This window comes from Enterobacter sp. WCHEn090032 (assembly GCF_003986875.1).
In the GTDB taxonomy this organism is placed as follows: Bacteria; Pseudomonadota; Gammaproteobacteria; order Enterobacterales; family Enterobacteriaceae; genus Enterobacter; species Enterobacter sichuanensis.
In genome coordinates this window covers 171,929-229,599 of record NZ_RXRN01000002.1, presented here as the reverse complement: position 1 = coordinate 229,599, position 57,671 = coordinate 171,929, and the positions used below count along the sequence as shown (strand labels likewise).

51 protein-coding genes (2 of these 51 running past the window's edge) are annotated in these 57,671 nt (G+C 56.4%); 34 read left to right on the top strand and 17 right to left on the bottom strand.

Annotation, left to right across the window (positions count from 1 at the left end; genetic code table 11):
• Window positions 1-610 carry the final stretch of an IMP dehydrogenase gene (guaB, locus tag EKN83_RS02595; RefSeq protein WP_126800280.1) on the top strand. Its footprint begins 857 nt before the window's first position, so the window shows 610 of its 1,467 coding nt (coding positions 858-1,467); its start codon lies off the left edge, out of view; it ends in the stop codon at window positions 608-610.
• Window positions 611-677: 67 nt separating this feature from the next.
• Window positions 678-2,255 (top strand): glutamine-hydrolyzing GMP synthase, encoded by a 1,578-nt coding sequence (gene guaA, locus EKN83_RS02590; RefSeq protein WP_023294284.1) that lies wholly within the window; start codon window positions 678-680, stop codon window positions 2,253-2,255.
• 146 nt (window positions 2,256-2,401) lie between these two features.
• Here guaA and EKN83_RS02585 read toward each other — a convergent pair whose 3' ends face one another.
• Window positions 2,402-2,620, bottom strand: a complete 219-nt coding sequence (locus EKN83_RS02585) for a hypothetical protein (protein WP_126800279.1) — start codon at window positions 2,618-2,620, stop codon at window positions 2,402-2,404.
• 405 nt (window positions 2,621-3,025) lie between these two features.
• Between EKN83_RS02585 and EKN83_RS02580 the strand changes: the two genes are divergently transcribed.
• The 7 genes from EKN83_RS02580 (at window position 3,026) to EKN83_RS02550 (ending at window position 10,314) form a co-directional block, all read left to right on the top strand.
• Window positions 3,026-4,723, top strand: a complete 1,698-nt coding sequence (locus EKN83_RS02580) for an ATP-dependent endonuclease (protein WP_185857651.1) — start codon at window positions 3,026-3,028, stop codon at window positions 4,721-4,723.
• Window positions 4,724-4,923: 200 nt separating this feature from the next.
• A complete protein-coding gene (locus tag EKN83_RS02575) occupies window positions 4,924-5,577 on the top strand; it encodes a LysE family translocator (protein ID WP_126800277.1) in 654 nt (217 codons plus the stop codon).
• A gap of 409 nt (window positions 5,578-5,986) precedes the next feature.
• Window positions 5,987-6,586, top strand: a complete 600-nt coding sequence (locus EKN83_RS02570) for a hypothetical protein (protein ID WP_080189430.1) — start codon at window positions 5,987-5,989, stop codon at window positions 6,584-6,586.
• Window positions 6,583-7,632 carry a DGQHR domain-containing protein gene (locus EKN83_RS02565; protein ID WP_126800276.1) on the top strand — a complete coding sequence of 350 codons (1,050 nt, stop codon included), beginning with the start codon at window positions 6,583-6,585 and terminating at the stop codon, window positions 7,630-7,632. Before EKN83_RS02570 ends, EKN83_RS02565 begins: the two co-directional genes overlap by 4 nt.
• A gap of 552 nt (window positions 7,633-8,184) precedes the next feature.
• Window positions 8,185-8,520 (top strand): YcgJ family protein, encoded by a 336-nt coding sequence (locus EKN83_RS02560; protein WP_260591097.1) that lies wholly within the window; start codon window positions 8,185-8,187, stop codon window positions 8,518-8,520.
• Window positions 8,521-8,737: 217 nt separating this feature from the next.
• Window positions 8,738-9,934, top strand: a complete 1,197-nt coding sequence (locus EKN83_RS02555) for an NAD(P)/FAD-dependent oxidoreductase (protein ID WP_126800275.1) — start codon at window positions 8,738-8,740, stop codon at window positions 9,932-9,934.
• Window positions 9,934-10,314 (top strand): DUF1641 domain-containing protein, encoded by a 381-nt coding sequence (locus EKN83_RS02550; protein WP_126800274.1) that lies wholly within the window; start codon window positions 9,934-9,936, stop codon window positions 10,312-10,314. The genes EKN83_RS02555 and EKN83_RS02550 overlap by 1 nt, the downstream gene beginning before the upstream one ends.
• 71 nt (window positions 10,315-10,385) lie before the next feature.
• Here the strand turns inward: EKN83_RS02550 and EKN83_RS02545 are convergent, their stop codons facing one another.
• Window positions 10,386-11,219 carry a MurR/RpiR family transcriptional regulator gene (locus EKN83_RS02545; protein WP_045284578.1) on the bottom strand — a complete coding sequence of 278 codons (834 nt, stop codon included), beginning with the start codon at window positions 11,217-11,219 and terminating at the stop codon, window positions 10,386-10,388.
• A 291-nt stretch (window positions 11,220-11,510) separates the two neighbouring features.
• On the opposite strand from EKN83_RS02545, the gene EKN83_RS02540 reads away from it, so the two are divergent.
• The 10 genes from EKN83_RS02540 to iolB all read left to right on the top strand — a co-directional run bounded on the left by EKN83_RS02540 (window position 11,511) and on the right by iolB (window position 24,676).
• The gene (locus EKN83_RS02540) at window positions 11,511-13,016 is read left to right on the top strand and encodes a CoA-acylating methylmalonate-semialdehyde dehydrogenase (RefSeq protein WP_126800273.1); all 1,506 of its coding nucleotides are present in this window, start codon (window positions 11,511-11,513) and stop codon (window positions 13,014-13,016) included.
• Window positions 13,017-13,027: 11 nt separating this feature from the next.
• The gene (gene iolD / locus EKN83_RS02535; protein WP_126800272.1) at window positions 13,028-14,953 is read left to right on the top strand and encodes a 3D-(3,5/4)-trihydroxycyclohexane-1,2-dione acylhydrolase (decyclizing); all 1,926 of its coding nucleotides are present in this window, start codon (window positions 13,028-13,030) and stop codon (window positions 14,951-14,953) included.
• A gap of 344 nt (window positions 14,954-15,297) precedes the next feature.
• On the top strand, window positions 15,298-16,284 hold the full coding sequence (gene iolG / locus EKN83_RS02530; protein ID WP_126800271.1) for an inositol 2-dehydrogenase: 987 nt from the start codon (window positions 15,298-15,300) through the stop codon (window positions 16,282-16,284).
• 31 nt (window positions 16,285-16,315) lie between these two features.
• Window positions 16,316-17,245, top strand: a complete 930-nt coding sequence (locus EKN83_RS02525; protein WP_025758918.1) for a sugar ABC transporter substrate-binding protein — start codon at window positions 16,316-16,318, stop codon at window positions 17,243-17,245.
• 48 nt (window positions 17,246-17,293) lie between these two features.
• Window positions 17,294-18,841, top strand: a complete 1,548-nt coding sequence (locus EKN83_RS02520; protein WP_126800270.1) for a sugar ABC transporter ATP-binding protein — start codon at window positions 17,294-17,296, stop codon at window positions 18,839-18,841.
• 11 nt (window positions 18,842-18,852) lie between these two features.
• Window positions 18,853-19,881, top strand: a complete 1,029-nt coding sequence (locus EKN83_RS02515; protein ID WP_025758920.1) for an ABC transporter permease — start codon at window positions 18,853-18,855, stop codon at window positions 19,879-19,881.
• An 8-nt stretch (window positions 19,882-19,889) separates the two neighbouring features.
• On the top strand, window positions 19,890-21,023 hold the full coding sequence (locus tag EKN83_RS02510; RefSeq protein WP_045284573.1) for a Gfo/Idh/MocA family protein: 1,134 nt from the start codon (window positions 19,890-19,892) through the stop codon (window positions 21,021-21,023).
• Window positions 21,024-21,035: 12 nt separating this feature from the next.
• Window positions 21,036-22,940: a bifunctional 5-dehydro-2-deoxygluconokinase/5-dehydro-2-deoxyphosphogluconate aldolase gene (gene iolC / locus EKN83_RS02505; RefSeq protein ID WP_126800269.1), complete on the top strand. Its 1,905-nt coding sequence runs from the start codon at window positions 21,036-21,038 to the stop codon at window positions 22,938-22,940.
• An 11-nt stretch (window positions 22,941-22,951) separates the two neighbouring features.
• Window positions 22,952-23,842 carry a myo-inosose-2 dehydratase gene (gene iolE, locus EKN83_RS02500; protein WP_126800268.1) on the top strand — a complete coding sequence of 297 codons (891 nt, stop codon included), beginning with the start codon at window positions 22,952-22,954 and terminating at the stop codon, window positions 23,840-23,842.
• A 9-nt stretch (window positions 23,843-23,851) separates the two neighbouring features.
• A complete protein-coding gene (gene iolB / locus EKN83_RS02495; RefSeq protein WP_094918400.1) occupies window positions 23,852-24,676 on the top strand; it encodes a 5-deoxy-glucuronate isomerase in 825 nt (274 codons plus the stop codon).
• 54 nt (window positions 24,677-24,730) lie between these two features.
• On the opposite strand, the gene EKN83_RS02490 is transcribed toward iolB, so the two are convergent.
• The 3 genes from EKN83_RS02490 to EKN83_RS02480 are packed head-to-tail and all read right to left on the bottom strand — an operon-like array spanning window position 24,731 to window position 27,229.
• Window positions 24,731-25,474 (bottom strand): alpha/beta fold hydrolase, encoded by a 744-nt coding sequence (locus tag EKN83_RS02490; protein ID WP_126800267.1) that lies wholly within the window; start codon window positions 25,472-25,474, stop codon window positions 24,731-24,733.
• Window positions 25,475-25,485: 11 nt separating this feature from the next.
• Entirely contained in the window at window positions 25,486-25,950 is a 465-nt protein-coding gene (locus EKN83_RS02485; protein ID WP_095449862.1) for a DUF6130 family protein, read from the bottom strand.
• A 49-nt stretch (window positions 25,951-25,999) separates the two neighbouring features.
• Window positions 26,000-27,229, bottom strand: coding sequence for an MFS transporter (locus tag EKN83_RS02480; RefSeq protein WP_126800266.1), 1,230 nt, complete (start codon window positions 27,227-27,229; stop codon window positions 26,000-26,002).
• 96 nt (window positions 27,230-27,325) lie between these two features.
• On the opposite strand from EKN83_RS02480, the gene EKN83_RS02475 reads away from it, so the two are divergent.
• The gene (locus tag EKN83_RS02475; protein WP_025758930.1) at window positions 27,326-28,216 is read left to right on the top strand and encodes a LysR family transcriptional regulator; all 891 of its coding nucleotides are present in this window, start codon (window positions 27,326-27,328) and stop codon (window positions 28,214-28,216) included.
• Here the strand turns inward: EKN83_RS02475 and EKN83_RS02470 are convergent.
• Window positions 28,213-28,401: a YfgG family protein gene (locus EKN83_RS02470; RefSeq protein ID WP_025758931.1), complete on the bottom strand. Its 189-nt coding sequence runs from the start codon at window positions 28,399-28,401 to the stop codon at window positions 28,213-28,215. The two genes, EKN83_RS02475 and EKN83_RS02470, sit on opposite strands and share 4 nt — an antisense overlap.
• Before the next feature lie 352 nt (window positions 28,402-28,753).
• Here EKN83_RS02470 and EKN83_RS02465 point away from each other — a divergent pair, with 352 nt between their 5' ends.
• Window positions 28,754-30,994: an EAL domain-containing protein gene (locus EKN83_RS02465; RefSeq protein ID WP_126800265.1), complete on the top strand. Its 2,241-nt coding sequence runs from the start codon at window positions 28,754-28,756 to the stop codon at window positions 30,992-30,994.
• 4 nt (window positions 30,995-30,998) lie between these two features.
• Here EKN83_RS02465 and ppx read toward each other — a convergent pair whose 3' ends face one another.
• The 4 genes from ppx to purM all read right to left on the bottom strand — a co-directional run bounded on the left by ppx (window position 30,999) and on the right by purM (window position 36,460).
• Window positions 30,999-32,537 carry an exopolyphosphatase gene (gene ppx, locus EKN83_RS02460; protein WP_025758933.1) on the bottom strand — a complete coding sequence of 513 codons (1,539 nt, stop codon included), beginning with the start codon at window positions 32,535-32,537 and terminating at the stop codon, window positions 30,999-31,001.
• A gap of 3 nt (window positions 32,538-32,540) precedes the next feature.
• On the bottom strand, window positions 32,541-34,601 hold the full coding sequence (ppk1, locus tag EKN83_RS02455) for a polyphosphate kinase 1 (RefSeq protein ID WP_025758934.1): 2,061 nt from the start codon (window positions 34,599-34,601) through the stop codon (window positions 32,541-32,543).
• 183 nt (window positions 34,602-34,784) lie between these two features.
• On the bottom strand, window positions 34,785-35,426 hold the full coding sequence (purN, locus tag EKN83_RS02450; protein ID WP_025758935.1) for a phosphoribosylglycinamide formyltransferase: 642 nt from the start codon (window positions 35,424-35,426) through the stop codon (window positions 34,785-34,787).
• Window positions 35,423-36,460, bottom strand: a complete 1,038-nt coding sequence (gene purM / locus EKN83_RS02445; RefSeq protein ID WP_025758936.1) for a phosphoribosylformylglycinamidine cyclo-ligase — start codon at window positions 36,458-36,460, stop codon at window positions 35,423-35,425. The genes purN and purM overlap by 4 nt, the downstream gene beginning before the upstream one ends.
• A gap of 246 nt (window positions 36,461-36,706) precedes the next feature.
• On the opposite strand from purM, the gene bglK reads away from it, so the two are divergent.
• From bglK to EKN83_RS02420, 5 genes are all read left to right on the top strand, one after another.
• A complete protein-coding gene (gene bglK, locus EKN83_RS02440) occupies window positions 36,707-37,600 on the top strand; it encodes a beta-glucoside kinase BglK (RefSeq protein ID WP_059385984.1) in 894 nt (297 codons plus the stop codon).
• A 10-nt stretch (window positions 37,601-37,610) separates the two neighbouring features.
• Window positions 37,611-39,041 carry a 6-phospho-beta-glucosidase gene (locus EKN83_RS02435; protein ID WP_126800264.1) on the top strand — a complete coding sequence of 477 codons (1,431 nt, stop codon included), beginning with the start codon at window positions 37,611-37,613 and terminating at the stop codon, window positions 39,039-39,041.
• A 201-nt stretch (window positions 39,042-39,242) separates the two neighbouring features.
• Window positions 39,243-39,869: a uracil phosphoribosyltransferase gene (gene upp, locus EKN83_RS02430; RefSeq protein WP_003860560.1), complete on the top strand. Its 627-nt coding sequence runs from the start codon at window positions 39,243-39,245 to the stop codon at window positions 39,867-39,869.
• Between the two features lie 86 nt (window positions 39,870-39,955).
• Complete coding sequence (uraA, locus tag EKN83_RS02425; protein ID WP_013098238.1) at window positions 39,956-41,245, top strand: uracil permease; 1,290 nt, start codon at window positions 39,956-39,958, stop codon at window positions 41,243-41,245.
• A gap of 219 nt (window positions 41,246-41,464) precedes the next feature.
• The gene (locus EKN83_RS02420) at window positions 41,465-42,166 is read left to right on the top strand and encodes a DnaA inactivator Hda (protein WP_216821201.1); all 702 of its coding nucleotides are present in this window, start codon (window positions 41,465-41,467) and stop codon (window positions 42,164-42,166) included.
• A 95-nt stretch (window positions 42,167-42,261) separates the two neighbouring features.
• On the opposite strand, the gene EKN83_RS02415 is transcribed toward EKN83_RS02420, so the two are convergent.
• Genes EKN83_RS02415 through celB form a run of 3 tightly spaced genes read right to left on the bottom strand, consistent with a single transcriptional unit; the run spans window position 42,262 to window position 45,965 of the window.
• Entirely contained in the window at window positions 42,262-43,686 is a 1,425-nt protein-coding gene (locus EKN83_RS02415; protein ID WP_126800263.1) for a leucyl aminopeptidase family protein, read from the bottom strand.
• Entirely contained in the window at window positions 43,686-44,642 is a 957-nt protein-coding gene (locus tag EKN83_RS02410) for a N(4)-(beta-N-acetylglucosaminyl)-L-asparaginase (protein ID WP_126800262.1), read from the bottom strand. The genes EKN83_RS02415 and EKN83_RS02410 overlap by 1 nt, the downstream gene beginning before the upstream one ends.
• A gap of 3 nt (window positions 44,643-44,645) precedes the next feature.
• Window positions 44,646-45,965: a PTS cellobiose transporter subunit IIC gene (gene celB, locus EKN83_RS02405; protein WP_025758948.1), complete on the bottom strand. Its 1,320-nt coding sequence runs from the start codon at window positions 45,963-45,965 to the stop codon at window positions 44,646-44,648.
• A gap of 147 nt (window positions 45,966-46,112) precedes the next feature.
• Here celB and EKN83_RS02400 point away from each other — a divergent pair, with 147 nt between their 5' ends.
• The gene (locus EKN83_RS02400; protein WP_126800261.1) at window positions 46,113-46,937 is read left to right on the top strand and encodes an XRE family transcriptional regulator; all 825 of its coding nucleotides are present in this window, start codon (window positions 46,113-46,115) and stop codon (window positions 46,935-46,937) included.
• On the opposite strand, the gene arsC is transcribed toward EKN83_RS02400, so the two are convergent.
• Window positions 46,934-47,290 carry an arsenate reductase (glutaredoxin) gene (gene arsC / locus EKN83_RS02395; RefSeq protein ID WP_025758951.1) on the bottom strand — a complete coding sequence of 119 codons (357 nt, stop codon included), beginning with the start codon at window positions 47,288-47,290 and terminating at the stop codon, window positions 46,934-46,936. The two genes, EKN83_RS02400 and arsC, sit on opposite strands and share 4 nt — an antisense overlap.
• An 18-nt stretch (window positions 47,291-47,308) precedes the next feature.
• Window positions 47,309-48,772 carry a beta-barrel assembly-enhancing protease gene (gene bepA, locus EKN83_RS02390; RefSeq protein WP_045284557.1) on the bottom strand — a complete coding sequence of 488 codons (1,464 nt, stop codon included), beginning with the start codon at window positions 48,770-48,772 and terminating at the stop codon, window positions 47,309-47,311.
• A 221-nt stretch (window positions 48,773-48,993) separates the two neighbouring features.
• On the opposite strand from bepA, the gene EKN83_RS02385 reads away from it, so the two are divergent.
• Window positions 48,994-50,058 carry an AI-2E family transporter gene (locus EKN83_RS02385; protein WP_126800260.1) on the top strand — a complete coding sequence of 355 codons (1,065 nt, stop codon included), beginning with the start codon at window positions 48,994-48,996 and terminating at the stop codon, window positions 50,056-50,058.
• An 82-nt stretch (window positions 50,059-50,140) separates the two neighbouring features.
• On the opposite strand, the gene bcp is transcribed toward EKN83_RS02385, so the two are convergent.
• Window positions 50,141-50,611: a thioredoxin-dependent thiol peroxidase gene (gene bcp / locus EKN83_RS02380; RefSeq protein ID WP_025758956.1), complete on the bottom strand. Its 471-nt coding sequence runs from the start codon at window positions 50,609-50,611 to the stop codon at window positions 50,141-50,143.
• A complete protein-coding gene (locus tag EKN83_RS02375; protein ID WP_025758958.1) occupies window positions 50,611-51,180 on the bottom strand; it encodes a glycine cleavage system transcriptional repressor in 570 nt (189 codons plus the stop codon). Before EKN83_RS02375 ends, bcp begins: the two co-directional genes overlap by 1 nt.
• 145 nt (window positions 51,181-51,325) lie before the next feature.
• Between EKN83_RS02375 and dapA the strand changes: the two genes are divergently transcribed.
• The 6 genes from dapA to ypfH form a co-directional block, all read left to right on the top strand.
• Entirely contained in the window at window positions 51,326-52,204 is an 879-nt protein-coding gene (gene dapA, locus EKN83_RS02370; protein ID WP_126800259.1) for a 4-hydroxy-tetrahydrodipicolinate synthase, read from the top strand.
• Between the two features lie 16 nt (window positions 52,205-52,220).
• Window positions 52,221-53,255: an outer membrane protein assembly factor BamC gene (gene bamC, locus EKN83_RS02365; protein WP_033146169.1), complete on the top strand. Its 1,035-nt coding sequence runs from the start codon at window positions 52,221-52,223 to the stop codon at window positions 53,253-53,255.
• Window positions 53,256-53,364: 109 nt separating this feature from the next.
• A complete protein-coding gene (gene purC / locus EKN83_RS02360) occupies window positions 53,365-54,078 on the top strand; it encodes a phosphoribosylaminoimidazolesuccinocarboxamide synthase (protein ID WP_008501631.1) in 714 nt (237 codons plus the stop codon).
• 120 nt (window positions 54,079-54,198) lie between these two features.
• A complete protein-coding gene (locus EKN83_RS02355; protein WP_008501630.1) occupies window positions 54,199-55,068 on the top strand; it encodes a neutral zinc metallopeptidase in 870 nt (289 codons plus the stop codon).
• Window positions 55,068-57,014, top strand: a complete 1,947-nt coding sequence (locus EKN83_RS02350) for a tRNA(Met) cytidine acetyltransferase TmcA (protein ID WP_126800258.1) — start codon at window positions 55,068-55,070, stop codon at window positions 57,012-57,014. Before EKN83_RS02355 ends, EKN83_RS02350 begins: the two co-directional genes overlap by 1 nt.
• A 73-nt stretch (window positions 57,015-57,087) precedes the next feature.
• Window positions 57,088-57,671, top strand: the 5' portion of a protein-coding gene (gene ypfH, locus EKN83_RS02345) for an esterase (protein ID WP_126800257.1). The gene runs 112 nt beyond the window's last position; 584 of the gene's 696 nt are visible here — the first part of the coding sequence; the start codon lies at window positions 57,088-57,090; its stop codon lies off the right edge, out of view.

Genomic DNA, 57,671 nt, shown 5'->3' with positions numbered 1-57,671 from the left:
GCTGGCTGACGCTGGCTGCAGCGCGGTGAAAGTCGGTATCGGTCCTGGTTCTATCTGTACCACCCGTATCGTGACCGGCGTGGGCGTTCCACAGATCACCGCCGTGTCTGACGCGGTAGAAGCGCTGGAAGGCACCGGTATTCCGGTAATCGCTGATGGCGGTATCCGCTTCTCTGGCGACATCGCGAAAGCCATCGCCGCGGGTGCTTCCGCCGTGATGGTGGGCTCCATGCTGGCCGGTACCGAAGAATCCCCGGGCGAAATCGAACTCTACCAGGGCCGTTCTTACAAATCTTACCGCGGTATGGGCTCCCTGGGCGCAATGTCCAAAGGATCCTCTGACCGTTACTTCCAGACCGATAACGCCGCAGACAAACTGGTGCCGGAAGGTATCGAAGGTCGCGTAGCGTATAAAGGCCGTCTGAAAGAGATCATTCACCAGCAGATGGGCGGCCTGCGCTCCTGTATGGGCCTGACCGGCTGTGGTACCATTGACGAGCTGCGTACTAAAGCGGAATTCGTACGCATCAGCGGTGCGGGTATCCAGGAGAGCCACGTTCACGACGTGACGATCACCAAAGAGTCCCCGAACTACCGTCTGGGCTCCTGATAAGTTTCCGCGCCCGGCTTCTGCCGGGCGCTCTGTTTTTGTTTCACTTGCCTCGGAATTAGCGTCAATGACGGAAAACATTCATAAACATCGCATTCTCATCCTGGACTTCGGTTCGCAGTACACTCAGCTGGTGGCGCGTCGCGTACGTGAACTGGGCGTTTACTGTGAACTGTGGGCGTGGGATGTCACGGAAGCACAGATTCGCGAATTCAATCCAAGCGGCATCATCCTGTCCGGCGGCCCGGAAAGCACCACCGAAGAGAACAGCCCGCGCGCGCCGCAGTACGTGTTCGAAGCTGGCGTACCGGTGTTCGGCGTCTGCTACGGCATGCAGACCATGGCAATGCAGCTGGGCGGCCACGTAGAAGGTTCTAACGAGCGTGAGTTCGGCTATGCGCAGGTAGAAGTGGTAACCGACAGCGCGCTGGTGCGCGGTATCGAAGACTCCCTGACCGCAGACGGCAAGCCGCTGCTGGACGTCTGGATGAGCCACGGCGACAAAGTCACCGCCATCCCGTCTGACTTCGTGACCGTTGCCAGCACCGAAAGCTGCCCGTTCGCCATCATGGCAAACGAAGAAAAACGCTTCTACGGCGTGCAGTTCCACCCGGAAGTGACCCACACCCGTCAGGGTATGCGCATGCTGGAGCGCTTCGTGCGTGACATCTGCCAGTGTGAAGCCCTGTGGACCCCGGCTAAAATCATCGACGACGCCGTTGAGCGTATCCGCCAGCAGGTTGGCGATGACAAAGTGATCCTCGGCCTCTCCGGCGGCGTGGACTCCTCCGTGACCGCGATGCTGCTGCACCGCGCCATCGGCAAAAACCTGACCTGCGTTTTCGTGGACAACGGCCTGCTGCGTCTGAACGAAGCTAAGCAGGTGATGGACATGTTCGGCGACCACTTTGGTCTGAACATCGTTCATGTGGAAGGCGAGCAGCGCTTCCTGGACGCGCTGAAAGGCGAGAACGATCCGGAAGCCAAGCGTAAGATCATCGGCCGCGTCTTCGTGGAAGTGTTCGACGAAGAAGCGCTGAAGCTGGACGACGTGAAGTGGCTGGCGCAGGGTACCATCTACCCTGACGTGATCGAATCTGCCGCATCCGCCACCGGTAAAGCACACGTCATCAAATCTCACCACAACGTGGGCGGCCTGCCGAAAGAGATGAAGATGGGGCTGGTTGAGCCGCTGCGCGAGCTGTTCAAAGACGAAGTGCGTAAGATCGGTCTGGAACTGGGTCTGCCGTACGACATGCTCTACCGTCACCCGTTCCCGGGCCCGGGTCTTGGCGTGCGCGTGCTGGGCGAAGTAAAGAAAGAGTACTGCGACCTGCTGCGTCGCGCGGACGCGATCTTCATTGAAGAGCTGCACAAAGCTGACCTGTACAACAAAGTGAGCCAGGCGTTCACCGTGTTCCTGCCGGTTCGCTCCGTTGGCGTAATGGGCGACGGCCGCAAGTACGACTGGGTTGTTTCCCTGCGTGCGGTGGAAACCATCGACTTCATGACCGCGCACTGGGCGCACCTGCCGTACGACTTCCTGGGACGCGTGTCTAACCGCATCATCAACGAAGTGAACGGTATTTCCCGCGTGGTGTATGACATCAGCGGTAAGCCACCGGCTACGATTGAGTGGGAATGATCTCCCAACCGGAAACGTCTGGTACTAACAGGTTCTAAATTATCTCTAAGCCCGCGGATTGCGGGCTTTTTTTTGGGGCATGGCTGGCAACACCATGTCAGGTTAGTGCCAGGAGCGGGCACAATGTAAGGCTATCCATTAAATCCTTATTCGATGCGTTCCACATTTGGATAACGATCGGTTGCGGCTTCATGGAAAATGTCACCCAGCCAGCCGGCAATCTCGCCTTCAGTCATATCGTCTGGAATAGCGATGTCATAGAGTCGAGAGAACTTTCTCTCCGTCAGGTCAGCACGAAATACCAGCCACCGATCATGCTTACGTTGAACGCCAATATGCCGTCCAAAAACGTTATATATCAGCATATGCAATCTCCGATCATGCTAATGAGTTCCTGTATCTATGATACATGTCAGATCAGGCCAGAGCGTAAATCGTACAAATATGAAAGGTCAGCGTTCGCATCTCGCTTACAGTGGACATCATGCTTCTGTATCTGCTCTGTGCCAGAAGCGGAAGTTTGTCAGATTGTTTGAATTTTTAAAAATGACTTTATGGCAGGAGATGATTTAACCCACTAGAACTTGTTGTATTATAATATTATCATTGACAGTTGTGATTACTTTAAGCTATGTATTAGCTTGCAAATGATAATTATGCAAAGAACCCTAAATATAGAAAAGATAGAGCTGAAATGATCAAAGGGCTTCTGCTTCTAATTGACGGAACCTCCTGCTGCATCAGCTTTTAACCGGGCGCGGAGTAATATTGTGGAATTAGTGAATTTTTCAGTAACAAATTTTAGAAGTATAACGAAAGCGCATAAAGTATCAATCTCTGACACTACAGTATTAATTGGTAGGAATAATGAAGGTAAGTCTAATTTATTAAGGGCGCTTGATGTTGCAATGAGTTCTCTGCAACGCCATGCTATCGAACATCGCTATGGAAGACTTGGTGTAAGAAGTTTATCTCGTAGAGATGAAAAAACTTTTTATTGGGAACGTGATTTCCCTATTAACTTACAATCCAGAAAATCTGGAACCCAAACAATTATTAGGTTAGAGTTTTTGTTAAATGATGATGAGGTAACTGAGTTCAAGAACGAAATCAAGTCAAATGTAAACGGCACGCTTCCAATAATTATCAAAATTGGCAAGGATAGCATTCCAGGCATAGAAGTATCCAAGAAAGGCAAAGGCTCTAAAACTCTAAATTCCAAATCAGGGCAGATAGCAAATTTCATTGCTAATAAAATAATATTTAACTATATACCTGCCGTACGTACTGATCAAGAAGCTATAGATGTTGTAGGTAGAATGTTATCTCAAAGATTAAGAGTGCTTGAGGATGATTCAACGTATTTAACGGCACTTAAAACAATAAAAGATTTGCAGCAACCAATTCTCGATTCCTTGAGTGAACGTATCAAAGAACCTTTGGAGAAATTTTTACCTGGTATAAACTCTGTAAGTATAGAGATTCCTGACGATACCAGACGAAATTCATTACGCCGAGATTTTGAGATCATTGTTGATGATGGTACCCCAACGAGCTTAGCATTTAAGGGGGATGGGGTAAAAAGTTTAGCTGCACTTGGCTTATTAAAGGATCGTGTGAGAACAGATGGAGCATCAATAATTGCTATTGAAGAACCCGAATCACATCTCCACCCAGCAGCCATCCATCAACTTCTAAAAGTAATAAAATCATTAGGAGAGGAAAATCAAGTAATCTTGTCGACGCACAATCCTTTATTCGTCGATAGGCAAGATATTAAATCAAACATAATAATAGATAAAGGTGCTGCAACACCTGCAAAAAGCATAAAGCAAATCCGTGATCTTCTTGGTATAAAGGCATCTGATAATTTGACTAATGCTAATTTTGTTCTGGTTGTTGAAGGTGAAGATGATGCGATTGCTCTTACCGCATTGTTTAAAGTTTTAAGTAATAAACTCAGGCAAATGATTGAAAATCACATGTTGATAGTCGAGCCTATAGGTGGGGCCGGCAATTTAACATATAAGCTTAGCCTTTTAAAAAACTCGCTGTGTGTCTATCACACGTTTTTAGATAACGATGATGCGGGTAGGAATGCTTATGCCTCTGCTGAACAAGAAACTCTTCTTGATATCAAGTCAAATACTTTTGTTAATTGCAATGGTTCAAGAAATTCTGAGTTCGAAGACTGTTTAGATCCACTTTTGTACAAAGAAAAAATCAAGGAAGAGTATGGGGTTAATTTGGATTGTAAAGAATTCAGAGGAAGTGATAAATGGAGTGATAGAGTTAGAAAAGCATTCTTAGCTCAAGGTAAGCAATGGACCAGTAGTGTAGAAGCAAAAGTGAAATATACAGTGGCAAATTGTGTAAAGAAGAGCCCCGAGAATGCCCTCAGCCAACATAAACGTAATTCTGTAGATGCTTTAGTGGTAAGTTTGGAACAAATGATTGGAGGCAAGTAAAGCATAATTTAGAGGCGGTTATTTTGTTGCTCAAAACATTTGGTTGCGCGGCTTTAAAATCCGCTTCTCGCTCACAGCGGACCTTTAGCTCAGTTAGCATGTCCGCTTAGTACCAGGAGCAGACGCAGCAGTATATTCCACTTTCAGCTCGAATCGGACTGAGGTAACGTAGCAGAAATATTTATCCGGACTTAACCAAGATGCCTTCCATCGAAACGTTTATCACTTTTCTTTTCGCGCTGACGCTTCTGGAGATTTCTCCGGGGCCAGACATGATGCTAACTATCGCCAGAGGCGTCGGTCAGGGAAGACGTATTGCACTGTTTACGGTACTGGGTAATGTATTTGTAGCTGGTTTTGTGCAAGTTTCTTTTCTTGTCCTGGGGCTGGTAGCCGTTGTTCATGCCTGGCCGGTTGCACTAGATCTGTTAAGGTGGGCTGGTGCGGCTTATCTGATGTGGCTGGGCATAAAAATGATTGCGACTTCAGGCACAGATACGCGGCTGCGAAAAACAGCCAAAATTTCTGACTGGAGTGCCGTTAAGGAAGGCGCCCTGAACAGCCTGACTAACCCAAAATCCCTGCTGTTCATGTTTGCTTTTCTTCCTCAGTTTGTCGATCCTGCCGCGGGTCCTGTCTGGCTGCAATTGCTTGTTCTGGGTAGTATCCAGAAGCTGGCAGGAATTATTTCCCTGGGGTCAGTCGCGATGGCATCAGGGACATTTGGAAATTGGCTAAGTAAACACCAAGGCTTTATCAAATGGCAGGAACGATTTACAGGTGTTGTCATGATAGGCCTCGGTATCCGCATGTTGTTTAGCGGGTCTGGTGTCGTATCGAAATCTTCCAGTTAAGTTTTACAAGGGTAAACCCAGTGTCCGCTCTTCGCTTAGAGTGGGCCTTCAACTCAGTGGGTATGTCCGCTCCGTGCCAGAAGCGGACATTGCTTACATCATTGTAAGTTTGTTTATGAAAAAATCACAGCGACCAAATGCCAAAAAAACACGAAATCAGTGATTTGTTAATTACTTAGCTCATGCTATATAAGTTCACAAGCTTACTATAAAGGAGTATTATCATTCTAAATTATGCAAGAGGTTTTAGGGCCTGGAGACATGAGTCAAGTATCACTTAGTGTTAAAAATGTTGTCTAATTATAACTTCGAATTTTTTGATGATTATAATTTCATTATTTGAATAGAGCAAACGGTTATTAATTGATAGTTACATATTGTCGATAAGTTTAAATAAAGAGTGCATAACATGAGTAAAGACTGGCAAATATTAAAGAAATCCCTTTCCTATCCATTCGATGCGATAAGAAAAAACAAAAGAGAGTTTTTTATTTGGATCGTTTTTACAGTTGTTTGTGGGCAAATGGGGATTATTGCAAATATAATCATAAGATATTATTCACATTCAATACCACTAGATCAATCTATTTACATAGAAGGTTCGTCAGGGAGTTTTTACACATTTTCCATTGCATTAATAGCCTCTGCTCTTGGGCCTATGTTTGTAACTTTTTTTAGTTCAAAACTTGAATTTAAAACAATAAAAATCATATCGATAATATTATTGATAATTTTATTGCAATTATCAGGAATAATATACGCAGCCACGCAATCAAAGGATTTAATCCTCCCAAATTCTAATGATTTAACATTCGGTCTAACTCAACCTATAATTTATGTTATTTCTATAGTATTAGTAGGCTATACATTTGGCGTATTAAAACTTAACGCTACTGCACATACAGATATAGATGATGAAAGTTATATAGAAAAAGAAGATGCAACAGTTATAGATCAGACAATGGCAACCAATGAAGTAACTGATGATGGTAAAGGAGTTATGATATGAAGTTGAAATATATTGAAGTTAATCAACCAATCGGTACTTTCTATTTAACATCAATAAGAGCCATTGACTTGCTCGATATAGTTAGAGTTGATCGTCGCAGAGATTTCGAGTTTGGTGTGCAAAGGGATATTTCATCATCTAGAGTTTCAGAAATCGCAAAGTACACTAGTGAGCCAGATGCGACTTTTCCAACGCCGATCATAATTTCCGTCGATAATTCATCCAATTTAAAAATGGATGATACCTATTTTTACTTTGAGTCTGAAGTGGTTATAGGTGATGTTATCGATGGTCAGCACAGATTATGGGGAATTAAAAATTCCTCTAATGCTAAACTTTTTGATCTACCTGTTGTTTTAATGTTTGATCTTACTGATGAAGAAAAAGCCTATGTTTTCTCAATTATTAATAGTAAACAAACTCGTGTAAACCCATCAATTGTATATGATTTATTTTCGCTTGCAGAACGCAGGAGTCCTCAGAAAACATGCCACGAAATCGCGAGAGGAATAAACAGTAATCCTGATTCCCCTTTTTATAAAAAGCTAAAAATGCTTGGAAAAAAGGAAATAAACCAAGATAATGCATCATTATCACAAAGCACTTTCATTAAATATCTTATCCAACATATTTCAAAAAAACCTGATGATGATGCAAGAATGTTAAAAATGGATCTGCCATTAACACCAAATGATCAGTGTATATTCCGCGATTATTTTATCGAAGAGAATGATGCTGTAATTCAAAAAATAATATTGAATTTTTTTAATGCTATTAGCGATGTCTATCCAGTTGAGTGGAATACACCAAGGGAATATTATTTAAGTAAACTCACAGGATATGCAGCATTAATGAAAGCCTTCCCTGTAATATATTTAAAGGGCATTAAAGAAAAAACATTGAATTATGACTTTATGCTGAGTGAAGTAAGTAAAATAAAAAGAAATCTTGCAGCACGAGGTATTAATTTTAAAGCGGGTGAATTTGGCACTAATGAATCTGAAATAAATAAGCTTGCGAAGCTTATCATTGATTCATGTAGTTAAGCAAGTTACGTGGGCTGGGGAGGTTTTTTTCTCCCCCGAACTGTTATTCTTGAATGCAAATCAAAAACTGTCAAAGTTTGTAATTTATTGAAATTAATAAAATATTTCAATAAAAGAGAGTTAGCTTATGATACATCAGATTAGTTGTGCTGTACGATAGAAAATGAGAGAACTCAAGTTCGCATTATGAATAGTTTTTGAGCTGAAAACATCGCTAAGACCATGAAAAGTATTGGAGAAGCAGATTTTAATGTCCGCTTCTCGCTCAGAGCGAACCTAACCCGCCCCACAAGCCGACTCCCTTTAGAGCATAGTCGTTCACGCCTTTAAATCGCATGACTCACCGGGATAGGGCCCTTACAATTGCCACCGAGCCGAACTTGCGACAACTGTTAGGTCACCAAAAAGCTAAACGGGGCCTTTCCTGCTGAAATTCAGAACCATTCAGGATATTACACCCCTTATGAATGCTTCCACCGCGCCCGGTGCAAAGCCGACTCTCATTAACCAACGGAGATTATCATCTTGAACAAGTCAATACTCGCATGCTCTGTGGCCGCGCTGCTGGCCGTGTCCGCCATGTCCGCCCAAGCCAGGACCCCCGCCAGGCTCAAGTCGCCAGTCTCGGGCGTGCTCTGCGATCGATATGTATGCGCCAATGACAAGGGATTATCCCGCGCGTTGACAGAGACCTATCTCGGTAAGAAGGCTGCTGCAAACGAAGTGTTCACGTCGAGTGATGTCGATCTGACCGAGTTCACCTTTGCCAACGGCATTTTCTGCGATGTGAAGGAACGACTGTGCCGAGAAGATCGCTATTATGGCGCGAACGGACAGCGCTCCGGGGTTGTATCTAAAAAGTACACAAAGCTGCTTTTTGGCGAATAATGGTGATGAAAAGAGAGCACAGCCAGAGACTGCGTTAAAGGGATATAAGTTATATTTTGTAGTGCATATTATGAATGATGGTGTGATTAACAAAATTAAATTTTATATTAAGGTTTAAATTGCGAAATATTATTCCATTGCTACCCTTTGGCTGAACGTAACAGTGAAGTGGTCTGGTTACGTGAATTCCCATTCACTACCATGAGCGAATAAAGGAATGAAAAACCGCATAATGATTGTCGGCGGCGGCACGGGAGGGACGATTGTTGCCAACCTGCTGGCCAGGAAATTACGGCGTGAAATTGCCAGCGGTCAGGTAGAGTTAATGCTGATTTCCGAATCGCCGGTGCATTACTACAAGCCCGCATTTATGTATGTCGCGTTTAACCTCTTTCACCACCATGAACTGGCACGGCCTGAACGGCAGTTACTGAGTCCGGAAATCCGCTTCATTACCGATAAGATTGAAGCTTTCGATTTTAAACAGCGTCGGCTCTACGGTGCCAGTAAGCAACATTACGACTGGGACCTGCTGGTTATCGCAACCGGCTGTACGCCTTTCCCCCAAAAAATCCCTGGCCTTGCCGAAGCGGGCGACCATTTTTATCAATATGCGGCGGCAAGACAGCTAGCGCATAAGCTCTCCACCATTAAAAAGGGGCGAATATTTATTACCGTCTCTTTCCCGGAAACGCCGAATGTGCCCCACCAGTGCGGCATTGCCCCCATTGAAACCACACTGATGGTTGATGACTATTTGCGTCAGCGTGGCGTACGTAATCAGGTTGAGATTGTTTATACCTATCCGACCGTCGCGCAATTGCTGAGAAACTGTCTGTTCCTGCAGCGTCCGGTGGGGGAGGCGCTGGGCGATATTTTTGCTGCCAAAGGAATACAGCATCAGCGCGGTTTTACCTTAAGCCATGTCGATCCTGACAGCAAAATTGCCTATTCCGCCGAGGGTGATTCACAGAACTTCGATATCCTGATGGCCACGCCGCCCATCAGGGCAGTAGAAGCGGTGCGTAACACCGGGCTCAGTGAGGTTCAGAACGGTGAAGGCTGGTTGCCGACGGATCACCAGACGCTGGGCGTCTACGGTTTAGAAGGGGTGTATGTGATCGGCGATACCGTTGACCTGCCGATCAGTAAAGCCGGCGGATCGTGCCACAACCAGGCGCCCATCATCGCGGATAACATTGTGGCGGAGCTGTATGGCAGACCGCCCGGAAGCGGTAACCATTACGATGGACGGGTCCAGGCCGTTGCGCAGATGGGGCTCTGGGCCGGCATGCCGCTGGTATATGACTATCGCAATGACGTTACCCCCATGCCGGCGACAAAACTCGGTGGCATGCTGCGAAACGGCTTTAACCGCGGACTGTATTGGGGTGTCGTGAGGGGGATGTTCTGATGAGTGACCAGGAACAGTTACTAAAAAGCCTTGCCCCGCTGATGGCAGGCAATCGTCTGAATAATCTGGTTGATCTGCTCGCCGTCGTTGCAGACCTGCTGGAAATGACCGATAACGCGATGGTCGAAAAACTGGCTGGCGTTTTTGAAGATGTGGTCACCGTCGGCTGGGAAGGCGGAACCGCGCTGCGCATGGCGTGGGGGGAGCAAATAAACCGCGAAGGGGATATCTCGCTTCGACAGGTGCTCTCCATGCTCAACGATCCTGATACCCGCCGCGGCATCATGCTTTTGCTGCGTGTGTTACAGATTACGGGGCAACGTCTGAATTCCCTCTCTTCCGTCAGTTATTCGGATTGCCCCGAGATAAGGAGCTGTTAATGTCTGGCTGATGCTTTTCAGGCGGTCGGGTATCGGCTATGCCTTACCCGGCCCACCAGACTGCACTGGGGCTATTTCTCCCCACTCCCCAACCGATACGCCAGCGCCACCACCAGCGACTGCACCAGACACAGCGTCGCCGACTGAGATCGAAACGCGTCCACCTGCGCCTCTTTCACCACAAAGCAGAGATCGCTGAACGTCGCCAGGGGGCTTATCTGGCTGTCCGTGATCACAATCTGCCGCGCGCCGACGCTGGCGGCGGTTTCGCTGACCATCACCGTCTCTTCCGCGTACGGCGAGAAGCTGATCGACACCACAATGTCGCGCGCCTTAATGCGGCTGATCTGCTCGCGCAGCATCCCGCCCATGCCGTCGAGCAGAATCGGGCGGCATTCGAGGTGACTCAGGGCGTAGGTCAGATACGCGGCGACGCTAAAGGAGCGGCGCAGACCGGCGATGTAGATGGTGTCGGCCTCGGCCAGCAGCTGTACCGCGCGCTCCAGCATCTCCGGCTCGGCGCGGGCGGCCAGCTGCTGCAGCGCCTGCGCGTTTGAACGGGCGAACTCCTGCAGGATATCGAGCGGCGTTTCCGGCACAGCCTCGCTCTCCATCTCGCGGAACAGCCGGGCGCGGTCGCTGTAGCTGGCGGTCTCTTCCACCAGGTTCATGCGAAACAGCTGTTTCATTTCGTTGAAGCCGGTGAAGTCAAAGGCATTGGCAAAGCGGATCAGCGTCGACGGCGGCACATCGGCGCGCTCAGCAATGACCGCAACCGTGTCAAACGCCACGCTGTTGGTGTTATCCAGCACATAGCGGGAGACCTGCTGCAGCCTCTTGCTCAGGCTATCGTAGCGATCGCGGATTTGCTGCTGCAGTTCGTTCAGGCTGGTTGCTGTCGTCATGTTATCCCCCAAATACAGTCTTATGATTCTAAACGCAAAACCGCGTCTTTTAAATGTCGGCCATCCATCTGGCAGCAAAAATGAAACAGAAGCTTCAGTCATTTCCTCGCCCGAAATCCCTTAATAGCGCACGCGGCGTCAGTGATGCTGGCTGTTAACATAAAAATCCATCCTTGATCACAATAATCATCATTTATTTTATTTCAACTTAAAATGGAATATTTGTTTCATATATAGTGTTCAGTACACAGTGTTCAGGTCAAGTCACGTATCAACAGCGAGAGGTTAAGGATGGAGACGGTAGCGAATTTTATTCACGGCGAATGTGTCACCGGTTCAGGCCAGCGCGTTCAGGCGATCTTCAACCCGGCCACCGGCGAGCAGATCCGCCAGGTGGTGATGAGTACGGCACAGGAAACGGAGCAGGCGATTGCCGCCGCGCAGCAGGCGTTTCCTGCGTGGGCGCGCCATGCTCCGCTTAAGCGCGCGCGCGTGATGTTCCGCTTCAAGGTGCTGCTGGAAGAGAATATGGAGCGCCTGGCCCGCCTCATCAGCGAAGAGCACGGCAAGGTCTTCTCCGATGCGGTGGGCGAACTGACCCGCGGCCTGGAAGTGGTGGAATTTGCCTGCGGCATTCCGCATCTGCAAAAGGGTGAACACTCGGCGAACGTCGGTACCGGCGTTGACAGCCACTCGCTGATGCAGCCGCTCGGCGTCTGCGCCGGGATCACGCCGTTTAACTTCCCGGCGATGGTGCCGATGTGGATGTTCCCGATTGCCCTGGCGACCGGCAACACCTTCGTGCTGAAGCCGTCGGAAAAAGACCCTTCGCTGGCGCTGGCACTGGCGCAGCTGCTGAAAGAGGCCGGCCTGCCGGACGGCGTGTTCAACGTGGTGCAGGGTGACAAGGAGTCCGTCGACGTGCTCCTGACCGACCCGCGGGTGCAGGCGGTGAGCTTTGTCGGCTCCACGCCGATTGCCGAATACATTTACCAGACAGCGTCTGCCCACGGGAAGCGCTGTCAGGCGCTGGGCGGGGCGAAAAACCACTGCATTTTAATGCCGGATGCCGACATGGAGATGGCGACCAACGCCATTATGGGCGCGGCCTACGGCGCCGCGGGGGAACGCTGCATGGCGCTCTCGGTGGTGCTGGCGGTGGGGGATAACACCGCCGATGACCTCTGCGCCCGGCTGGAAAAACAGATTGCCGCGCTGCGCGTTGGGCCAGGACTGGACCAGACGCCGGAGAACGAAATGGGGCCACTCATCTCCTCCGCGCACCGCAGCAAGGTGCTGGGCTATATCGACAGCGGGGAAGCGCAGGGGGCGACGCTTCGCGTGGACGGTCGCGGCTTTAGCGTGCAGGGCCACGAGCAGGGCTATTTTGTCGGGCCGACGCTGTTCGATAACGTCACCCCGGAGATGACCATCTATAAAGAAGAGATTTTTGGTCCGGTGCTTTCTGTGGTGCGCGTAGCAGATTACGCCAGCGCGGTGGATCTGATTAACCGCCATGAATATGGTAATGGCTCGGCGATCTTCACCCGTGACGGCGGCTGCGCACGCCGCTTCTGCGAAGAGGTGCAGGCGGGTATGGTGGGCGTCAACGTGCCGATCCCGGTGCCGATGGCATTCCACAGCTTCGGCGGCTGGAAGCGCTCGATTTTTGGCGCACTCAACGTTCACGGCAACGACGGCGTGCGTTTCTACACCCGAATGAAAACCATCACCGCGCGCTGGCCGGAAATGCAGCAGGAGACCGGCGCGGCGTTCTCCATGCCGACGCTGGGCTGAAAGGAGGTGTTATGCAAACCGAACGAATGACCATGGCCCAGGCGCTGGTCAGATTCCTTAACCAACAGTACGTCAGCGTTGACGGCAACGAAACGCCCTTCGTGGAGGGCGTCGCCACCATCTTTGGACACGGCAACGTGCTCGGTATCGGCCAGGCGCTGGAGCAGGATCCGGGCCATCTGCAGGTGATGCAGGGCTGCAACGAGCAGGGCATCGCCCACATGGCGACGGGATTCGCCAGACAGCACCGTCGTCAGCGCATTTTCGCCGTCACCTCCTCCGTCGGGCCGGGGGCCGCCAATATGATCACCGCCGCGGCGACCGCTACGGCAAACCGCATTCCGCTGTTGCTGCTGCCAGGAGACATCTACGCCAGCCGCCAGCCGGACCCGGTGCTGCAGCAGATTGAGCAGTATCACGATCTCAGCATTAGCACTAACGACTGCTTCCGTCCGGTCTCTCGCTACTGGGACCGTATCAACCGCCCGGAGCAGTTAATGAGCGCGATGCTAAACGCGATGCGAACGCTTACTGACCCGGCAGATACCGGTGCGGTGACAATTTGCCTGCCGCAGGACGTGCAGGGGGAAGCCTGGGATTACCCGCTGAGCTTCTTTGCGCGTCGCGTGCATCACATCGAGCGTCGTCCGCCGGACCCGCAGCGTCTGGCGCAGGCGCGGGCGCTGATCGCCCGTAAACGTCGGCCGCTGGTGGTGTGCGGCGGCGGCGTGCGCTATTCCGGCGCGCATGAGGCGTTTCGCGAATTTGTCGAGACGCTGCAGCTGCCGTTTGCTGAAACCCAGGCCGGAAAGGGGGCGCTGGTAAGTGACCACCCACTTAATCTGGGCGGGGTGGGCGTGACGGGCGGAATGGCGGCCAACCAGCTCGCGCCGCAGGCCGACCTGGTGATCGGCATCGGCACGCGCCTGACCGACTTTACCACCGGCTCCAAGGCGCTCTTTTGCCATCCGGACGTGGAATTTTTGCTGCTGAACGTGGCCGAGTTTGACGCCCTGAAGCTGGACGCCACCGCGCTGATTGCCGATGCCCAAACCGGGCTGCAGGCCTTAACCCACGCGCTCGGGGAGTACCGCAGCGGCTGGGGAGAGGCGATCGTTCAGGCGAAATCCACCTGGCGCGACGAGTGCCGCCGCCTGTGGGATCGCCAGTGGCGTCCTGACGACGCGCCCGAAGTGGCAGGGCATCTGGATGCGCAACTGGCGGAGTACGGCGAGACGCTCAACACCCGCCTGACCCAGACGCGGGTGCTGGGGCTCATCAACCAGCATGTGGAAGATAACGCCATCGTGGTGGGGGCGGCCGGATCGCTGCCGGGAGATTTACAGCGCCTCTGGCAGGTCAAAACGCCGGACACCTACCATCTGGAGTACGGCTACTCCTGCATGGGCTACGAGATTGCGGCAGCCATTGGCGCGAAGCTCGCCCGACCCGGACAGCCGGTGTACGCCATGGTGGGGGATGGCTCCTACATGATGCTGCACTCCGAGCTGCAAACCGCGGTGCAGGAGGGCATTAAGATCACCGTTCTGCTGTTTGATAACGCCAGCTTCGGCTGCATCAACAACCTGCAGATGGGGCACGGCATGGGCAGCTTTGGCACGGAAAACCGCCATCGCAATCCGGAAACCGGGCAGCTTGACGGGCCGCTGGTGAAGGTCGATTTTGCGCAAAACGCGGAAAGCTACGGCTGCCGCGCGTGGCGGGTGAACGATGAGCAAAGCCTGCTGGCGGCGCTGGAGGCGTCCCGCGCGCATCCTGGCCCCACGCTGCTGGACATCAAGGTGCTGCCAAAGACCATGACCCACGATTACGCCTCCTGGTGGCGCACCGGTGATGCGCAGGTGGCGGCGTCACCAGCGGTGCGCGAAGCCGCGGAGCAAACGCAGGCGCAGGTGAAAAAAGCCCGTCAGTATTAAGTTTTTCCATCGTAACGAAATTTTCATTTCATTTCCCCTCACCCTAACCCTCTCCCCAAAGGGGAGAGGGGAGGGTTCGGTGCGGCCTTTTCTCCCTCGCCCGCCTGGGGAGAGGGGAAGGCTCGGGGCTGTCTTTTCTCCCTCGCCCCTTTGGGGAGAGGGCCGGGGTGAGGGGAAGATGTCCTCCCTTCCATGTTGTGAGATTGATAACAGAATTTATCTCATTCATCTCAAAAGTGTTAACCCACGCTCAAAAACATAATTTTCACTATTTATAAAAATGAAATAAATGTTTTATTTATAGGGTCGTTAGTTCACAGCATTCACCAACACCGGGAGCCGTTATGTTTAACATTGCTTTACTGGGCGCTGGCCGAATTGGCCAGGTACATGCAGCTAACATCGCCAGCCACAGCGCGACCACGCTCTGGTCCGTGGTTGACCCGAATCAGGAATTTGCCACCCGTCTCGCCACGCAGTATCAGGCCCGCCAGCAGAGCCTGACTGAGGCGATGACCGACCCTAACGTTCATGCCGTGCTGATCGCCTCTGCCACCGACACCCACGCGGACCTGATTGAAATGGCCGCCCGCCACGGCAAGGCCATCTTCTGTGAAAAGCCGGTACACCTCGACCTTGCCCGCGTGCGCGACTGCCTGAAGGTGGTCAAGGAGTATGACGTGCCGCTGTTCATCGGCTTTAACCGCCGCTTTGACCCGCAGTTCCGCCGCGTGAAAACCGAGGCTCAGGCCGGGCGCATCGGCAAGCCGGAATCACTGCTCATTATCTCCCGCGATCCGTCTCCGCCGCCTGCGGAGTACGTACGCGTCTCCGGCGGCATGTTCCGCGATATGACCATCCACGACTTTGACATGGCGCGCTTCATCTTGGGCGAAGAGCCGGTGTCGGTGTATGCCCAGGGCAGCAACCTGGTGGATCCGGCGATTGGCGAGGCGGGAGATATCGATACCGCGTTTATCGTTCTGAAATACGCCTCCGGCGCGATGGCGACTATCGTCAACAGCCGCCGCTCCTCGTATGGCTATGACCAGCGCCTGGAGCTGCATGGCTCCGAAGGGCTGCTGTGCGCGGGCAACATTCTGGAAAACCAGGTGCAGCACTACGGCAAACAGGGCTGCACCAGCGCGCTGCCCGAACACTTCTTCCTGCAGCGCTACAAATCCGCTTACGCCGCGGAATGGGAACATTTTGTCGCGGTCCTGCGCGGCGAAGCGGTACCTGACTGCAGCGGCGATGATGGTGAACGTGCGCTGTACCTCGCGGATAAAGCGCTGGAATCGCTGCGAAGCCAGCGCGAGATCGTCCTCTAAACACAACCACCCTACACAGAGAGACATAATAATGAAAAAACTGATCGTAGCCGCCCTCATCGCCATGACATCCGGGGCCGCCTTCGCCGAAAACGAGCAAATTGTTTTCAGTACCCCAAACCTGGCCATGCCGTTTGAAGTTCACATGCAGCGCACGGCGGTGAAAGCCGCAAAAGAGATGGGCGTGAAGCTTCAGGTGCTGGACGGCCAGGGCAGCTCGCCAAAACAGGTGGCTGACCTGGAAAACGCCATTACCCGCGGGGCGCAGGGCTTTATCGTCTCCCCGAACGACGTCAACGCGGTCTCAAGCGCGGTGGATGAAATTCAGGATGCGAAGCTGCCGGTCGTCACCCTTGACCGCTCCGTCGACAGCCAGAAAAAAGTGCCGCACTTCGGCGCCAACAACTACAAGGGTGGCCAGGCGATTGGCGATTTTGTGAAAACCAAATTCCCCGACGGCGCGGAGATCATTCTGCTGACCGGTCAGCCGGGCTCTTCCTCCAACATTGAACGCACCAAAGGGATCCGCGACAGCCTGAAGGCGGGCGGGGATAAGTACAAGATCGTCGCCGATCAGACCGGCAACTGGATGCGTTCAGAAGGGATGCGCATCGTTGAAAGCGTCCTGCCTTCACTGCCGAAACGCCCGCAGGTGATCCTCTCCGCCAATGACGATATGGCGCTGGGGGCGATCGAAGCCCTGCAGAGCCAGGGCGTGAAGCCGGGTGAAATTCTGGTCACCGGCTTTGACGCGGTGCCGGAAGCGCTGGCCCGCGTGCGCGACGGCTGGCTGGCGGTAACGGCGGATCAGCGTCCGGGCTTTGCGGTGCAGACGGCGATGAGCCAGCTGGTGGCCAACGTGCGTGAGAAGAAAGCCATCACCGGGGCTGACTACCCACCGACGCTGATCACCAAAGAGAACCTGCAGCAGGCTGAGCGGATCGGTGAGGCCGGTAACTAATATGTCCCGAGCCGCCTCTGGCGGCTCATCATGAGGAGGAGCAGACCGATGTCGCAACCCTTACTGAAAGTGACCGACCTGGCAAAAAGCTTTTCCGGCGTCTGGGCGCTGAGCAGCGCCCAGCTGACCGTCGGCAGCGGAGAAATTCACGCCCTGCTGGGGGAAAACGGGGCGGGAAAATCGACGCTGCTAAAAGCGCTTGCGGGCGCGCAGCCGCAAACCCGCGGGGAAATCTGGTTTAACGGCGAAACGTTGCCGGTGGATGACTCCCCGGTGGAGCGCCAGAACAAGGGCATTATCACTATCTATCAGGAATTCAACCTGCTGCCCAATATGACCGTCGCGGAAAACATGTTTCTCGGGCGCGAGCCGCGCAAGCGTAACCTGATCGTCGACGAAAAGGCGGTGAACCAGGAGGCGCAGGTCATTCTCGATTACCTGCAGCTGAACGTCGCCCCGACCACGCCCGTCGCCCGTCTGAGCGTGGCGCAGCAGCAGATGGTGGAGATCGCCCGGGCGCTGACCCTCAACGCCCGTTTAATCATTATGGACGAACCGTCCGCCGCGCTGAGCGACAGCGAGGTGGAAAGCCTGCACCGCGTGGTGCGGGAGCTTAAAACCCGTGGCGTGAGCATTATCTATGTCACCCACCGTCTGCACGAAGTGTTCCAGCTTTGCGATCGCTTCACCGTTTTCCAGGACGGCCGCTTCACCGGCACCGGCGCGGTGGCCGAGACCAACGTCGAACAGCTAATCCGCCTGATGGTCGGGCGCGATGTGGCCTTTAACCGTCGTCCCGCCAGCGAAACCCACCATGAGGACAAACCCGTTCGCCTGGCGGTGAAGGGGCTGAGCCGTGAGAAGCCGCCGCTGGATCCGCACGGCATCGCCCTGCATGACATCAGCTTCCACGTCCACGCCGGGGAGGTGTTAGGCATTGCCGGGCTGGTGGGCGCCGGGCGCACCGAAGTGGCGCGCTGCCTGTTTGGCGCAGACGCGTTTACCTCGGGCAGCTTTGAGCTGGACGGCGTGCCGTACCAGCCGCGCGACCCGCTGTATGCCCTCGAACAGGGCGTGGCGCTGGTACCGGAAGACCGTAAAAAAGAGGGGGCGGTGCTGGGGCTGTCGATTCGCGACAACCTGTCGCTCTCCTGCCTCTCCTCGCTGCTGCACTGGCGCTGGTTCGTGAACACCCCCAAAGAGGACGATCTGATTGAGTCCTACCGCCAGGCGCTGCAGATCAAAATGGTCAACAGCGCGCAGGAGGTGCGCAAGCTCTCCGGCGGTAACCAGCAAAAAGTGATCCTCGCGCGCTGCATGGCGCTCAACCCGCGGGTGCTGATCGTTGATGAGCCGACGCGCGGCATCGACGTGGGAACCAAATCAGAAGTGCACCAGGTGCTGTTTGACATGGCGAAAAAGGGCGTGGCGGTGATCGTGATCTCCTCCGATCTGCCTGAAGTGATGGCGGTTTCCGACCGGATTATCACCCTGAGTGAAGGCCGGGTCACCGGCGAGATCCACGGCGATGAGGCCAACGAAGAGCGGCTGATGACGATGATGGCCATCAACCACAACGCCCTGAACGCGGCATAACGGAGTAACTCATGACGCAGATGATTTCTAAAACGCAGGTCCCGGTTAAACGTGCCGGGCGCATCGATCCCATCGCCTTCTTCGAGCGCTTTGGGGTGCTGATTTTCATGATCCTGCTGCTGATCTTCTTCCAGTCGCAGAACAGCAATTTTTTCTCTGAACGCAATATTTTCAACATTCTGACCGAAGTCTCCATCTACGGGATCATGGCCGTGGGGATGACCTTCGTCATCCTCACCGCCGGGATCGACCTCTCCGTCGGCTCCATTCTGGCAGTGTGCGCCATGACCGCGGCGTACGTAATTAAGGGCGACAACTTCACCACCGTTGACCCGAATGCCTGGGGCGGCATGAGCTGGCTGATTGGGCTGGGGATCTGCCTGGCGATGGGCACGGCGATTGGCTTCCTGCACGGTCTGGGCGTCACCCGCCTGCGCCTGCCGCCGTTCATCGTCACCCTCGGCGGGATGACCATCTGGCGCGGCCTGACGCTGGTAATTAACGACGGCGCGCCGATCGCCGGTTTCGATCAGGGCTACCGCTGGTGGGGACGCGGGGAGCTGCTCGGCATCTCCATTCCAATCTGGATTTTTGCCATCGTCGCCGTCGGCGGCTATCTGGCGCTGCATAAAACCCGCTGGGGCCGCTTCGTCTACGCCATTGGCGGCAACCCGGAGGCAGCGCGCCTGGCGGGGGTGAACGTCAGGCGCGTGCTGGTCAGCGTCTACGTGCTGATTGGCTGTCTGGCGGGGCTGGCGGGCTTCATCCTCAGCGCGCGTCTGGGGAGCGCCGAGGCGGTGGCCGGGATCTCCTTCGAGCTGCGCGTCATCGCCTCGGTGGTGATTGGTGGCACCTCGCTGATGGGCGGCTACGGGCGCATCGGCGGCACCATTATCGGCTCCATCATTATGGGCATTCTGATTAACGGCCTGGTGTTGATGAACGTCTCGGCCTACTACCAGCAGATTATCACCGGATTAATTATTGTTCTGGCGGTGGCGTTTGACACCTACGCCAAGAGCCGTCGCGGCGCACTGTGAGGATCACGATGAAAGAGGTTCGTATTGGATTGATTGGCACCGGGTATATCGGCAAGGCGCATGCCATCGCCTATGCCCAGGCCCCGACGGTGTTCAACCTGCGCGGCAGGCTGGTGCGCGAGATGGTGGCGGAAGTCACGCCGGAGCTGGCGGCAGCGCGCGCCCAGGCGTTTGGCTTCAACCGCTCAACCGGAGACTGGCGGGCACTGGTGGCCGACCCGGCCATTGACGTGGTGGATATTTGTTCCCCCAACCACCTGCATAAAGAGATGGCGCTGGAGGCGATCCGCCACGGCAAGCACGTCTACTCGGAGAAGCCGCTGGCGCTCAACGCCCACGATGCGCGCGAGATGGTCGACGCCGCGAAGCGGGCAGGGGTGAAAACGCTGGTGGGGTTCAACTACATGAAAAACCCGACGGCGCAGTTGGCGAAAGAGATTATCGCCCGCGGCGAGATTGGTGAAGTGATCCACTTCTACGGTACCCACAACGAAGACTATATGGCCGACCCGCTTTCGCCGATCCACTGGCACTGCTTCAAAGAGACCGCCGGGCTGGGGGCGCTGGGCGACCTCGCGGCGCATATCGTCAACATGGCCCAGTACCTGGTAGGGGAGATTGAGCAGGTTTGCGGTGATTTAAAAATCGTGGTTCCGGCGCGTCCGGCAAAGGCCGGTTCGTCGGAGATGATCGCCGTCGAAAATGAGGATCAGGCCCACGCGATGGTGCGCTTCGCGGGCGGGGCACAGGGCGTTATTGAGACCTCCCGCGTCGCCTGCGGGCGCAAGATGGGGCTGTCGTATGTGATCACCGGGACGAAAGGTGCCATCAGTTTCACCCAGGAGCGCATGGCGGAGCTGAAGCTCTATCTGCATGACGATCCGGTGAACCGTCAGGGGTTCCGTACCCTGCTCGTCGGCCCCGCTCACCCGGACTATGGCGCGTTCTGCATGGGCGCGGGCCACGGGATTGGCTTTAACGATCAAAAAACGGTGGAGGTGCGCGACCTGGTAGACGGGATAGCCGCCGACGCGCCGATGTGGCCGGACTTCGAAGAGGGCTGGAAGGTGTCGCGCGTGCTGGACGCGATTGCGCTCTCACACCTGCAGGGCCGCTGGCTGAACGTGAACGACATTGTCTGATGAGGTATCAACGTGGAAAAGCAGTTTGATGTGATATGCATGGGCCGCGTGGCGGTAGACCTCTACAGCCAGCAGATTGGTGCCCGTCTGGAGGATGTCTCGAGCTTCGCCAAATACCTCGGCGGCTCGTCCGGCAACGTGGCGTACGGCACCGCACGTCAGGGCCTGCGCTCGTCGATGCTGGCGCGCGTCGGCGATGAACATATGGGCCGCTTCCTGCGGGAAGAGTTAAACCAGGTGGGCTGCGATACCAGCCATCTCATTACCGACAAAGAACGCCTTACGGCGCTGGTGTTACTCGGCATTAAAGACCGGGACACCTTTCCTCTGATTTTTTATCGCGATAACTGCGCGGATATGGCCATTACGGCCAGCGATGTGGACGAAAGCTACATTGCCTCCGCACGGTGTCTTGCCATCACCGGGACTCACCTTTCTCACCCGCAGACCCGCGAGGCGGTGCTGACGGCGCTGGGCTATGCCCGCCGTCACGGCGTACGCACGGTGCTGGACATCGACTACCGTCCGGTGCTGTGGGGGCTGACCTCCTTAGGCGACGGCGAAACGCGCTTTATCGCCGCCGATAAGGTCACCCGTGAGCTGCAGGAGGTACTGCACCTCTTCGACGTCATCGTCGGCACCGAAGAGGAGTTTCACATTGCCGGCGGCAGTACGGATACCCTTCAGGCGCTGGAGCAGGTGCGTGCCGTGAGTCAGGCAACGCTGGTCTGCAAGCGCGGCGCGCTGGGGTGTTCGGTCTATACCGGCGCCATTCCGCCCCGTCTGGACGACGGCCTGACGGTGACCGGCGTGCGCGTGGAGGTGCTGAACGTCCTCGGCGCGGGAGATGCGTTTATGTCCGGCCTGCTGCGCGGCTACCTGAATGACGAGGGCTGGGAGCAGGCGTGCCGCTACGCCAACGCCTGCGGCGCGCTGGTGGTGTCGCGCCACGGCTGCGCCCCGGCGATGCCGAGCAAAATCGAGCTGGATGATTATCTCTCGCGCGCCGCAAGGGTGCCCCGCCCGGATCTCGACCCGCGTCTTAACCATCTCCACCGGGTCACCACCCGCCGTCGGGAATGGCCGGAGCTGTGTGTAATGGCCTTCGACCACCGCAGCCAGCTGGAGGACATGGCGCTGCAGTGCGGCGCGTCGATCGGGCGCATTCCGGCGCTGAAGCAGTTGATCCTGCAGGCCAGCCGCGAGGCGGCAAGCCGCGCCGGGCTGGAGGGCAAAGCCGGTCTGCTGTGCGACGGCACCTTTGGTCAGGACGCGCTGAACGCCATTACCGGTGAAGGGTGGTGGATTGGTCGCCCCATTGAGCTGCCGGGCTCGCGTCCGCTGGAGATGGAGCACGGCAACATCGGCACCCAGCTTATCAGCTGGCCGCAGGAGCACGTGGTGAAATGCCTGGTCTTCTTCCATCCTGAAGACGCCCACGGCCTGCGCCTGGAGCAGGAACAGAAAATCGCCGAGGTGTACCACGCCTGCTGCCAGTCCGGGCATGAGCTGCTGCTGGAGGTGATCCTTCCGGCCAGCATGCCGCGCAGCGATGAACTCTACCTGCGCGCCATCTCCCGCTTCTACAACCTCGGCATTTACCCGGACTGGTGGAAGCTGCCGCCGCTCTCAGCCGGGGGCTGGACGGCGCTGAGCGAGATTATTGCGCGCCGGGACCCGCACTGCCGCGGGGTGGTGATCCTCGGGCTGGATGCCCCGGCAGAACAGCTGCGCGCTGACTTCAAAGCCGCAGCGGGACAGGCGCTGGTGAAAGGGTTTGCCGTGGGACGCACGCTGTTTGGCGATGCCTCCCGCGCGTGGCTGAAACACGATATTGACGATGCGCAGCTGGTGGCGCGCATCCGGGACAACTACCTGCAGCTTATCGCCTGGTGGCGCGAGCGCGGACACGCATAATGGAGACGACAATGAGTGTACAACTGGGCATTAACCCGCTGACGTGGACGAATGACGATCTGCCTTCCCTCGGCGCGGAGACGCCGCTGGAAACCTGTCTGAGCGAGGGAAAAGAGGCCGGTTTTGCCGGGTTCGAATTGGGTAATAAATTCCCGCGCGAAGCGCGGCTGCTTGGCCCCATCCTGCAGCGCCATGACCTGCAGCTGGTTTCCGGCTGGTACTCCGGCCGCCTGCTGGAGCGCAGCGTGGGGGAGGAGATCGCCGCCGTGCAGTCTCACCTGACGCTGCTGCGCGAGCTGGGGGCGAAGGTGCTGGTCTTTGCCGAAGTCAGCGGCTGTATTCACGGCGAGCAGCAGACCCCGGTTCACCTGCGCCCGCGCTTCCCGCAGGCGCGCTGGAAAGAGTACGGCGAGAAGCTCACCGAGTTTGCCCGCTATACGCAGCAGCAGGGCGTGCAGATTGCCTACCATCACCATATGGGCACGGTGATTGAGTCCGCCGACGACGTGGACAATCTGATGACCCACACCGGGGCGGAGGTCGGATTGCTGCTGGATACCGGTCATCTGACCTTTGCCGGGGCCGATCCGCGGGCAGTGGCGCAGCGCTGGGCGTCGCGCATCAACCACGTCCACTGCAAAGACGTGCGTGCCGACGTGCTGGCGGACGTGAAAAACCGTAAAACCAGCTTCCTCGACGCGGTGCTGAGCGGCGTGTTTACCGTGCCGGGCGATGGCTGCGTGGATTATCCGCCGATTATGCAACTGCTGAAGGCGCAGGATTATCACGGCTGGCTGGTGGTGGAGGCCGAGCAGGATCCGGCGATTGCCCACCCGCTGACCTACGCCCGTCTGGGGTACAACAACCTGAGCCGCCTGGCGCGCGACGCCGGGCTTATCTGAGGAGGTGACATGTCACGTTTGCTATCACGCTGGCAACAGCCGGACGCGGTGGGGCGCACCCAGTGCGTTACGCCGGAACGCGCCGGCTGGGGATATGTCGGCTTTGAGGCGTATGAGCTGCAGGAGGGGCAGACGCTGACGCTGCCCGCCGTCAGCGAAGAGCGCTGTCTGGTGCTGGTCGCCGGGCGCGCCTCCATCAGCACGCCTTCCGCGCAGTTTAACGACATTGGCGAGCGGATGAGCCCGTTCGAGCGCATCAGGCCGTGGGCGGTGTACGTCACCCCGCAGGAGACGGTGCAGGTGAAGGCGCTGACGAGGCTGGAGCTGGCGGTCTGCGCCGCCCCCGGCAAAGGCACATACCCGACACGGTTGATTGCGCCGCAGGATATCGACGCTGAAGCGCGGGGCAAAGGCCATAACCAGCGCTATGTGCACAATATTCTGCCGGAAGATAAGCCCGCCGACAGTCTGCTGGTGGTGGAGGTGTGGACCAATGAGGGCTGCACCAGCTCGTACCCGAGTCACAAGCACGACACGGATAACCCGCCGCAGGAGACGTATCTGGAGGAGACCTACTACCATCGCCTCAACCCCGGGCAGGGGTTCTGCATGCAGCGGGTTTACACCGACGACAGAACGCTGGATGAGTGCATGGCGGTCTACAACCGTGATGTGGTCATGGTGCCGAAGGGCTACCATCCGGTGGCGACGATGGCCGGGTATGACAGCTATTACCTCAACGTGATGGCCGGGCCGGTGCGCAAATGGATGTTCACCTGGGAAGAGGACCACGCGTGGATTAATCGCGATTATCCCGCGGATGGCGGGCGCTGAGGCTGTTTTTTGCCGGGTGGCGCTGCGCTTACCCGGCCTACAATTCGCAAAAAATTACTTTGCTTCAATCGCCTGCTCAATCGTCCGGGCAACGATCTGCGGCTGGCTTACCATTGACACGTGGCTCGCCGCCACCTCCGTGGTTTTTGCATGGATCGTCTTCGCCATCGCACGTTCAAGCGCCGGGTTAATCATCCGGTCATTCTGACTCACCACATACCAGCTCGGTTTGTTGTGCCACGCGGCGTGAGTCACTTTTTCTGCGAAAGCGTCGCCCTTAATTGGCCCCTGCGTGGCCGCAATGGTCTGTTGTTCAACCGGCTTTACATCCGGCGCGAAGTCCTTCCTGACGGCCTCCGTTGGCAGATATAAATAGCCGTCCGCCGTTTTGGCGATGCCCGCGCTGCCCGGCGGCGCAGGGACGCTTCCCGCGAGATCCGCCGTCGACTGGCCGGAGTCCGGCGCGAACGCCGCCACATACACCAGCGATTTCACCCGCGCATCATTGCCCGCTTCACTAATCACGGTGCCGCCCCACGAGTGGCCCACCAGCACCACGTCGCCGTGCGCCCGGGCGATGGCTCGCTGCGTGGCGGCCACGTCATCTTTTAGCGAGGTGAGCGGCAGCTGGACGGCAATCACCTCTGCGTGCTGTTTCTGCAACAGGGTAATCACCTTATTCCAGCTGCTGCCGTCGGCAAACGCGCCATGAACCAGTACGACGCTGGTTTTACTCTCCGCGAAGGCGCTGGTGGAAAGGGCCAGCAGGCCTGCGGTCAGTACAGACAGTGCTTTCATTTTCAGATTCCTTAAAAATGGTGGATCGCCGCATGGGGCGGTACGGTGAATTCAAGGGTTTTGTGATCGACAGGCTTATGGGTCGGATCGGCCAGAATAATCGTGACCTTGTGTTTACCGGCGGGCAGTCCCACCAGAATCACCGGCTCTCCGCTGGTATCCGCCCAGTGCCACGGCGCGTCATCCACCACCACGTGAATGTGTCCGATGCGCGGGGTCACCCTGAGCGCATCAGGACCGAACACCGGCTCGATACGCAGATTTTCGACGCGATACTGAATAAAGACCGCCCCTTTGCTCAGCGGACCGGCGAGCGGTGGATCGACAATCAGCCTGGCGGGGGGCTGCGGGTGTTCCAGCGGGGCAACGGCAGCAGGGCCGTTGACGTCTGCGGCGCTGAGGTTTTCCAGGGGCGCAGCCCCGGCGCTGGCCGACGCCAGGGCAAGTATAGGCAGCAGTAAAAATCGACGATTCATCTTTATCTCCTTATCCGTTGCGAGTGATAACGGAGACAGAAGACCATTTTTATGTATCGGCGATATTTGCCGGAGGGGGCGTTTTGTACCCGTTTGTCAGCGTGTCGCGCTGGATACAGTGCGTTACATTCTGCCTGCGCGAACGGCGCACAATCGTTATCGCCAGACCGGCAATCACCAGCGTTAACCCGGTGGAAACCCACATTGCCCCTGCGATCCCCAGCGTTTTGTTGAGCCATGCGTAAGCAAACGGCGACGCTGCCGCCATCAGCTGCGCGGGGATCAGCAGCAGACCTGTGCGGCGGGCATAGTTTTCCGCGCTAAACAGCGCCAGCGGCAGGGTGGCTTTAACGATAGTCACCAGCCCGTTGATGGCCCCATAGCCCAGCACAAACCCGGCGGCGCACCAGACAAACAGGGCGCTGCTTATCCCCACAAGAAAACAGAGCGGCATGGCGAGAGCGGTAAAAAGCGTTAAGGAGAAGGGCGTTAAGCGGGCACCGGCCACGACCTCCAGCGCGCGGGCGCCCGTCTGCCCGAACCCCCACAGCATGCCGATGGCGACCGGCAGGCCGCAGCTTGCAATAAATTCCGGCAGATGGGTGGACGTACCGTTAGAGACAAAAGTGATGAGGGCAATGAAGGCGGCATAAAGCCAGCCGTTACGCCGTTCGTTTTTCAGCGGCGGCGCGCTGACCTTTGTCGTCACCGCCAGCCGCTGCCGGGGAAGGGTGCGTATCAGCGCCGCGCTGAGCAGGCCTGCGAGGGCATAGACGCGTAACGCCTCCTGCCAGCTCATGATGTGGAGCAGGCCATCGCCCAGCGGCCAGAAGACGGCAGAGGCCAGCCCGCCCGCCAGCGTGACGCGTGAGATCGTTCTTCGCGCCTGCTGCCCGTAGAGGTTGACCAGCGCGGCGAACAGCGCATCGTACAGCGACAGGCGCATCCCGACGCCGGTGATCAGCCAGGCGCAGTACCAGCCAGACAGCGTCTGGGTAGACGCCATCCCTGCGCAGCTGATGGCGATCAGCAATGTGCCGCTCATCACCACCGTCTGGCCGCCAAAGCGCGCCAGCAGACGGGCAACAAAAGGAGAAACCGCCGCCATCACCAGCATCGCCAGCGTCAGGCCGAGGTAAATCTGCGGGGATGACCATCCCCGGTCGGCTGAAATGGCCAGCGCGAAGGTGCCGGGCATATAAAACGAGATCCCCCAGTTGATGAGCTGATTACAGCCCGCCGCGAGGGCGAGGCGGCGAGGCAGGGCCGGTGTTTCCATTGTTTTCACTCCGTTATGCAGTTGTCCTGAGCATAACGGCCGCGGTATTGTGCTGGCAGGGCCGCAACCTTATGCGCGGTATAAGAGAAACTTTGAATGACGACGCTTAATCTGGGCTATCTCGCGACGTTCCGTCTGGTTCACCAGCGCGGGAGCTTTTCCGCCGCGGCGGATCTGCTGGGCATTTCCCAGCCCGCCGTCAGCCTGCAAATTCGCCAGCTGGAGCAATTTCTGCAAACGCGACTGGTGGAGCGTACCGGGCGGGGCATCAGGGTGACGGCAGCCGGAGAGGCTCTGCTGGCGCATGGGGAGCGCATTCAACAGGCGGTGGATGAAGCCATCCGCGCCGTGAGCGCCTTCAGCCATGATGTGAGCGGCACCATTACGCTCGGCACGGGCGCAACCGCCTGCATTCATCTGCTGCCGCCGCTGCTGGAACAGCTACGCCGCGACTATCCGCTTCTGAACGTGGGGGTAACCACGGGCAACACCCTGGATATCGTCAGGGCCATCGAGGAGAACCGTCTCGATATGGGGCTGGTGACGCTGCCGGTGAGTAGCAGAGCGCTGGACGTCCTGCCGGTGATGGAGGAAGAGTTTGTGTTTATTGCCTCACGGGAGCAGCAGGAGGCTTTCAGGGCGTTTACCCCGGAGGCGTTATATGCTCACCCGCTGATTGCCTTTGAATCCGGCAGCGGTACCCGGGCGCTGATCGAGGGCTGGTTTGCAGCCAGTGGCTCAGGGATCGCGCCGGTGATGCAGCTTGGCAGTATCGAGGCGATCAAGCGCATGGTGCGCGCAGGGCTGGGCTACAGCATTGTGCCGCGCATGGCGGTGGAGCAGGAGGCCGATCGTGACGGGCTATGCGTGAGGTCGCTGACGCCGGTGCTGCATCGGCAGCTGGCCGTGGTGATGCGACAGGATAAAATCCTCAGCAAAGGGATAGCAGGCATTATTCGGTTAGTGCAAAACTCTCCGGCGAGCTAGCGGTCAGCCGTGTCGACGGTCAGGCTGGTTTGCTGAGACTGGAGTTTGTCCTGATGGTGATACCAGGCGCCAATCGAAGAGTAAACGAAGCGGCCAAAGAAAAAGAGGAAGCTGATTAACAGTATGATGCGGGTCATCCGGGTGTTAAATCGATGTCGTTTGCGCATACGCGTGACCTGACTCACTCTGTTTTTCCTGGGTAAGCCCTTTTGGGCGATAAGGATATTAAGGCACAGCGGGAAGATGGGGTCAATTCTGCAATGTGTAAATAACCGTCAACGTTTACATTATCTGATGTTATCGAAATTTATTAATGCATTTACCATCTTGATAACGTGAGGAAAATTATTTCAAAAAAGCGCCGCGAAACGTTATTTGCGTAAATTAGTTTGATTTAGGTCAACGGATTCTCAAGCCTGGTATTTAAAATCCTTCCTCCACACTGTTCGCCCTGCACGTTGCCGGGCGGCGCGTACGTCAGGTCGGATGCCTGTCTTTATGTTCCCCAGGGACTGAAAGGGGTTAAACCGGGCATCTATGAACATTCTCGCTTTCCTGAAACGCAATAAAGACCGCTGGTGGGCGCTGCCGCTTATTTTGCCAGTGGTTTTGCTGCCCGTGCTGAGTGCAGCCAATACCCTGACGCAACTGGGCGACGGTATTGTGGCGCTCTATTATTTGCCGCTCTCTTTTCTGCTCGTATTAATGCTCTTCTTTGGCTTTGCCGCCGTGCCTGGAATTGTGTTATCGCTGTTTATCCGTTATTACGACGCGGTCGGGCTGTTTGAAACCGTCGCCGGTGTGCTGCATTTTATTGTTCCTCTCGTGCTGAGCTGGGGGGGGTATCGCGTTTTTGCCCCCAGACGCAATATGACGGGGTACGGCGATATCCGGCTGATGCCGCAGCGCCTGTTCTGGCAGGTCTTCTGTCCTGCAACGCTGTTTCTCGTGTTGTTTCAGTTTGCGGTCTATCTGGGCGTGTATGAGAGTCGTCAGAGCCTGGCGGGGCTCAACCCGCTCAATATTCGCACGCTCATTAACTATCAGGCGCTGCTGGTCAGCGGGCTGACAGGCGTACCGTTGAGCTATCTGCTGATCCGCCTGATTCGTCATCCGCGCTATCTCACCCGTTTTATCTCGCAGATCCGTCTTCAGATAGACAAAAAGGTGACGCTCGTTGAGTTTTTGCTGTGGGCGATTACGCTTGGCGGGTTGCTTTCGCTGCTGTTGCTCCCGATGAATGAAAACAGCTCCATTTTCACCACCAACTATACCCTGTCGTTGCTGATGCCGGTGATGCTCTGGGGGGCGATGCGTTTTGGCTATAAGCTGATATCGCTGATCTGGACACCGGTGCTGCTGGTGTCTATTCACTATTTTTATCACTATATCCCGGTGAACGCGGGGTATGACATCCAGCTGGCGATCACCTCTTCCAGTTATCTGGTCTTCTCGTTTGTGGTGATTTATATGTCGATGCTGGCGACTCGCCAGCGTGCGGTGAATAAACGCACCCGCAGGCTGGCGCTGCTCGACCCGGTCGTACATATGCCTAACCTGCGGGCGCTGTCGCGCGATCTGGCGAAGGACCCGTGGTCGGCGCTCTGCCTGCTGCGCATTCCGGAGCTGGAAATTCTGGGCCGAAATTACGGCGTGCTGCTGCGTATTTTGTACAAACAGCAGCTGGCGCAGTGGATTAACGGCACGCTTCAGCCTAATGAGCAGGTATATCACCTGACCGGCTGCGACCTGGCGGTACGGCTTAACGCAGAATCACACCAGCAGCGCATTGATACCCTCGACGAGCATATCAAACAGTTCCGCTTTGTCTGGGATGGCATGCCGCTGCAGCCGCAGGTTGGCGTGAGCTACTGCTATGTCCGCTCCCCGGTTACTCATCTTTATCTGGTACTGGGCGAGCTGGGGGTGGTTGCCGATCTGTCGCTCTCCTCCAACCATCCGGAAAATCTTCAGCAACGTGGCGCTGTCCATCTGCAGCGCAGCCTGAAGGATAAAGTCGCGATGATGAGTCGCCTGCAAAAGGCGCTCGATAACAACGCTTTTACCCTGCTGGCGCAGCCCGTTCGCGGCCTGCGGGGCGATCGCTATCATGAAATCCTGCTGCGGATGCCGGACGTAGACGGGCTATTGCTCTCCCCCGATCAATTCCTACCCGTCGCTCAGGAGTTTGGTCTCTCCTCGCGGGTGGATTTGTGGGTGCTGGACCACACCCTGCGCTTCCTGGCAGAACACCGCGAGCAACTGCCCGGTCATCGTTTTGCCATTAATCTGGCCCCTTCAACCGTTTGTCGGGTGCAGTTCCCGCTTGAGGTGAGCCGCCTGCTGGCGAAATACGCCATTGAGCCATGGCAGCTGATTTTTGAGGTGACGGAGTGCAGCACCTTCGGCAACGGGGAGCAGGCGCAACACATCCTCCAGCAGCTGCAGAAAATGGGGGTGCGCATTGCGATTGATGATTTTGGCACCGGCTATGCCAGCTACGCGCGGCTGAAAAGCGTGGATGCCGATATTCTCAAGATTGACGGCAGCTTTATTCGCAACATCGTCAATAACAGCCTGGATTACCAGATAGTGGCTTCAATATGCCATCTTGCGCGCATGAAGAAAATGCTGGTGGTGGCAGAGTACGTCGAGACCGAAGAGATACGCAGCGCGGTTCACGCGCTGGGCATCGATTATGTGCAGGGGTATCTGATTGGCAGGCCGGTGGCGCTTGCCTCGCTGCTGGAGGCAGAGGCGTCCGTAGCGGACGCCTGAGCCGTTATGCCGCGACGTCGGCGCTCTCTTCTTCGATCTTGAGCAGCCAGCCGGTGACCGCTTCCCAGTACTGCTGCTCTTTTTCCAGGTCCAGCAGGACCAGCGCGTTCTGGCTAAACCAGTCGTGCGGGAAGCAGAGCGTCCAGTGATGGTCGTCGGTTTTAAGCTTCAGCGTGGGCGGGGTGGTGGTGGCCTGACGCTGGTTATTGAGCAACACGCCCAGGCGCAGCAGCTGAATCAGCGGCAGGAACTGCTTCTTCTTGAACAGCGTGAAGCGCGGCAGATCGTCGAGCTTGATGGCTTTACGGTGATAGCGCACCAGGGTCGCCATCATGGTCTGCTGCTCCTGGTTGAAGCCCGGCAGATCGCTGTTTTGCAGAATGTAGGCCGAATGACGGTGCATGCCGCTGTGGTTGATGTTCAGTCCCACTTCGTGCAGCATCGCGGCCCATTTCAGCAGGGCGGCGAGCTGCGGATGCGCAAGTTTAGGATTCTGCTCCTGCCATTGTTCGTACATCTGTACGGTGGTTTCCAGCACGCGCTTCGCCTGGTCGCGGTCGATGTTGTACTGGTTTGCCAGGCTTTGCGCGGTGCGGCTGCGAATATCCTGGTGGCGGAAGCGGCCTTCCATCTCGTAGAGCACGCCTTCACGCAGCGCGCCGTCGGAGAGACGCAGCTCCTTGATGGCCAGCGCATCGAACACGCCGCAGAGAATAGCCAGCCCCGGCACGAACACCGCTTTACGCTCGTCGGAAAGCCCCGGCAGGCTTAAGGCGTCAAAACTTTTATGTTTCAGTACTTCTTCGGTCAGCAGCGTCAGGCGCTCGGGGGTGATAAACCCGTCTTTTTCACCCATCGCCAGCAGCACTTCATGCGCCGCTTTGATGGTGCCTGACGCGCCCAGCGCCACGTTCCAGCCCTGGATCCGGTACTGCCAGGCCAGATTTTCCAGTTTCTGGACGGCTGCCATCCGCGCCCGCTGGAAGTTCTCACGGGTGATGGTGCCGCCCGGGAAGTACATCTGCGCGAAGCTGACGCAGCCCATCCGGCGACTTTCCACCAGACGCGGCTCAAAGTCTTCGCCGATCACAAGCTCTGTAGAGCCCCCGCCGATATCGATAACCAGCTTGCGCCCTTTTTCCGGCTGGGTGTGTTCAACGCCCATAAAAATCAGACGCGCTTCTTCGTTACCGGAAATGATCTCAATCGGGTAGGGGATCACTTTTTCCGCCCTCTTGAGGAACTCTGGCGCGTTCAGGGCCTGACGCAGGGTATGGGTGCCCACGATGCACACGCTGGAGGGCGAGAAGCCCTGCAGACGTTCAGCGAACAGCGACAGACAGTTTAAGCCGCGCTCCATCGCCTCTTCGCTAAGCATGCTGCGTTCATCAAGGCCATCCGCCAGGTGTACGCGCTGCTTCAGACGACCGATGATCTGCAGCGCGCCATCCACCTCACGGGCGATGACCATGTGGAAACTGTTAGAGCCTAGATCGACCGCGGCGAATTCCTGCGGGCGTGGGGTCTTATCATTTATCGGCATAGGTTAATCGGGTTGCTCGAGTGATTTGATATAGTCGTAAATCGCCAGTTGTGACCGCACTTTACGGCGGTTGCCGCGCGGCACGTAGCGGTTACTCAGTTCTTTGTCGATATAGCGTGCTTTCACGGTATCGCTGAACAGAATCTCGATAATGTCGAGGATCTGCTGCTTCAGACGCGGATCCAGCAGCGGTGCCGCGACTTCAATTCGGTAGTCAATATTGCGCGTCATCCAGTCTGCAGAAGAGAGATAGACCTGCTTATCACCCGCATTATCAAAAATATAGACCCGATCGTGTTCCAGGTAGCGGTCAACAATGCTGATCACCCGAATATTGTCGCTGATGCCTTCCAGTTCCGGGATCAGCGAGCACATGCCGCGGATCAGCAGATTAACCGGCACGCCGGAACTGGATGCCGCATACAGGCGGTCTACCAGACCTTTGTCGACCAGGTTGTTGAGCTTCAGGGTGATGCCGGACGACAGCCCTTTCTGAGCATTGGCGATCTCTTTGTCGATCATATCGTACAGCAGACGGCGCGAGTTCTGTGGGGACACCAGCAGATAGTCGAAGCTCACCGGGCGGTACGGGTTCTCAATAAAGTTGAACACCCGACGCACCTCGTTGGTGATGCGCGCATCGGCGGTCAGCAGCGAGTAGTCGGTATAAATTCGCGCGGTTTTCTCGTTAAAGTTCCCGGTACCGATGTGGGCATAGCGCACCACGTCGTCACCCTCTTTGCGAGAGATGAGGAACAGCTTGGCGTGAATTTTCAGCCCCGGCGCGGAGAAGATGACGTGTACGCCCGCTTCCGTCAGTCGGCGCGCCCAGTGAATGTTCGCCTCTTCGTCGAAGCGCGCCTGCAGCTCCACCACCACGGTAACTTTTTTACCGTTGTGCGCGGCGTGGATCATCGCATCGATAATGCGGGAATCTTTGGCCACGCGGTAGATGTTGATTTTGATCGCCAGCACGCTCGGGTCGAAGGAGGCCTGACGCAGCAGCTCCAGCACGTGTTCAAACGTGTGATACGGATAGTAGAGCAGGACGTCGCGTTCGCGGATGGCGTCGAAACCGTTGCGGAATTTATCAAACCACAGATGGCGCAGGCGCGGCAGCGGTTTGTTTACCAGATTGGCCTTGCCGACGTTCGGGAAGCCAATAAAGTCTTTAAAGTTGTGGTAACGGCCACCCGGCACGATGGAGTCATAGCGCGAAATGGTCAGTTTCTCGCGCAGCATTTCCACCATCGCGTCCGGCATATCGCGCTGATAAACAAAGCGCACCGGCTCCGCCGTCAGGCGCTGCTTGAGGCTGGAGGACATCAGCTCCATCAGGCTGGCTTCCATCTCGTGCACCAGGTCATATTCGGCGTCACGGGTCATCTTCATCGAGTAGGCGTTTAACGCGTCGTAATCGAAGAAGCCTTTAAAGATGTCATCCAGACAGTAGCGCAGGATGTTATCCAGCAGGATCATCGGCTTGCGTCTGCGCGGGGTTTCCGGCGGCAGGTTCACAAAGCGCGGCACCTTATCGGACGGGATCTCCAGCAGCGCGTAGCGGATGGATTCACCGCGAATAATTTCCACCGCCAGGTAGGTGTAGTCATCTTTCAGGAACTGTACCAGATCGGTTTCGCGGTTGATCAGAATCGGGGTAATGTGCTGGCGCAGATACTGCTTGAAGTAGTGGCGCAGCCAGTTTTGTTGGTTAACGGAAAGCTGACGTTCGTTAATCAGGAAGATTTGATTGCGTGCCATCTCCAGCAGCAGTTCGTTATACAGGCCGTCAAATTCCTGATCGGCTTTCAACACGCGGGACTGGATTTTGCCCAACAGATGACGCGAGTGAGAGTTTAAGCCCTGTTCTTCGCTGATGATGATGCGTCTTTTCAGCTCGGCAAAGCGAACCTTGTAGAACTCATCCAGGTTGTTGGAATAAATGCCCAAAAAACGCATGCGCTCGATCAGCGGGTTACTTTTGTCAGCCGCTTCCTGGAGGACACGTTCGTTAAATGCTAACCAGCTTAGCTCTTTCTCGATATATAACTTTTCCTGACCCATTACAGCTCACACTCCAGTTCAATCACAGGACGTGGTAAATCCGTCTCGTCCTTATTATGGCGAGCATTTCCACGATATGTCCAACAGTGCCAGAAAAGTATGACAGTTATTTTTTTTGTTGAGGATTTTAGAGGGTTGGAGAAGGGGATATCGGGTAAGCGCAGCGCCACCCGATATAACAAACTACTCTTCGGCCGCATAGCCCTGCGGAGGTAACTTCACGCCATCCAGCCATGCCGCGCCGTCGCGCATTTCGAGACGCCCGTCGACAAACCAGCTCACCACCAGCGGGTAAATGGCATGCTCCTGGGTCTGTACCCGTTCGGTCACGTCGTCTTCGTTGTCGCCGTCAAAGACCGGGACTTTGGCCTGCAGGATCACCGGGCCGCCGTCCAGTTCGTCGGTCACGAAATGGACCGAGGTACCGTGCTCTTCATCGCCGTTTTCCAGAACCTGACGATGGGTGTGCAGGCCGGGATATTTCGGCAGAAGCGAAGGGTGAATATTCAGCAAACGTCCGGCGTAGTGCGCGACAAAGGCCGGGCTCAGAATACGCATGTATCCTGCCAGCACCACGACGTCAGGGGCGTAGGCATCAATCTCCTGCACCAGCTCGCGGTCAAACGCTTCACGACCGGCAAACTGGCTGGCTTCCAGCGCGTGCGCGGGAATGTTTGCTTCCCGGGCGCGCTCAAGGCCAAATGCATCGGCCTTGTTGCTGAAAACTGCCCGAATGGTGCCGTTGATTTTCTTCTGTTTGCAGGCGTCAATTATCGCCTGCAAATTGCTTCCGTTGCCGGAAATGAGCACCACGATGTTTTTCATTCAATGACCACACGCTGTTCGGAATCGGAAGCTTTAATCGTACCGATTTTCCACGCGTTTTCACCTTTCTCTGTCAGCAGCTTAACCGCTTTATCCGCTTCACTGGCTGGCAGGGCGATCACCATACCGACGCCGCAGTTAAAGGTGCGATACATTTCGTGAGAGCTGACGTTACCTGCGGTCTGCAGCCAGTTAAAGACGGCCGGCCACTGCCATGAGGATTCGTCGATCACCGCCTGCGTGTTGTCCGGCAGTACGCGAGGAATGTTTTCCCAGAAGCCGCCGCCCGTCAGGTGGGCAATGGCGTGCACGTCAACGTTCTCGATAAGCTCCAGCACGTTTTTCACGTAGATGCGGGTCGGGGCCAGCAGATGATCGGCCAGTGGTTTACCTTCAAGCTCGGTGGTCTGTGGGTCGCAACCGCTCACCTCGAGGATTTTGCGCACCAGGGAGTAGCCGTTAGAGTGCGGGCCGCTGGAGGCCAGCGCGATCAGCACATCGCCATCGGCCACTTTGCTGCCGTCGATAATTTCTGATTTTTCTACCACGCCGACGCAAAAGCCTGCGACGTCATAATCTTCGCCGTGATACATGCCCGGCATTTCAGCGGTCTCACCGCCGACCAGCGCACAGCCAGACTGCAGACACCCTTCGGCGATACCGTTAATGACGCTGGCTGCGGTATCCACGTCCAGTTTGCCGGTCGCGTAATAATCGAGGAAGAACAGCGGCTCAGCACCCTGAACCACCAGGTCGTTTACACACATCGCGACCAGATCGATACCGATTGTGTCGTGACGTTTTAAATCCATCGCCAGGCGCAGTTTTGTGCCTACACCGTCAGTACCCGAGACCAGAACAGGTTCACGATATTTTTGCGGCAGCGCGCACAGTGCGCCGAATCCACCCAGACCCCCCATCACTTCCGGGCGGCGGGTTTTTTTCACCACACCTTTGATTCGGTCAACCAGCGCATTACCTGCGTCAATATCAACACCGGCATCTTTGTAGCTGAGAGAAGTTTTGTTGGTCACGGCTCAAGTCCCCACGCGATTGCATAGCTAGTAAGAAAAATCGGCGCAATTCTAACAGTCCAGGCAAACGTTTGCGAGCCTATTCTCGGCGAGAGGATTTTTTTTTCTGTTCCCCCTCTGGCGGCGCGCAAACTTGACTCCGTTCACGAAAATGAAACCGGTTTCGGCGATCTGCTTGCCAGCGGTTTGCGGATTGAACATCATGAACTGAAACCGGTTTCAGTTTCATTCAGGAGGGATGAAGTCATGAGCATCGCCGCATTCGATATTGGTGGCACCGCATTAAAAATGGGTATTGCGACAGCGCAGGGAGAGCTTCTGCAAACGGATAAGGCCGCCATTAAGAACAGCGACGGCGAGGCCATCCTTTCGCACATGCTGAGCTGGGTGACGGCGCATCGCGCACTTGACGGGATCGCCATCAGTGCGCCGGGGTACGTTAACCCGCATACCGGGTTTATCGAGATGGGAGGGGCAATCCGCCGCTTCGACCAGTTCGCGTTGCAGGCCTGGCTTGAGGCGCAGACGGGGTTACCGGTGACCGTAGAGAATGACGCCAACTGCGTGCTGCTGGCGGAACGCTGGCAGGGGAAGGCGACGGGGATCGACAATTTTCTGGTGCTGACCATCGGTACCGGGATTGGCGGGGCCATTTTCTGCAACGGCAGGCTGGTTCACGGGGCGCGTTTTCGCGCCGGGGAGTTCGGCTACATGCTTACGGAAAGGGCAGACTCAAGACGTGTTGCCCGCCACTCCATGAATGAAAACTGCACGTTACGCACCCTGCGCAAGCGCTACGCCGACTTTCACGGGCTGGCGCTTGATGAGGTGACCGGCGAAGCCATCTTTGATGGTTATGACGCAGGCGACGTGGTATGCCGCCGCCTGGTGGATGATTTTCTTAACGGCATTGCGACAGGGCTCTACAACCTGGCGAATGTGTTCGATCCGCAGACCATTTTCATTGGCGGCGGTATCGCGGAACGACCCGGTTTTATGGGCCTGCTTCGCACCCATCTCACGTGGTTTGGCATCGCGGATATTGCCGATGTTGTCAGCCACGGCAACCGCGCCGGGTTAATTGGCGCGGTTTACCATTTCAGACAGCAGTATCCGTCAGCAATCCGCAACATCGAATGAGGGAAAGAGTATGTCAGGATTTAAAGCAGGTTTTCTGTGGGGCGGCGCGGTGGCCGCGCACCAGCTGGAAGGCGGCTGGCAAGAGGGCGGTAAAGGGGTGAGCGTCGCCGACGTCATGACCGCCGGCGCCCACGGCGTACCGCGTGAAATCACCAACGGCGTGCTGCCAGGGAAAAACTACCCGAACCACGAAGCCATCGATTTTTACCATCGCTATAAGGAAGACATCAAACTCTTTGCCGAGATGGGGTTCAAATGCTTCCGTACCTCTATCGCCTGGACGCGCATCTTCCCGAAAGGGGACGAGCGGGAGCCTAACGAGGCGGGCCTGAAGTTCTATGACGATCTGTTCGATGAATGTCTGAAATACGGCATTGAACCGGTTATCACACTCTCTCACTTTGAGATGCCTTTCCATCTGGTCACGGAATACGGCGGATGGCGCAACCGTAAGCTGATCGACTTCTTCGTTCGCTTCGCAACCGTCGTATTCCAGCGCTATCAGCATAAAGTGAAGTACTGGATGACCTTCAACGAGATTAACAACCAGGCTAACTTCCACGAAGATTTTGCGCCGTTCACCAACTCCGGGCTGAAGTATGCGCCGGGGGAGGACCGGGAGCCGGTGATGTTCCAGGCGGCCCACTATGAGCTGGTGGCCAGCGCCCTGGCGGTGAAGGCGGGACGCGAGATTAACCCGTCGCTGCAGATCGGCTGCATGATTGCCATGTGTCCTATCTATCCGCTGACCTGCGCGCCCGACGATATGATGATGGCGATGAACGCCATGCACCGTCGTTACTGGTTCACCGACGTCCATGTGCGCGGTAAGTATCCGCAGCATCTGCTCAACTACTTCGAGCGTCGCGGTTTCGCGCTGGATATTACCGAGGAAGATAAAGCGGCGCTGACCCAGGGCTGCGTGGATTACATCGGCTTCAGCTATTACATGTCTTTCGCCACCAAAGCGACGGCGGACAACCCGGAACTGGATTACGACGAGAGCAAGAGCCTGGTCTCCAACCCGTACGTGCAGAAATCGGACTGGGGCTGGCAGATTGACCCGGTGGGTCTGCGCTACTCCCTGAACTGGTTCTGGGATCACTACCAGCTGCCGCTGTTCATCGTTGAAAATGGCTTTGGCGCCATCGACGTGCAGGAGAGCGACGGCACGGTGAATGATCAGTACCGCATTGACTATCTCGCCGCCCACATCCGTGAGATGAAAAAAGCGGTGGTGGAAGATGGCGTAGACCTGATGGGCTATACCCCGTGGGGCTGTATCGACCTCGTTTCTGCCGGTACGGGCGAAATGAAAAAACGCTACGGCTTTATCTTTGTCGATAAAGACAATGAAGGTAACGGCACGCTGAACCGCAGTAAGAAGAAGTCGTTCGACTGGTATAAGCAGGTGATTGGCAGCAACGGCGATAACCTGTAATTGTCGGGTGGCGCTAACGCTTACCCGACCTACACTACACGTAGCGCCACCGGGCAGAACCTCGCACATAAGCCGGAGACACCTCTCCGGTTTTTTTGTCTTCGCTTGATCCCTGTCAAGCAAGATGGGTATGGCCTAATCTGAAAAAAGCGGTATAATCCCGCGATTTTTTTGCGGATGCCACCTCAGAGGAGAAAGAGAATGAAGATTGTGGAAGTGAAACACCCACTCGTTAAACACAAGTTGGGCCTGATGCGTGAGCATGACATCAGCACGAAGCGTTTTCGCGAACTGGCATCTGAAGTGGGTAGCCTGCTGACCTACGAAGCGACCTCTGACCTGGAAACCGAAAAAGTGACCATCGAAGGCTGGAACGGCCCGGTGCAGGTTGAGCAGATCAAAGGTAAGAAAATTACCGTAGTGCCAATCCTGCGTGCCGGTCTCGGCATGATGGAAGGCGTGCTGGAGCACGTACCGAGCGCGCGTATCAGCGTGGTGGGTATCTACCGTAATGAAGAGACGCTGGAGCCGGTGCCTTACTTCCAGAAGCTGGTGTCTAACATCGACGAGCGTATGGCGCTGGTGGTTGACCCAATGCTGGCGACCGGTGGATCAATGATCGCCACTATCGACCTGCTGAAAAAAGCAGGCTGCAGCAGCATTAAAGTGCTGGTGCTGGTTGCGGCACCGGAAGGGATCGCGGCGCTGGAAAAAGCGCACCCGGATGTGGAGCTGTATACCGCGTCTGTCGACCAGGGGCTGAACGAGCACGGGTACATCATCCCGGGGCTGGGCGATGCCGGCGATAAGATCTTTGGTACGAAATAATCGAATAACGATAACGAAGCCGACTTTGATAGTCGGCTTTTTTTTGAATAAAACGCACATAACTAACCATCTCAGAGGAAAACACTATGACGCGCCGTGCTATCGGGGTGAGTGAAAGACCGCCGCTTTTACAGACAATCCCGCTTAGTTTGCAGCACCTGTTCGCCATGTTTGGCGCAACCGTGCTGGTGCCAATCCTGTTTCACATTAACCCGGCTACCGTGCTGCTGTTCAACGGTATTGGTACGCTGCTGTACCTCTTTATCTGTAAAGGCAAAATCCCCGCGTATCTGGGATCGAGCTTTGCCTTTATCTCGCCGGTGTTGCTGCTGCTGCCGCTGGGTTATGAAGTGGCGCTGGGCGGGTTTATCATGTGTGGCGTGTTGTTCTGCCTGGTCTCTTTCATTGTGAAGAAAGCCGGTACCGGCTGGCTGGATGTGATGTTCCCGCCTGCGGCAATGGGCGCCATCGTTGCCGTTATCGGTCTGGAGCTGGCGGGCGTGGCGGCCAATATGGCCGGTCTGCTGCCTGCTGACGGCCAGTCACCGGATTCCAAAACCATTATCATCTCGCTGGTGACCCTGGGCGTGACGGTGTTTGGCTCCGTGCTGTTCCGCGGTTTTATGGCGATTATCCCGATCCTTATCGGCGTGCTGGCGGGCTATGCGCTCTCCTTCGTGATGGGCGTTGTCGATACCACGCCAATCGCTCAGGCGCACTGGTTCGCCTTGCCAACCTTCTACACGCCACGCTTCGAATGGTTTGCTATCTTCACCATTCTGCCTGCCGCGCTGGTGGTCATCGCTGAACACGTTGGCCACCTGGTGGTGACGGCGAACATCGTCAAGCGCGATTTGATCCGCGACCCGGGTCTGCACCGTTCTATGTTTGCCAACGGCTTCTCGACCATTATCTCCGGGTTCTTTGGCTCCACGCCAAACACCACCTACGGTGAGAATATTGGCGTGATGGCCATTACCCGCGTCTACAGTACCTGGGTTATCGGCGGCGCGGCGATCATTGCCATTTTGCTTTCCTGCGTCGGTAAACTGGCGGCGGCGATCCAGATCATCCCGGTGCCGGTGATGGGCGGTGTCTCTCTGCTGCTGTACGGCGTGATCGGCGCATCCGGTATTCGCGTGCTGATTGAGTCTAAAGTGGATTACAGCAAAGCGCAGAACCTGATCCTGACCTCCGTTATCCTGATCATCGGCGTGAGCGGCGCCAAGGTGCACATCGGTGCGGCCGAGCTGAAGGGGATGGCGCTGGCGACCATCGTTGGCGTGGGCCTGAGCCTGATTTTCAAGCTGATCTCCGTGATCCGCCCGGAAGAGGTGGTGCTGGACGCCGACGAAAGCGAAAAAGCGTCACATTGATCTTATATACACAAAATCATTCAAGCTGCATCAAGGCGGCAAATCTGAGAATCCCCAGGAGCTTACTCAAGTAAGTGACTGGGGTGAGCTGATGCAGCCAACGCAGAGGCAGCTTGAAGGATGACGTGTATAATCGGGCGGGGGATCGCCCGGTTCTCTCCTGGCAGGTTCCGTGTTAAACTCCATGCCGATTTTATGTAAGATCTGGTTGAGGTACTTCTGAACGGACCGGCACAGCTCTCTCTGCCACTCTATCTCCCTGACGACGAAACTTTCGCGAGTTTCTGGCCGGGTGATAACCCCTCTTTACTGGCTGCACTGCAAAACGTGCTGCGCCAGGATCACAGCGGATACATCTATATCTGGTCACGCGAAGGCGCGGGGCGCAGCCACCTGTTGCATGCCGCCTGTGCGGAACTCTCCGCGCGAGGGGATGCGGTAGGCTATGTGCCGCTGGATAAGCGTACCTGGTTTGTGCCTGACGTGCTGGAGGGAATGGAACACCTCTCCCTGGTCTGCATCGATAATATCGAATGCGTGGCGGGGGATGAGCCGTGGGAAATGGCGATCTTTAACCTCTATAACCGCATTCTGGAATCGGGTAAAACCCGGCTCTTGATCACCGGCGATCGTCCGCCGCGCCAGCTTAATCTGGGGCTGCCGGATCTGGCATCGCGTCTGGACTGGGGGCAAATCTATAAGCTCCAGCCACTGTCCGATGAAGATAAACTGCAGGCGTTACAGCTGCGCGCAAAGCAGCGTGGCTTTGAGCTGCCGGAGGACGTGGGTCGTTTCCTGCTTAAGCGTCTGGACCGCGAAATGCGCACGCTGTTTGACACGCTCGATCAGCTCGATCGCGCGTCCATCACCGCCCAGCGCAAGCTGACCATTCCGTTTGTGAAAGATATTCTCAAGCTTTGAGTTTGTTCGCCCGGTGGCGCTGCGCTTACCGGGCCTGTGAAAATCCGCCACGATATGTAGGCCGGGTAAGGCGCAGCCGCCACCCGGCAAAACATTCAGGCACTATCCCCCAATAAATGCTCCACCAGCAGCGGAATCGGCCTCCCTGACGCCACGCTCCTGCCGTTTTCACGCCACAGCGCCGTACCGCTAATATCCAGATGCGCCCACGGGATCGTCGGCGGGCAGAAGTGATGCAGCAGCCACGCCGCCGAGGCGCTGATTGCCGCATTGTTGGTTGGGGTGTTGCACAGATCGGCGATGGCGCTGTCGGTCTGCTTTTTCAGCCGCGCGTCCAGCGGTAGGGACCACACTTCGTCGCCGCTCTGTTTCCCCGCCTGCGTCAGCGCCTTGCGCAGCGGTTCATCCTGGGTCATTAACCCGCTCAGCTCATACCCCAGCGCTTTGACCACCGCACCCGTTAGCGTCGCCATATCAATAATATAGCGCGCCCGGGGATGGCGCAGGCTGGCCCAGGCAATCGCGTCTGCCAGCACCAGTCGACCTTCGGCATCGGTATTGTTGATTTCAACCGTTGTGCCGTTGCAGGCCCGCGCGACCGTGCCGGGCTGCATGGCGTCCGGACCTATCGCGTTTTCCGCCAGCGCCAGCACGCCCATGATGCGAACGGGAAGACCAAGTTCTGCGACGGCAAGCATCAGGCCCAGTACGTTGGCCGCCCCGCACATGTCGTACTTCATGGTGTACATGCCGGCGCCTTCCTTCAGCCACAGACCACCGGTATCGAAGGTGATGCCTTTACCTACGTAGCAACGCACCGGACCGTCAGAAACACCCTCATAGTGAATGGCCAGCAGCCGCGGCGGACAGGAAGCGCCTTTACCGACGGCATGAAGTAGCCCCAGACCCTGCGCAACGATCTGCTTTTCATCCAGCACCTCACACCGCAGGGCAGGGACGTCGGCGGACAATTTTTTCGCCTCTTCGACCACAAACTGTGGCGTACAGCGATCGGAAGGGATATCCGCCAGACGACGCGCAAAGACCATGCCCCGGCTGATGGCCTGTTGCTGGCGGAAGATAGCTTCCAGCTTGTCCTGCTGTTCCGGCAGGCAAAGAGCGGTAACGTGGTGCAGACGCGCTGGCGTATCGTCGGGGCGCTTCAACTGCAGGTCGCTAAGACAGTGCGCCTGGTTGAAGAGAAAGCGCAGCACCTGCGCCAGCACAACGTCGTCGATCTGGGTGATGTCGATGATCATATCAGGGCTGACAGGGGAGGCCAGCAGGGGGCGCAGTGCCGTCAGTAATCCTTCAGTGAGGCTGTCCTGCCAGAGCGCATCCGGCACCAGTGTGATCCGTGCAAAAGGGGCGCAGCCAAAACGGGTATCGGCAACCCCGTCCTGCCCGCGCATTTCCGCGATAAGCGGGGTGTCTGGCAGTAATGGACAGGCGGTCCGGGCGATGAGGTGACCGTGTGGTCTGGTGTTGGAAAGGGTGGTTGTCAGTTGCCAGGTAATCATTATTCCTCCTCAATCGGCGCGCGGATCCGCGCCGCGTAGGCCTGCATCCATGCTTCATCCACGGCCTGATAATGCGTCTTTTCCTGCCGGCGCTCGGCGCGAAACACGGTCAGCGGCTGGCGGGCGGTGGCGACCACAAACGAGAAGGTTTTGATATTGGTCGCCGCGGCGAACTCGCCTTTATTATTCATGCACACCACGGAGAGATCTCCCGCGCGGCCAAAGCGCGACATCAGCTTGTCTTCCAGCTCAAACACCACTGAATCCGCCGCCTGCTGGGGCGTCATGCCCTGGGCCATGCGGCGAACAATTTCGTAGCTGGTACAGCCTTTCATCAGATCTTCCCCCACGCCTGTGGCGGTGGCGGCGCCGGTTTCGCTGTCACAGTAAAAACCGGACCCGATAATCGGCGAATCGCCGAGTCGGCCGCGTTTTTTCATAAACAGGCCGCTGGTGGAGGTGGCGACGCTCATGGAGCCCTGTTTGTCGAGGCCGATAATCCCGACGGTGTCGTGGCCGTCGTACGGGCTTAGGCCTTTATCCAGCGTCTCCCGGCAGCGCTTGCGGTAATGCTGCATGGCGCGGTCGGTGAGCATGGTTTTGTCCGCAAAGCCCTGGCTCAGGGCCCATTCGCGCGCCCCCTGACCGACCAAAAGGCTGTTATACCGCTGGCGGCTGAGCGCCTTCGCCACGCGCACCGGGTTGGCGATATCCACCAGATTACCCACGGCACCAAACGCCAGCGTGTCGCCGTCCATGTACGCCGCGTCCAGCTCAACCTCGCCGTTTTCAGTGGGTAACCCACCGTAGCCGACGGATTTATAAAACGGAAAATCTTCGACGGCGGCAACGGCATCCACCACTGCCGCAGAGACCGGTTTTCCCGCAGCCAGCGCAGAGGCAGACTCCGTGACGCCTTCAAGCGCCATTCGCCAGGTGGCGATAATTCCCCACATGCTTTACTCCTGTTTTGCAAGTGTTGTGTCGGTTTGCGTAACGGTCGCCACTTCCGCCGCGCGGTACTGCTTGTCCACAATGCGCATAAAAGGCAGATACAGCATGGCGCCAATCAGCAGATTGATAAGCTGCATCACGCTGCCGCTGAGGTGCCCGGTGACGATAAAACCGCTGATCACCGGCGGCAGCGTCCACGGGATAAACACCCCGGTGGTTACGGCGACCGCGCCAATTTTCATCGCCGCGTACTGCACGCTCACCAGCACCAGCGGCACAAGATTGAAGGGGATCAGCATGATCGGGTTCATGATCACCGGCAGGCCGAACAGAATCGGCTCGTTGATGTTAAACACCGACGCCCCCGCGCCCAGGCGGGCGACTTCACGCATGTTTTTGCTGCGGGCGAAAATCAGCATCGCAATCACCAGCGACAGCGTGGCTCCTGCGCCACCCATCCAGATCATGTCAAAAAACTGTTCAGTAATGATGTGCGGCGGCGTGGTGCCAGCCTGAATGGCGGCGATGTTATCAGTCTGGTTCTCCATCCACAGGGGACGAATAATGCCGTTGATCATCGAGCCGGAGTTAATGCCCACTGACCACAGAATGGTAATGCTGAATACCGTCATCAGCGCGCCAAAGTAAGAGGTGCCGTAGTGGCGCACCGGCGTGGCCACAACCTCATAAATAAACTGATGGATCGTGTTGTAATGGGTGTTCTCAAAGACGATGCGGATAACCAGCACCAGGATCATCACCAGCAGCGCCGGGATCAGCGCGGCGAACGACTCCTGTACCGCAGGCGGCACGCCGTCCGGCATTTTGATGACCAGATTTTTGCGCTTCAGCCAGCAGAACAGCTCCGTCCACAGCAGCGAGCCAATCATCGCCACGAACAGTCCTTTACTGCCAATCCACTCCACCGGCATCACGGTAATCCCGCCGTTCTCCGCCACTTTGATAAACGGCGTCAGGATCAGAAACGCGACCAGCGCCAGGATGCCGCAGGAGATGCGGTCTTCGCCGTAATGTTCGGCCAGGCGGAACGCCACCAGGAAGCTGATAAACAGCGACATGGTGGAGAACACCGCGTTGAACGGAATTTCGATGATGGCGCTCCAGCTCTCACCAAAGGCCTGAGACATAAACTGCTGATAGGTTTGATTCGGGAATGACGAGATCACCAGCAGAATCGAACCGACAATGATAAACGGCATGAACGACACGTAGGCGCCACGGATGGCCCCAAGGTGACGCTGCTGTGCCGTTTTGGCTGCCAGCGGCATCAGCTTTGCTTCAAGAAATCCCAGAACATTGTTCATTGTGAACTCCGTACAAGATTGAGTGGTGCGGTTTATGTTATGTCTGTGGATTATCAGTGAAGCGTGGCGGGCGAAAGGTGAAATCGGTCACAAAGCAACCGCGTGTGCTATATAAATCTCATATGATTAGTTAATGGAATTGTTGCGATGGAAATTAAACTGCATGCTAATGCCACCACCACGCCACGTATTCGTCGTTATCTCCAGCAGTCCGATAAGAGCGACCGAGAGCTGGCGACTGAGCTGGGGATCTCCATCACCACCGTCAGGCGCTGGCGCAACCGTGAGCAGGTTTCAGATAAGCAGACAACGCCAAAAGTGATACACAAAGCGATGAGACAAGAGCAGGCTGTGCTGGTGAATGCGTTGCGCGACATCCTGAACGCGCCGCTGGATGAACTGCTGCTTCTGGTTAATAACGTGCTGGGGATCCGCGTGTCCCGGGCAACGCTGAATCGCTATCTCAAACCCGCTGGCGCCAAACCGAAGCATGCGCCGCTGCGCGGTAAAAAAGCGCTGAAGGCCGGTGTCGTGCCTCAGCAGCTGATGCTGCATCATTTGCCGTTATCGCTTCATATGGACGACGGTGGGGAGCAACATCTGCTGTGGGCGCGGGAGCCGGTGAGCGGCTGGTGCTATGCGCGGCTCTATGCAGGGTTGTCGCCGCAGCTGTTGACGCGATGGACGCAGGCGCTGCTTGAGGCCTGTCCGGCCCCTGTACAATCTGTTGAGACTTTTGGTTTTGAGGTCACTCTGCCGGACAGTGAAATTGCCATCAACCAGCATCCCCGGGCCTCCCGGGCGGTGCAGGTCACGGTACCCTTGCAGGAGATTATTCCGCAGGTAAAAACGACGCCTGTCGGGGAGCTGTTGATTCAACTGTGTGAGAGTTACAACCGGGGAAAAGCGCAGAAGACGTTAGGTGAAAGCACGCCGCAGGCTTTTCTGGAAGCGCTGCGGCGTAACGATTAGAGGATCTCGAGCACCTCTTCCGGCGGGCGACCAATGCGTGCCTGGCCGTTGGCCACCACAATCGGTCGCTCAATCAGCTTTGGATTTTCAACCATGGCCTGAACCAGCTCGGCTTCGGTGAGACGGCTGTCGTCCAGGTTAAGCGACTTATACAGATCTTCTTTCTTGCGCATCAGTTCTCGTGCACTGCCCATCCCCAGCATGTGCAGCAGCTGGCGGAGGGTTTGGGCATCAGGCGGGGTGTCGAGATACAGCACCACCTCAGGCTCAACGCCGTTAGATTTCAGCAGGCTCAGGGTATCGCGGCTCTTGGAGCAGCGAGGGTTATGATAGATTTTTACGGCGTCTGTCATGACGTACATTCTCCTTTATTACATCTTCTCGTACGGCTTAAAGCGCTGCTGCAGGCCGCGCAGCTGATCGATACGCGCGTCGTAACGGGCCTGCTGGAGGCTGCCGAGTTTGACCTGCGCGCTGGCGCTGCTGAGCGTGGAAATCGCCTGATCGAGGCGCCCCACCAGGGCAAAGCCTTCGGCGCGCGCCGCCAGCTCCTGATCGCGGTTGCCCAACTGGGCTTCAGCCTGTGCAAGCAGGTCCCAGCCGTTTTGATCGTCTTTATTATTAAAGGTGTAGCGGTTCAGAATGGTCGCCGCTTCCCCAGGCTGGCCGCCCTGTAAGTAAGCGTTCGCCAGGTTAAGCTGCAGTACCGGGTTGGTACGAACGTCTTTCGCCCCTTTCAGGCGGTTAATCGCATCGGCAGGTTTCTTCTGCCCCAGATCGATATCCGTGGACAAATCGAGATACCACGGGTTATTCGGGTCGGCGGCCAGAAGCGGCTGCAACGCTTTACGCGCCTCGTCGTATTTACTGGCTTCCATCGCCTGCAGCGCCTGGCCATACTGCGCGGCGTTTTTCTCACGCACGTTACCTTTCGCCAGGGCATCCAGCAGGTCGCTGGTGAGCTGGTTACGCCCGGAATTGTACATCCCCAGTGTTCTCACTTTCGCCATGTAGAAATCCTGCGAAGACTGGACCACTACCGGACGCATCTGGTTGGCACGGTTACGCGCATCTGACAGACGGCTTTCCGGTAACGGGTGCGTGAGCAGAATTTCCGGTGGGCGGGAAGAATAACGGGCCTGATCGAGCAGTTTTTCCAGGAAGCTCGGCATGGCCTGCGGGTCGAAGCCCGAGCGCTGCAGCACCTGGATGCCGATGCGGTCCGCTTCCTGCTCGTTTTGCTGGGTAAAGCTGATCATTCCCTGACGCGTACCGGCCAGCGTACCGGTTAAGGCTGCCATCCCGGCCTGCGGGCTGGCCATTGCCAGCAGAATAGAGCCCAGTGCGCCCACCCAGGTGAGCGGTGCGTTACGCTTCTGGTCTTCCATCGCACGCGCCAGGTGGCGCTGCGTGACGTGCGAAATTTCGTGCGCCATCACCGAGGCCAGCTGGCTTTCGTTGTCTGAGTAACGGAATAACGCCGAATGCAGCACCACGTTACCGCCAAAGAAGGCGAAGGCGTTGATTTCGTCATTATTAATCAAATAGAAGTGGAACGGCGTTTTTACCGAGTCGGCGTGCGCCACCAGACGCATCCCCAGCCCGTTGATGTACTGTACCAGCAAAGGGTCGTTAATCAGCGGAGCGCTGCCGCGCAGCTGGCGAACATAGTAATCGCCCATTTGCATCTCTTGCCCAATCGAGAGCGTGCTTCCTGCTGTGGTGCCCATGTCCGGCAATGAATCGGACGAGTCAGCAAAAGCGGGTAATACCTGACCGACCGTCACTGCGGCAATCAGTGTTGCAACCAGTGTTTTTCTCAACTGCCTGAACATAACCACTGTCCTGTATATTGGATGTGCTAATTTGACCGATGAAGCGGCATATCGTTCATCTCTGCTGCCCAGCGAGTGTAGCCGTGTTGCCGCATGAAGAAAATCCCATTCATCATGCTTTTGCGGATTGTGACCGGGATACAAAAAGCGAAAGTCTTTTTTGTGACAGTTAGATACAATTCATCGTCTCACTCCCGCCATTCGATTCAGGGAAGGGTTGTATGCTCGAAATGTTAATGCAGTGGTACCGGCGCCGGTTCAGCGACCCGGAGGCCATTGCTTTGCTGGTTATTCTGGTTGCCGGGTTCGGTATTCTGTTCTTCTTCAGCGGTCTGCTCGCCCCTCTGCTGGTGGCGATTGTGCTGGCCTACCTGCTGGAGTGGCCAACGGCGCGTCTGGAACATATTGGCTGTTCCCGTCGCTGGGCGGCCAGCATCGTCCTGGTGCTGTTTGTCGGTATCCTGCTGTTAATGGCCCTGGTGGTGATGCCGGTGGCCTGGCAGCAGGGGATCTACCTGATCCGCGATATGCCCGGCATGCTGAATAAGCTCTCTGATTTCGCCGCCACGCTGCCGCGCCGTTACCCGGCCCTGATGGATGCCGGGATCATCGACGCGATGGCGGAAAATATGCGCGCCCGCATCATGACGATGGGTGATTCGGTGGTGAAGTACTCTCTGGCGTCGCTGGTGGGGCTGCTTACCCTGGCGGTCTATCTCGTGCTCGTGCCGCTGATGGTCTTCTTCCTGGTAAAAGATAAAGACCAGATGCTCAACGCCGTTCGGCGTATTCTGCCGCGCAATCGCGGTCTGGCGGGGCAGGTCTGGGAAGAGATGAATCAGCAGATCACTAACTACATTCGCGGCAAGGTGCTGGAGATGATCGTCGTGGGGGTCGCCACCTGGATTGGCTTCCTGATCTTCGGTCTGAACTACTCGCTGCTGCTGGCGGTGCTGGTGGGGCTGTCGGTTCTGATTCCGTACATCGGCGCGTTTGTGGTGACCATTCCGGTGGTTGGCGTCGCGCTGTTCCAGTTTGGCCTGGGAACCGAGTTCTGGAGCTGCTTCGCGGTGTACCTGATTATTCAGGGGCTGGACGGTAATCTGCTGGTACCGGTGCTGTTCTCCGAAGCGGTGAATCTGCATCCGCTGGTGATTATTCTGTCGGTGGTGATTTTCGGCGGGCTGTGGGGGTTCTGGGGCGTGTTCTTTGCCATTCCGCTGGCGACGCTGATAAAAGCAGTGGTGCACGCGTGGCCGGATGTGCCAGCGGTGGAAGATAAGTAGGTTTGCCGGGTGGCGCTGCGCTTACCCGGCCTACTTATCCTTGTAGGTCGGGTAAGGCGAAGCCGCCACCCGACACTCACTTTCAGGCACTTTGTTTCAGCCAGTTCAACACTACATCGTGGTGGTTGCTGGTTTTGAAGTCGTCAAATACGTGTTCAATTTTACCGTCAGCGTCGATCAGGAAGCTGATGCGGTGAATGCCGTCGTAGGTTTTACCCATAAACGTCTTCTCACCCCAGATGCCGAACTGTTCGCACACCTGATGATCTTCATCAGAAAGCAGCGTGAAGTTCAGCAGCTCTTTTTCAGCAAATCGTGACAGCTTTTCGGGTTTATCCGTGCTGATACCCAGCACTTCCACGCCGGCTTTTTTCAACTCGTCCATGTTGTCGCGTAAGCCGCAGGCCTGTACGGTGCAGCCGGGGGTCATGGCTTTCGGGTAGAAATAGACCAGAACACGCTGTCCCTGGAAGTCGGTCAAATTTACTTGCTCGCCGTCTTGATCCGGTAAGCTAAATTTCGGTGCGATGTCACCGGCTTTCAGTGGATTCATTACTCAACTCCATCCTGTTCGTGCTGCGAATAATTTACGACGCTTATACTGCCCTGCGCGTTTAATTCTGTACAGAGGGCTTTGAACGCTTGCTCGATATTTGACGCATCCTGTGAAGCAGGGCTGTGTGCGGTAATCTGAATAAAGAGCGTGGGTACGGTGTTCTCGTCGCCCGGCTGTGTGCGGGAAACGAGCTCGGCGATGTTCATCTGATGGCTGTCAAACAGCGCGGTAAAGCGCTCGATCAGATGGGGGGAATCAGGGACTTCAACCTGCACCCAGACGGTAGCGGGCATGGCCGGACGTGGGCGCGCGGTGGTACGTTTCATCACGATGAGCAAATCCAGCTCCGCGCCTTTCAGCGGCAGGGTGGATTCGATAAGCGTAATGGCATTCCATGTTCCGGACAGCAGCATAATAAACGTGAACTCTTCGCCCAGCATCGCCAGACGGCTGTCTTCGATATTACAGCCGCAGCTGCTCACGTGACGCGTGATGGTGTTCACGATACCCGGCCTGTCGGCACCCAGCGCAGTGATAACCAGGTAATGTTGTGATGAGGTTGTCAAACCTGTTCTTCCTTTGCATGGTTAAGTCTTCCTAAGGAAAGCATAAAAAAAACATGCATACAACCGCCTGAGGGCCTCAGGTCGCTTGCTTTTATTACAGTTCCAAACGTACCATTGAGACTCTTGTTCGCACAGAGGATGGCTCATGTTCACGGGAAGTATTGTCGCGCTTGTAACACCGATGGATGAAAAAGGTAACGTCTGCCGGTCTAGCATGAAGAAGCTGATTGATTACCATGTCGCCAATGGAACCTCGGCGATCGTTTCGGTAGGGACTACCGGTGAATCTGCAACGCTGAGCCACGATGAGCACGGTGATGTGGTTATGCTGACCCTCGAACTGGCTGACGGACGTATTCCGGTCATCGCGGGGACAGGGGCAAATGCAACCGCAGAAGCGATCAGCCTTACTAAACGTTTTAACGACAGCGGCATCGTCGGCTGTCTGACGGTGACCCCTTATTACAACCGTCCTACCCAGGAAGGTTTGTTCCAGCACTTCAAAGCCATCGCTGAACATACTGACTTGCCACAAATTCTGTATAATGTGCCGTCCCGTACCGGCTGCGATATGCTGCCGGAAACCGTTGGTCGTCTCTCGGAAGTAAAAAATATTATCGGTATTAAAGAGGCGACAGGGAACTTAAGCCGCGTTCATCAGATCAAAGAGCTGGTTTCAGACGACTTTATCCTGTTGAGCGGTGATGATGCGACCGCGCTGGACTTTATGCAGCTCGGTGGCCATGGCGTGATCTCCGTAACGGCAAACGTTGCGGCGCGCGATATGGCTGAAATGTGCAAACTGGCCGCCGCCGGTGACTTTGATGAAGCGCGTGTCATTAATCAGCGTCTGATGCCGCTGCACAATAAATTATTTGTCGAACCCAATCCGATCCCCGTGAAATGGGCGTGTAAGGAGTTGGGGCTTGTAGCAACCGATACGCTGCGTCTGCCAATGACACCGATTACCGACCACGGTCGTGATATCGTCAGGGCAGCGCTGAAGCATGCCGGTTTGCTGTAAAGTTTAGGGAGATTTGATGGCTTATTCAGTACAGAAGTCGCGCCTGGCGAAGGTTGCGAGTGTTTCGCTTGTTATGCTGCTCGCTGCCTGTAGTTCAGACTCGCGCTACAAGCGCCAGGTGAGCGGTGATGAATCCTATCTGGATGCGACCCCGCTTGCTGAACTTCACGCACCGGCTGGTATGATCCTGCCGATTCAGAACGGCGATTATAATATCCCCGTGACCAACGGCAGCGGCCTGGTCGGTAAAGCGCTTGATATTCGTCCGCCAGCACAGCCTCTGGCGCTGGTGAGCGGGGCGCGTACCCAGTTCACCGGTGATACCGCGTCTCTGATGGTTGAGAGCGCGCGCGGTAGCACCCTGTGGCCGCAGGTTGTCAGCGTTATTCAGTCGAAGAACTACACCATCGATAAACGCGATGACGCCAGCCAGACGTTAACCACCGACTGGATCGAATGGAACCGTCTGGATGAAGATCAGCAGTACCGCGGCCGCTATCAAGTCTCCGTCAAACCACAGGGGTATCAGCAAGCGGTTAACGTGAAGCTGTTGAACCTGGAGCAGGCGGGTAAACCAGTTGCAGATGCCGCGTCCCTGCAGCGTTACAGCACCGAAATGCTGAACGTGATTGCCGCAGGTCTCGATAAGACTGCCACCGATGCCGCCAACGCCGCGCAGAGCCGCAATGGCGCGACCTTCGATGTGCAAAGCGGTGCAGATGATACCGGCCTGCCAATGCTGGTGGTGCGTGCACCGTTTAACCAGACCTGGCAGCGTCTGCCAGCGACCCTGGAAAAAGTGGGCATGAAGGTGACCGACAGCACGCGTTCAACCGGCAGCATGACGGCAACCTACAAGCCGCTCTCCGACAGCGCGTGGCAGGAGCTGGGTGCGAAAGATCCTCAGCTTGCCTCCGGTGACTACAAGATTCAGGTCGGTGACCTTGATAACCGCAGCAGTCTGCAGTTTATCGATCCAAAGGGTCACACGCTGACCCAGTCGCAGAACGATGCGCTGGTCGCTGTCTTCCAGGCGGCATTCAGCAAATAAAAACGAGGGCTGGTGAATCCAGCCCTTTTTATTTTCGTGCTACGCAAACGTGTGCGTGGCATAATATGCCCAGTTTTGAACACAAATCATCACACCAGGAGTAATGAAGATGCAGAAGCAAGCTGAGTTGTATCGTGGCAAAGCGAAAACCGTATACAGCACGGAAAACCCGGATCTGTTGGTGCTCGAGTTCCGCAATGATACGTCAGCAGGGGATGGCGCTCGCATTGAGCAGTTCGATCGTAAAGGCATGGTGAACAACAAGTTCAACCACTTCATTATGACCAAACTGGCCGAAGCGGGTATCCCGACTCAGATGGAAGCGTTGCTGTCCGATACGGAATGTCTGGTGAAAAAACTGGATATGGTTCCGGTTGAGTGCGTAATTCGTAACCGTGCAGCGGGCTCCCTGGTGAAGCGTCTGGGCATTGAAGAAGGTATCGAACTGAATCCACCGCTGTTCGACCTGTTCCTGAAAAACGACGCGATGCACGATCCGATGGTCAATGATTCCTACTGCGAAACCTTCGGCTGGGTGAATAAAGAGAACCTGGCGCGCATGAAAGAGCTGACCTACAAAGCCAACGACGTGCTGAAAAAATTGTTTGATGACGCGGGCCTGATCCTCGTCGATTTCAAGCTGGAGTTTGGTCTGTTTAAAGGCGAAGTGGTGCTGGGCGATGAGTTCTCGCCGGACGGTAGCCGCCTGTGGGATAAAGAAACGCTGGATAAAATGGACAAAGACCGTTTCCGTCAGAGCCTGGGTGGCCTGATTGAAGCGTACGAAGCGGTTGCTCACCGTTTAGGCGTTAAGCTCGACTAACTCCCTCACTTGCCAAAGGATGTTCGCATCCTTTGGCGTCTTACCTTTGTTTCCTATGGTAATCTTGCCGTTAACCGCCTACGATCATAGCTATTATTAATGGAATAGTTCGAGGTGGTTATGCGCTGGCAAGGGCGTCGTGAAAGTGACAATGTAGAAGACAGACGCAGCGATGGTGGCGGCGGTCCTTCCATGGGAGGGCCCGGTTTTCGGTTACCCAGCGGAAAGGGCGGCATCATTCTGCTGATTGTGGTGCTGGTTGCAGGGTATTACGGGGTCGATCTCACTGGCCTGATGACCGGTCAGCCGCTGCAACAGCAGCAACATTCTCAGCGCTCCATCAGCCCGAATGAAGATGAAGCGGCCAAATTTACCTCCGTGATTCTCGCCACCACAGAAGATACCTGGGGTCAGCTGTTCGAGAAGATGGGGCGTACCTACCAGCAGCCGAAGCTGGTGATGTACCGGGGAGCAACCCGCACCGGTTGCGGTACCGGGCAATCGGTAATGGGGCCGTTCTACTGCCCGGCAGACGGCACCGTCTATATCGATCTCTCTTTTTACGATGACATGAAACGCAAGCTTGGCGCGGACGGTGATTTCGCCCAGGGCTATGTGATCGCGCATGAAGTCGGCCATCACGTGCAAAAACTGTTGGGGATTGAGCCAAAAGTACGCCAGCTTCAGCAAAATGCCTCTCAGGCCGACGTGAACCGCCTCTCCGTTAAAATGGAGCTGCAGGCGGACTGCTTCGCGGGCGTCTGGGGCCACAGCATGCAGCAGCAGGGCGTTCTGGAATCCGGCGATCTTGAAGAGGCGTTAAATGCCGCTCAGGCTATCGGTGACGATCGTCTTCAGCAGCAGAGCCAGGGGCGCGTCGTGCCGGACAGCTTCACGCACGGGACCTCGCAACAGCGCTATAGCTGGTTTAAACGCGGTTTCGACAGTGGCGATCCGGCGCAGTGTAATACTTTCGGCAAAGCGATGTAATGCTGCGCTTTGAACAGCTGATAAGCGAGCTTGAGCGCACCGGCCATCGTCGGCTGGTGGTGCTCAGCGGCGATGCGCAGTGGAGCTTAGCCCAGGCAGAAGCGCTGCGAGACGCTCTACCCGGAGACTGGGTTTGGCTGAACGAACACCCTTCAAAAGCCATCAGTAGCCTGCTGGGACGCGAGTTCCGGCATGCCGTTTTTGACGCGTGCTGCGGGTTCGATGTTGCCGCGTTCGCCGCGCTGAGCGGAACGCTGAGCGCCGGGAGCCTTCTGGTGCTGCGGGTTCCGCCGCTTGAGGCGTGGGCCGGGCTTCCTGACCGTGATTCCCTGCGCTGGAGCGACAGCACCGAAGCGATAGCCACTCCGCATTTTGTCCACCATTTCTGCCGGACCCTTGCCGCCGACCCCGACGCGATTGTCTGGCTTCAGGGCAGCGATTTATCCCTTCCGCCTTTACCCGGAGCCCCAGACTGGCACCCAGCCAGTGGCGCGCCGCAGCGCGAGCAGGCGGCGATCCTGGAGGTACTTCAGGAAATGTCGCGGGGCATCGTGGCCGTTACCGCTGCGCGCGGGCGCGGTAAGTCGGCCCTGGCGGGAATGTTACTCCATCGTATTGCGGGCAGCGCCGTCGTCACCGCACCGGCGAAAGGGGCGACAGAAAGTATCGCCCGCTTTGCCGGAGAGCGTTTTCATTTTATGGCCCCGGACGCGCTGTTAGCTTCTTCGCATCAGGCTGACTGGCTGATTGTCGATGAAGCTGCCGCGATCCCCGGCCCGCTGCTGGAAAAGCTGGTGAGCCGTTTCCCTCGCGTGCTGTTGACCACCACGGTGCAGGGATATGAAGGAACGGGCAGGGGATTCTTGCTCAAGTTCTGCGGTCGGTTTCCCGGGTTGCAGCGCTACAGCTTATCAACGCCGGTACGCTGGGCGGCAGGTTGTCCGCTTGAGCGGATCGTGGCCAGCGCGCTGCTGTTTGACGACACGCTGCTTGACCGCCGCCCGGAAGGCGAGGTGCGTATCACCTCTCTGACCCCCGCGGCATGGGAACGCCGTCCGGCGCTGGTCGCGAGCGTCTATGAGCTGCTCTGTGCGGCGCATTATCGCACCTCGCCGCTCGATTTACGCCGCATGATGGACGCGCCCGGGCAACAGTTTGCTGTCGCCGAAGCGAACCCGGTCATCGCCGGAGCGCTGTGGCTGGTGGAGGAGGGCGGGCTGTCCCCTGCACTTAGCCGCGCGGTGTGGGCGGGGTTCCGCCGTCCTCGCGGAAACCTGGTGGCGCAGTCTCTGGCGGCGCACGGCGGCTCTCCGCTGGCGGCAACGCTCAGAGGTCAAAGGGTGACCCGTATTGCCGTACATCCTCACCGTCAGCGGGAAGGGATTGGCCAGGCGCTTATTCGCAGCGCCAGCGGGGAGGATTATCTGTCGGTGAGCTTTGGTTATACCGAAGAGCTTTGGCGTTTCTGGCAGCGGTGCGGCTTTGTGCTGGTGCGGATGGGAAGCCACCGTGAAGCCAGCAGCGGTTGTTACACCGCGATGGCGCTGCTGGCGCAGAGTGAGGCTGGGCATCAGTTGTGTCAGCAGGCGCAGCAGCGTCTGAAGCGTGATGCGCGGGTGTTATCGGCCTGGAACGGTGAAAAGATCCCGGTGGAAGATGAGTGGGAAGCTACGCTTAATCATGACGACTGGCTGGAACTGGCGGGGTTTGCTTTTGCGCATCGCGCGTTTTCCACGTCGGTTGCCGCGTTGACACGGTTGTTGCTTGCCGTCGATATGCCGCTTCCGGCACTGCGGGGGAAGATGGAAGGGAAAACGGAAGACATTGGACAAAAAGCGCTGCTGGTAAAGTTGCGCAGTGAAACGGCGCAAGCGCTTGAAAGTCTTGACTCTCTCCGCTGCCAGCAGCTGAAAGAAGCCATTTTGCAATGGCAATTTTTTCAATGACTTCTTCAGTAAAGTGGCATGGTCATTCCCGCCGCGAGGCGTAGAATCCAGGTCATCTATTAAGGAGACCACCATGAAACACGACCATTTTGTTGTTCAAAGCCCTGACAAGCCGGCTAAACAGTTGCTGCTTCTGTTTCATGGTGTTGGCGATAATGCCGTCAATATGGGGCAGATTGGCAGCTGGTTTGCGCCGGTTTTTCCGCAGGCACTCATTGTCAGCATCGGTGGCGTCGAGCCGTGTGGTTCTCATGGACGACAGTGGTTCTCAGTTCAGGGCGTGACGGAAGAGAACCGTCAGGCGCGCATTGATGCCATCATGCCCACGTTTATCGACATTGTCCGCTACTGGCAGCAGCAGAGCGGCGTGGGGGCCGACGCAACCGCCCTGATAGGTTTCTCACAGGGGTCAATCATGTCGCTGGAAAGCGTAAAAGCGCAGCCGGGTCTGGTTTCGCGGGTGATCGCGTTTAATGGCCGTTTTGCGACACTACCGACCCACGCGACCACGCAGACGACTATCCACCTGATCCACGGTGGGGAAGACCGGGTGATTGAACTCTCGCATGCGGTCGCCGCACAGGAAGCGCTGATTCGCGAAGGGGGAGATGTGACGCTGGATATCGTTGACGATCTGGGCCACGCGATTGATGACCG

Bases quoted from the DNA above. Each gene is read 5' to 3' on its own strand.
- guaA (WP_023294284.1), top strand. From the start codon at position 678: ATGACGGAAAACATTCATAAACATCGCATTCTCATCCTGGACTTCGGT.
- EKN83_RS02585 (WP_126800279.1), bottom strand. From the start codon at position 2,620: ATGCTGATATATAACGTTTTTGGACGGCATATTGGCGTTCAACGTAAG.
- EKN83_RS02575 (WP_126800277.1), top strand. From the start codon at position 4,924: ATGCCTTCCATCGAAACGTTTATCACTTTTCTTTTCGCGCTGACGCTT.
- EKN83_RS02570 (WP_080189430.1), top strand. From the start codon at position 5,987: ATGAGTAAAGACTGGCAAATATTAAAGAAATCCCTTTCCTATCCATTC.
- EKN83_RS02565 (WP_126800276.1), top strand. From the start codon at position 6,583: ATGAAGTTGAAATATATTGAAGTTAATCAACCAATCGGTACTTTCTAT.
- EKN83_RS02555 (WP_126800275.1), top strand. From the start codon at position 8,738: ATGAAAAACCGCATAATGATTGTCGGCGGCGGCACGGGAGGGACGATT.
- EKN83_RS02550 (WP_126800274.1), top strand. From the start codon at position 9,934: ATGAGTGACCAGGAACAGTTACTAAAAAGCCTTGCCCCGCTGATGGCA.
- EKN83_RS02545 (WP_045284578.1), bottom strand. From the start codon at position 11,219: ATGACGACAGCAACCAGCCTGAACGAACTGCAGCAGCAAATCCGCGAT.
- EKN83_RS02540 (WP_126800273.1), top strand. From the start codon at position 11,511: ATGGAGACGGTAGCGAATTTTATTCACGGCGAATGTGTCACCGGTTCA.
- iolD (WP_126800272.1), top strand. From the start codon at position 13,028: ATGCAAACCGAACGAATGACCATGGCCCAGGCGCTGGTCAGATTCCTT.
- iolG (WP_126800271.1), top strand. From the start codon at position 15,298: ATGTTTAACATTGCTTTACTGGGCGCTGGCCGAATTGGCCAGGTACAT.
- EKN83_RS02525 (WP_025758918.1), top strand. From the start codon at position 16,316: ATGAAAAAACTGATCGTAGCCGCCCTCATCGCCATGACATCCGGGGCC.
- EKN83_RS02520 (WP_126800270.1), top strand. From the start codon at position 17,294: ATGTCGCAACCCTTACTGAAAGTGACCGACCTGGCAAAAAGCTTTTCC.
- EKN83_RS02515 (WP_025758920.1), top strand. From the start codon at position 18,853: ATGACGCAGATGATTTCTAAAACGCAGGTCCCGGTTAAACGTGCCGGG.
- EKN83_RS02510 (WP_045284573.1), top strand. From the start codon at position 19,890: ATGAAAGAGGTTCGTATTGGATTGATTGGCACCGGGTATATCGGCAAG.
- iolE (WP_126800268.1), top strand. From the start codon at position 22,952: ATGAGTGTACAACTGGGCATTAACCCGCTGACGTGGACGAATGACGAT.
- iolB (WP_094918400.1), top strand. From the start codon at position 23,852: ATGTCACGTTTGCTATCACGCTGGCAACAGCCGGACGCGGTGGGGCGC.
- EKN83_RS02490 (WP_126800267.1), bottom strand. From the start codon at position 25,474: ATGAAAGCACTGTCTGTACTGACCGCAGGCCTGCTGGCCCTTTCCACC.
- EKN83_RS02485 (WP_095449862.1), bottom strand. From the start codon at position 25,950: ATGAATCGTCGATTTTTACTGCTGCCTATACTTGCCCTGGCGTCGGCC.
- EKN83_RS02480 (WP_126800266.1), bottom strand. From the start codon at position 27,229: ATGGAAACACCGGCCCTGCCTCGCCGCCTCGCCCTCGCGGCGGGCTGT.
- EKN83_RS02475 (WP_025758930.1), top strand. From the start codon at position 27,326: ATGACGACGCTTAATCTGGGCTATCTCGCGACGTTCCGTCTGGTTCAC.
- EKN83_RS02465 (WP_126800265.1), top strand. From the start codon at position 28,754: ATGAACATTCTCGCTTTCCTGAAACGCAATAAAGACCGCTGGTGGGCG.
- ppx (WP_025758933.1), bottom strand. From the start codon at position 32,537: ATGCCGATAAATGATAAGACCCCACGCCCGCAGGAATTCGCCGCGGTC.
- ppk1 (WP_025758934.1), bottom strand. From the start codon at position 34,601: ATGGGTCAGGAAAAGTTATATATCGAGAAAGAGCTAAGCTGGTTAGCA.
- purN (WP_025758935.1), bottom strand. From the start codon at position 35,426: ATGAAAAACATCGTGGTGCTCATTTCCGGCAACGGAAGCAATTTGCAG.
- bglK (WP_059385984.1), top strand. From the start codon at position 36,707: ATGAGCATCGCCGCATTCGATATTGGTGGCACCGCATTAAAAATGGGT.
- EKN83_RS02435 (WP_126800264.1), top strand. From the start codon at position 37,611: ATGTCAGGATTTAAAGCAGGTTTTCTGTGGGGCGGCGCGGTGGCCGCG.
- upp (WP_003860560.1), top strand. From the start codon at position 39,243: ATGAAGATTGTGGAAGTGAAACACCCACTCGTTAAACACAAGTTGGGC.
- uraA (WP_013098238.1), top strand. From the start codon at position 39,956: ATGACGCGCCGTGCTATCGGGGTGAGTGAAAGACCGCCGCTTTTACAG.
- EKN83_RS02415 (WP_126800263.1), bottom strand. From the start codon at position 43,686: ATGATTACCTGGCAACTGACAACCACCCTTTCCAACACCAGACCACAC.
- EKN83_RS02410 (WP_126800262.1), bottom strand. From the start codon at position 44,642: ATGTGGGGAATTATCGCCACCTGGCGAATGGCGCTTGAAGGCGTCACG.
- celB (WP_025758948.1), bottom strand. From the start codon at position 45,965: ATGAACAATGTTCTGGGATTTCTTGAAGCAAAGCTGATGCCGCTGGCA.
- EKN83_RS02400 (WP_126800261.1), top strand. From the start codon at position 46,113: ATGGAAATTAAACTGCATGCTAATGCCACCACCACGCCACGTATTCGT.
- arsC (WP_025758951.1), bottom strand. From the start codon at position 47,290: ATGACAGACGCCGTAAAAATCTATCATAACCCTCGCTGCTCCAAGAGC.
- bepA (WP_045284557.1), bottom strand. From the start codon at position 48,772: ATGTTCAGGCAGTTGAGAAAAACACTGGTTGCAACACTGATTGCCGCA.
- EKN83_RS02385 (WP_126800260.1), top strand. From the start codon at position 48,994: ATGCTCGAAATGTTAATGCAGTGGTACCGGCGCCGGTTCAGCGACCCG.
- bcp (WP_025758956.1), bottom strand. From the start codon at position 50,611: ATGAATCCACTGAAAGCCGGTGACATCGCACCGAAATTTAGCTTACCG.
- dapA (WP_126800259.1), top strand. From the start codon at position 51,326: ATGTTCACGGGAAGTATTGTCGCGCTTGTAACACCGATGGATGAAAAA.
- bamC (WP_033146169.1), top strand. From the start codon at position 52,221: ATGGCTTATTCAGTACAGAAGTCGCGCCTGGCGAAGGTTGCGAGTGTT.
- purC (WP_008501631.1), top strand. From the start codon at position 53,365: ATGCAGAAGCAAGCTGAGTTGTATCGTGGCAAAGCGAAAACCGTATAC.
- EKN83_RS02355 (WP_008501630.1), top strand. From the start codon at position 54,199: ATGCGCTGGCAAGGGCGTCGTGAAAGTGACAATGTAGAAGACAGACGC.
- EKN83_RS02350 (WP_126800258.1), top strand. From the start codon at position 55,068: ATGCTGCGCTTTGAACAGCTGATAAGCGAGCTTGAGCGCACCGGCCAT.